This window comes from Achromobacter spanius, from assembly GCF_029637605.1.
Taxonomy (GTDB): domain Bacteria; phylum Pseudomonadota; class Gammaproteobacteria; order Burkholderiales; family Burkholderiaceae_B; genus Achromobacter; species Achromobacter spanius_E.
Genome location: NZ_CP121261.1, coordinates 3,476,098 through 3,533,768 on the forward strand (window position 1 = coordinate 3,476,098; position 57,671 = coordinate 3,533,768).

A 57,671-nucleotide genomic window follows, 5' to 3' on the forward strand; every position below is an offset into this window, starting at 1 on the left:
CCGGCCGCGGCCACCCAGCCTTGCAGTTCTTTGATGAATTGGTCGCGTTCGGCGTTGTCCGCGCGGCGCAGGCGCACCAGCACGGGAATCAAGACCACCGACAGCACGCCCACGATGGTGACCGGAAGCCACGTGGCCATGGTCATCGTGAACTGGTAGGCGTCCACGGCGTCGCTGACGCCGTAGCGATACGCCACCGCCATCTCTTTGATGGCGCCGGCCGCCTTGCCCAGCAGCAGGAACACCGCCACCCGGAACGCGCCCTTGAAGATGCGCTGGTGGTCCGGGTGGATGTTGCCGAGTTTGCGGACGAGTGCTTTCAAATCAACGCAGGAATTGCGTGTACCAGGGCATGGCCACTTCCAGGCCTTGCAGCACGGTGTGCGAAGGCGCGTAGCCCAGCAGTCGACCCGCCTTGCTGACGTCAGCCTGGGAATGGCGCACATCGCCAGCGCGGAAATCCGCGTAGACGGCTTGCTTGCCATAGTTCACGTTCTGGTTGCCCAAGGCCTTGACGAGGAAGCCGAACAGGTCATTCAAGGTGCTGCGGCCGCTGACGGCCACGTTGTAGACCTGGTTGCGGGCTTCGGGCGGCGCCATGGCGGCCAACAGGTTGGCCTGGACCGCGTTGTCCACAAAGCAGAAGTCGCGGCTGGTTTCGCCGTCGCCGTTGATGGTGACGTCTTCACCCTTGATCATGGCGGCGGTCCACTTCGGGATCACGGCGGCATAGGCGCCGTCCGGGTCCTGACGCTTGCCGAACACGTTGAAGTAGCGCAGGCCCACGGTTTCAAAGCCGTAGGAACGCGCGAATACGTCGGCGTACAGTTCGTTCACGTACTTGGTGACGGCGTAGGGCGACAGCGGCTTGCCGATGTTTTCTTCCACCTTGGGCAAGGCCGGGTGGTCGCCGTAGGTCGAGCTGGATGCAGCATAGACAAAGGACTTCACGCCGGCGTCGCGCGCGGCGACCAGCATGTTCAGAAAGCCGCCGATGTTCACCTCGTTGGTGGTGATCGGGTCTTTCAGCGAACGCGGCACGGAACCCAGGGCGGCCTGGTGCAGGACGAAGTCCACGCCCTCGGCCGCGCGTTGGCAGGCGGCCAGGTCGCGGATATCGCCTTCCACGAAGGTGAAGCGCGCCCATTGCTCGGCCGTGACCGAGGAGCGCACTTCATCCAGATTGCGCTGGTGGCCGGTGGCGAAGTTATCCAGGCCGGTCACGGTCTGGTCCAGCTTCAACAGCGTTTCCAGCAGGTTCGAGCCGATAAATCCGGCGCAGCCCGTTACCAGCCATTTACGCGGCGCGGCGGCCAGTTCCTGCTTGATGGTTTCATAGCGAGTGGTCATGGCGGAATCCTTACAGGCGCAGGTCGGATTCGGCGGGCGACAGCACGTACTTCAGGTCATACAGCACGTGTTGCGGCTTGCCCAGCTTGCGGATGCCTTCGGCGCCCAGGGCCTTGAATTGGTTGTGCGCCACCGCCAGGATCACGGCGTCGTACTTGCCCTCTTCCGGCTTGGCCACCGGGGTCAGGCCGTATTCGTGCACGGCTTCTTCCGGATCGACCCACGGGTCGTAGACGTCCACATCGACGTTGTAGTCGCGCAGCTCGCTGACGATGTCAACGATGCGGGTGTTGCGCAGGTCGGGGCAGTTTTCCTTGAAGGCCAGGCCCATGACCAACACGCGCGCGCCTTGCACATGAATACGCTGCTTGGTCATGCACTTGACCAGTTGCGACACCACGTAGCCGCCCATCGAATCGTTCAGGCGACGGCCGGCAAGGATGATCTCGGGGTGGTAGCCGATGGACTGCGCCTTGTGCGTCAGGTAGTACGGGTCCACGCCGATGCAGTGGCCGCCGACCAGACCCGGGCGGAACGGCAGGAAGTTCCACTTGGTGCCCGCGGCTTGCAGCACGGCTTCGGTATCGATGCCCATCTTGTTGAAGATCAGGGCCAGTTCGTTGATCAGCGCAATGTTCACGTCGCGCTGCGTGTTCTCGATCACCTTGGCGGCTTCGGCCACGCGGATGCTGGACGCCTTGTGCGTGCCGGCGGTGATGATTTCCTTGTACAACTGGTCGACCAGTTCGGCGACGTCGGGCGTGGAGCCAGAGGTGACCTTCTTGATCGTGCTGACGCGGTGTTCCTTGTCGCCCGGGTTGATACGCTCGGGGCTGTAGCCCGCGTAGAAATCCACGTTGAACTTCAGGCCGGACACACGTTCCAGCACCGGCACGCAATCTTCTTCGGTAGCGCCGGGATATACGGTGGATTCATAGATGACGATGTCGCCGCGCTTGAGCACCGCGCCGATCGTTTCGCTGGCCTTGACCAAGGGGGTCAGGTCGGGCTGCTTGTAGTCATCGATGGGAGTGGGAACGGTCACGATGAACACGTTGGCCTGGCCGAGTTCGGCGCGGTCGGCTGTGTAGCTCAGTTGAGCGGCTTCGGCCAGCTCTTCGTCGCTGACTTCCAGCGTGTGGTCGTGGCCTGCCTTCAAGGCGTCGATACGGCGCGTATTGATATCGAAACCGATAACCGAACGCTTCTTGCCGAACTCCACCGCCAAGGGCAGACCGACGTAGCCCAGGCCCACGACAGCGAGTTTCACATCTTGAATTCGCAACATAACTCTCCCTTCACCGTAAGACGTTTACGGCATTCTAAATATGGTCGGGTGATTGATGATTCACGAGCCCCGGCGGCAGTCGCCGGGGCACTCAACACTTAATCCGAGGTCTTCAACACGGACGGCAACAGCAGCCACCCCGGGCGACGCCAGGACACCAGGCGGGCGTACAGCCAGACGTAGACGCTGGCGAACACCACCAGGCTGGCGCCCAGGGCCCACGCGTTGTCCCACCAGATGGTGGCCGGCACCAGGCCGATCAGCGCCAGCACCCACATGTAGGGCGACGCCATCGCGTTGCACAGCGCGGGAACCGCATGGCGGCGGCCACGGCTGAAGGTCACGCGGACCAGCCGACGGAACACCAGTTGGTGCAGGTGCAGCGCGTCCGGCTGGTCAACCGGCACGCCACGCTTGAAGCGGCGGCGCCAGATCGAAAAACCGGTTTCGAAAACGGGGTAGAACAGCACGGCCAGCGCGTAGAAAGGCGACACCGAAGGATTGCGCACCACCAGCAACACGGCCAGCTCGGCCAGCATGAAGCCCAGGAAGTACGCCCCGCCATCGCCCAGGAAGACGCGGCCGAACGGGAAGTTCCAGACCAGAAAGCCCAGGGTGGCGGACGCCAGGGCGGCCGCGATCATGAAGATGGGCACGTCGCCCACTTGCAGCGCCACCAGGCTGATCGACACCGCCATCAGCGTGGCGACCATGCCGGCCAGGCCGTTCATGCCGTCCACGATATTCAACGCATGGGTACAGCCGCCCACCGCGAACATGGTGAACAGCAGCGATACGGGCCAGTAAGACAGCACGTAATCCACCGGGGCCATGCCGACACGGCTGACGCCGCCCAGCAACCACCAGGCAATCGCCGCCGACAGGAAAGCCGCCAGCAAGCGCTTGCTGGCGCCGATGTCTTTCGTGATGTCTTCAAGCAGGCCGGCCACGAAGACCGGCAGGGCGGCAACGAACAACGCCGGCCAGAGCCAGGTCAGCGTCATGTTGGCGGGGCCCAGCACCAGCAGGCCCAGCAGGGTGCCGGCCAGCACGGCCAGGCCGCCAACGCGGGGCGTGGCTCGGGAATGGTTCGCTTGCGGTTTGTTGAGGTCGCTGTCGCCGGTGAAGCGGCCATGCCAGCGCTCCGACCACACGATGAGTCCCCCCACCATGAACGCGACCACGCAGATATACAGCCAGGTCACTCGATCACCTTTCTTGGTCTATGGAGACAGGCCCGCCATTATCGGGGGCAGGTGTAACGCCCATATATGGGAGGGATAAGGAAGTGCAATTCACGGGCACGAAACGTAACTCCCGGGTCAGGGGCGTTCTTTCGCGCGGAAGTCCAGGATTCATGCAGGCGATTGTAGATCTTTCCGCTTGGGCGCATACGAAATATCCCAGGGAAAACGCGGAGGCCTCCATAGGGTGGAGGCGCCGTCATTCCAAGACGGCCGGCGGACCAGCCACTAAAATAGGGACGGATTGCACGCACGCAAAAAAAAGCCCGAGATCGTGAGATCTCGGGCTAAATCCACCAAAGGAGGAGGGTGGAGGAGACAACCGTGGCATGTTGGGAGCTGGCCTTCTGCTCGCTTTGCTGCCGGGGTTTTGCACCGCGCCGACTGCGTTTCAACATCCGATGTGTGAATATTAACGAGGTTTTTTGTGCGATGCAAGAATTTTTTTGATCTCTGTAAAAGGTCAAATTCTGCGTTGCGTTTTCGCTGCAAATCTAGCGCCTACCCCTTGGAAACCCGCGCTAACAAATGACTTGACCGAAAAAAGGGTTTTTGCCGAACGGGTAAACCCCTTGGGGATTTACCCTCGTCGGTGCCGGGTAATCCCGCCTGGATTCATGCACCATATTAGTGCTCTTCGCACCACGATGCGCCCACATTGGTGCAACGCAACATCGCTGTAAACCGCGACAAAACCGTCCCGCTTCAGATCCAATACGCCGTCGTGGTCATCACTTTGGACATCGCCCGCATGGCCGTCTTTACAGGGCCTGGCAGCGGTACGCCCCCCGCCCGCTCGGCGCTGGCCCGGTGTTCCGCTTCGTCGTCTTTCATCTTCCGGACAACCTCGCGCGAGCGTTCGTCCTGCACCGGCAAGGTGCGTAAATGCTCTTCCAGATGGGCCTCGACCTGCTTTTCGGTTTCGGCCATGAAACCCAGGTTGCGCGGCACGCCGGCGGCGCTGGCCAGCACGCCCAGGGCGAACGAGCCGGCGTACCAGACCGGGTTCAGCAGACTGGGCCGGCTGTTCAACTCCGTCAGGCGTTCGTTGCACCAGACCAGATGATCAACTTCCTCGGCGGCGGCATTCAGCAGCAGCGCGCGCGGGGCGGGTTCACGGCACACCGCGGCTTGACCGCGATACAGCGCCTGAGCGCAGATTTCGCCTACGTGGTTCACGCGCATCAATCCGGCGGCATGGCGCTTTTCCTCTGTCGTCAGCGTGTCGGGCGCTTCCGGCGCCTTGGCCGGATACGGTCGCCCGGCTGTGGCGCTGTTGGACAGGACACGCAAGGCGCGGTCGGCTTCGGCCAGCAGGGCATCCAGGGGGCCGACACGACGGCGAAAGGAAACAGGTCCGGATTGGGGCAAAGCGATGGACATGGGCGACTCCTCTGCAAAATGGGCCACACACCCCTGATGCGGGGCGGGACTCTCATGCCTGGAATTGTACGCAACGGGTATCATCGGCCATTGACTGCGCGCAATGTGGAAGGACACTAAAAATGGAATGCACGATAGCCTGGGGCGGCCCCAACGGCATGCTCTTTACCGCCAGCACTGGCAGCGGCCACGTGGCCGTCATGGATGGCGCAGTGGACGGCGGCGGACACAACCTGGCGCCCCGTCCCATGGAAATGCTGCTGGCCGGCACCGGCGGCTGCACGGCCTATGACGTGGTGCTGATCCTGAAGCGCGGACGCCACGCCGTTACCGGCTGCAGCGTCAAGCTGCAAGCGGATCGCGCCGACACCGACCCGAAAGTCTTCACCCGCATCCACTTCGCCTTCACCGTCACGGGCCGCAACCTGCCCCAGGCGGCGGTTGAACGCGCCGTGCAGTTGTCGCACGAAAAGTACTGCTCGGCCTCGGCCATGCTTGAGAAAACCGCGGCGATGACCTTTTCGGTCGAGATCGTCGACACCCAGGACGCGCCGGCCGCCGCCTGAGAACCGCCATGAAACAATATCTAGACCTCGTCCAATCCATCCTGGACACCGGCTCGTGGCAGGAAAACCGGACGGGCATCCGCACGATCAGCATGCCGGGCGCCTCGTTGCGCTTCGACCTGCAAAAAGGCTTTCCCGCCGTCACCACCAAGAAACTGGCCTTCAAATCCGCCATCGGCGAAATGGTCGGTTTTCTTCGCGCCTCGCGCAGCGCGGCTGAATTCCGCGAACTGGGCTGCAAGGTCTGGGACCAGAACGCCAATGAAAACAGCCAGTGGCTGGCCAACCCATACCGGGAAGGCCCGGACGACCTGGGCCCCGTGTACGGCGTGCAATGGCGCCAATGGCCTGCGTACAAGCTGCTGGACGCCAGCCGCCCGGCGCAAGTGGAAGATGCCTTGGCGCGCGGTTACGCCAAGGTCGCTGACCTGGAAGAAGGCGGCGTACCCAAGGTGTTGCTATATAAAGCAGTGGACCAGTTGCGCCAGTGCCTGGACACCATTCACGAACGCCCGGGCGACCGCCGTATCCTGTTCCATGGCTGGAACTGGGCCCAGATCGAAGAAATGGCGCTGCCGCCCTGCCACCTGCTGTATCAGTTCCTGCCCAACGCCACCACCCGCGAGATTTCGCTTTGCCTGTATATCCGCTCCAATGACGTGGGCCTGGGCACGCCGTTCAATCTGACGGAGGGCGCCGCGCTGCTGCATCTGGTGGGCCGGCTGACCGGGTACACGCCGCGCTGGTTCACCTACTTCATCGGCGACGCGCACATCTACGAGAATCACCTGCCGATGCTGCGCGAACAGCTCACGCGCGAGCCCTACGAATCGCCCAAGCTGGTGCTGTCCGACCGTATCCCGGACTTCGCCGTCACCGGGCGCTATGAGCCGGAGTGGCTGGAAAAGGTGGAACCGACCGACTTTTCCCTGTCCGGCTACACCCATCACGCGCCACTTACCGCCCCCATGGCCGTATAGGATCCCCCTCGGCTCGCCGGTCTTCGGCGGGCAGAGTAGCCGGCCTTGCAAGCCCCTTAAGTGAAGATTGGTGAGCATCTGGACGCGCGATTTCGGTATAACCCATCCCTTAGCTCAGGACGCGCGTCCAGAACCACGCGCGCGCCCAGGCTTCCGACCGGCTCATGCCGCGCCGCGCCCGCCACTTGCCGCAATAGCGCGCGGCGCCCCGGCGGCGCAGACCGCAGGCATTGCTTGCCACCTCCCCCTTCCCGACAAGAGAGTACGTAGATCGCCAGCGTCGACAGCAGCAATCGTCTTGCGAGCCAATTGCAACTGTTGACTACCAATTGAATTGATTTGAGGCCGGCGCGACGGCAGTAAGCGCTTAGGACAGGACCGCACAAATGCTCGTTGGAACTTATAACCCTTCGCTCGTCCTCGTATCTCTAGGGGTCGCCATCCTGGCGTCATATACGGCGTTGGGCATGGCCAACCGCGTGCGGGCCTCGAACGGGCTGCCGGCCGCGCGGTACTGGCTGGCGGGTGGTGCGTTCGCCATGGGCGTCGGGATCTGGTCGATGCACTTTGTGGGCATGCTGGCCTTCAACCTGCCCATCCCGATGGGCTACGACCTGCCGCTGACCATACTGTCGTTGGCCATCGCCATCGGCTGCTCGGCCTTTGCGCTGTGGATCGTGTGCAAGGACGAACTGCCTTGGCGCCGCTTGCTCAGCGGCGCGCTGCTGATGGGGGCCGGGATTGCAGCGATGCACTATCTGGGCATGGCCGCCATGCGCATGGCCCCGGGCATCGTCTACGACGCAAAGTGGTTTGCGTTGTCCATCGCGATTGCGGTGGTGGCCTCGGGAGCCGCGCTGTGGATCACCTACCGGCTGCGCCACGACGGGCCGCGCGTGGCCTTGTCGCGGCCGCTGGCGTCGGTGGTCATGGGCATCGCCATTGTCGGCATGCATTACTCGGGCATGGAAGCCGCGGCCTTCCCCGCCGGCAGCATCTGCATGGCGGCCGACGGCGGGATCTCGGCGGGCTGGCTGGCCATCGCCGTGACGGCCGTTACCTTGAGCGTGCTGGCCATTGCGCTGGTGGTGGCGGTGCTGGACAACCGGCTGGAGGCGCGCACATCGGCGCTGGCCTCGTCATTGGCCGAAGCCAATGAAGAACTGGTGCAGTTGGCCCTGCACGACACGCTGACCAAGCTGCCCAACCGCATCCTGCTGGAAGACCGCATGGAGCAGGCCATCGAGAGCGCGAGCCGGCGCAAGGGCTATTTCGCCGTGCTGTTCTTTGACCTGGACGGTTTCAAGGCGGTCAACGACGCCTACGGCCACCACACGGGTGATGCCTTGCTGATCGACCTGGCCCAGCGCATCCGCCAGGCCCTGCGCACGCAGGACACGGTGGCGCGCCTGGGGGGTGACGAATTCATCGTGCTGAGCGAAGTCATCGAGCCCACCGACGCCGCCAACGTAGCCGACCGGCTGATCGAAGCCATCGCGCGCCCGGTCATGGTCTATGGCCACGAAGTGCTGGTGACCTCTAGCGTGGGCATCGCCATCTACCCGAACGACGGCGAAGACACCCATACGCTGCTGACCAACGCCGACGCCGCCATGTACCACGCCAAGCGCCTGGGCGGCACCGGCTACAGCTTCTTCGAGCCGTCCATGAACGCGGACGCGCACGAGCAGATCGAGCTGCTGCACGACCTGCGCCTGGCGCAGGAGCGCGGCCAGTTCGTGCTGCACTATCAGCCCAAATATGAAGCCCCGGCAGGGCCGATCATCGGCGCCGAGGCGCTGCTGCGCTGGAACCATCCCACGCGTGGCCTGGTCGGCCCGGATCAGTTCATTCCCACCGCTGAAAAGACCGGCCTGATCCTGTCGATCGGCGAATGGGTGATCAACGAGGCGTGCCGGCAGATGCGGGAATGGATCAACGCCGGCCAGACGCACTGGACCATCGCCGTCAATATTTCGGCCTTGCAGTTTGCCCACGCCAGCCTGGTGGAAACGGTACGCGTGGCGTTGGCGCGGCACGACGTTCCCCCTTCCTGCCTGACGCTGGAAGTCACCGAGTCCACCGCCATGCGCGACGCCGAAGCCAGTCTGGCCGTGCTCAAGCGCCTGTCGGGCCTGGGCGTCACGATCTCGATCGACGATTTCGGCACGGGCTATTCCAGCCTGCTGTATCTGAAGCGCCTGCCCGCGACGGAATTGAAGATTGATCGTGGCTTTGTGAATCAACTCGAGAACGACAACGAGGACGCGGCCATCGTGGCGGCCATCGTCGCCTTGGCGCAGCAGTTGAATTTGCGCATCGTCGCCGAGGGCGTGGAAACCGCCGCGCAGCAGAAGTTCCTGACGGGGCTGGGCTGTGAAACCTTGCAAGGCTTTCTGCTGGGCCGGCCGATGCCCGCGACTGAATTCCTGGAACACGCGGCAACCTGAGGGTGACGTCGGCGGGGCCGGTGCCTGATGGTGAGTGCGGCGCCGGCAGGGCCGATGCCTAGTGGTGAGGGTGGTGCCGGCCGGGCCGGTGCCAAGTGGACGCCTCCTTGCAGACGCCCCGACGGACCATCGAATTTGCTACGCTTACGCCGTCGCGCGGGCCGACTTCCGGCCCCGCCCCAACCGTAGCCCACCCGCATGCCCGCCAGCCTTACCCTGATCGTCGCCTACTCCACCAATCGCGCCATCGGGCGCGACAACGCCCTGCCCTGGAAACTGCCGGGCGACCTGGCGCATTTCAAGCGCAGCACGCTGGGCCATCCCATCATCATGGGCCGCAAGACCTGGGATTCCCTGGGGCGCCCGCTGCCGGGCCGCAGCAATATCGTCATCAGCCGCAATCCGGATTTCAACGCAGCCGGCGCCACCGTGGTGCCGACGCTGGAGGCGGCCATCGCGGCTTGTGGCGATATGCAGGAAGCATTCGTGATTGGCGGCGCGCAGATCTACGCGCAAGCGCTGCCGATGGCACAACGGGTGCTGGCGACGGAAGTGCACGCCGATGTCGAAGGCGACGCGTTCTTTCCGTTGTTGCCGTCGTTTCAGTGGAAGGAAACGGGACGTGAAGCGCAGCCGGCGGAGAACGGCTATGCATATGATTTTGTGGTTTATGAGCGGTGAGGTCGATGGGTTGCGCGCGGTCGGCGATGGGATTTTTCTGACGTCTGTGCCGCGCTTCACCCATCCTACGCACATCCGCCGCGTTCAATCCGTAGGATGGGTGTAGCGCGGCACGCATTCAAGAAGGAGCCCCTCGCCAATCGCGCGAAACCCATCACGTCGCCCCGCACATCACCCGTCACGCCGCCTTGCGCATCGCCCGTCACGTCGCGTTCCGCATCGCCCATCAAGCCGCCCCCGCATTCCGCATGAACCGCCACAACGCTGGCGCCTCGGAATACGCCACGTTGAATCGCACCCAGGGCGTATCGGCCTCGTCCACATCGAAATACGACCCCGGCGCCAGCCAGATCCCGTCCTTCAAGGCCAGCTCCGCCAAACCATTGGCGCCACGCTCGCGCCACGTTCCCGCCACCTTCGCCCACAGGAACAAGCCGCCTTGCGGCCGGCCATGGATCTCGAAACCATGTTGCCGCATCTGCTCGGCCACCACCCCATGCGCCTCGGCCAGCCGTTCGCGGGTGCGGGCGATGTGCGCGCGGTAGCGGCCTTCGCGAATCACCTGGTGCACGATACGTTCCATGATCTCCGGCGACGTCAGTCCCACCGCCATCTTCGTGCGCGCAATATCGCGAACCAGATCGCGGTGCGCCACCACGTACCCCACGCGCACCGACGGGCTGATCACCTTGGAATACCCGCCCAGGTAGACCACCCGCCGCGCGCCGTCCAGCGCGGCCAGCATCGGTGTCACGCCCGGCGCCAGTTCGCGCGAGATATCGTCTTCGATCACCCACAAGCCATGCCGCTCGGCCGCTTGCAGGATGCGGAACGCATTGGCCATGCCGATGCTGGCGCCCGACGGGTTCTGCAACACAGTATTGATGAACAGCGCGCGCGGCCGGTGCAGGGCCGCCACGCGCTCCAGCGCCTCGCAGTCCAGCCCGTCCACCGTGCGCGGCACCGACACCACGCGCAGTCCCGCCAGCCGAAGCAGCTGCAACAGGTTGGCATAGGCCGGCTGCTCGACCACGACCGTGTCGCCCGGCCGCAGCAAGGTGCGGATCACCATGTCCAGGCCGTGCGTCACCCCTTGGGTCAGCAGCACCTGCGACGCTTCCACCTCCATCCCTTGTGCGCTCAGGCTGGCCGCGATGGTTTCGCGCAGCGGCGCATAGCCGTAGGGATGCCCGTAATTGGCGATGCGCATCGCCGGCACCCGGCCCATGTGGCGCAGGGCAACATGCAGGCCCTCTTCATTCAGCCATTCGCCGGGCAACCAGCCGCAGCCTGACTTGATGGGGATGGAGTGGTCGGCAAAGATGTCCGACAGCAGCCAGCCGGCGTTCAGGCGCGGCGGTTCCCATGACAGCGGCTCGCCCCGGCGGGCCGGTGCATCCGGCGAGGCCACCCGATAACCCGCGCCCGGCCGCGCGGCCAGCCAACCCAGCGACACCAGCCGGCTATAGGCGCTGGCCACCGTGAAGGTGCTGACGCCGTACTGGCGCGCGAACTCGCGCACCGAGGGTAGGGACATACCCGGACGCAGCGCCTGTTCCTCAATGGCGCGCAAGATGGCCGCGACCAATTGTTCCACCAAGGTCGGGGCCAGTCCGCGCGCGCGGTTGGGCTGAAAATCAATCACGTCGAAGATAACTGTACAGTTGCGGCACCTATGACTATACAGTTAGCGGTCTTTGCGCAGATCGTATATTTTCATTCCCCTGGGACGGACCAGAATCAACTGAATTCCGGCGTCAGCGCCTTTCCCCTTGCTGCACCGCCGTTTCGTTCTCCCTGGAGCCGCCATGAACGCCCCCGCCAATTTGCCCGACTTGTCCCATCTCTGGATGCCCTTCACTGCCAACAAGCAGTTCAAGGCTCACCCGCGCATGCTGGCAACGGCCAAAGGCATGTACTACACGTCGGCCGATGGCCGGCAAATCCTGGACGGCACCGCCGGCCTGTGGTGCGTCAACGCCGGCCACGGCCGCGAGGAAATCGTCGAGGCCATCTCCCGCCAGGCCGGCATCATGGACTACGCGCCGGGCTTCCAACTGGGCCACCCGCTGGCCTTCGAAGCCGCCACGGCAGTCGCCAGCCTGATGCCCCAAGGCCTGGACCGCGTTTTCTTCACGAACTCGGGTTCCGAATCCGTCGACACCTCCCTGAAAATTGCACTGGCTTACCACCGCGCACGCGGCGACGGCCAGCGCACCCGCCTGATCGGCCGTGAACGCGGCTATCACGGCGTGGGCTTCGGCGGCATTTCGGTCGGCGGCATCTCGACCAACCGCAAGACCTTCTCGGGCGCGCTGCTGCCCTCGGTTGACCACCTGCCGCACACGCACAACCTGGAACAGAACGCCTACTCCAAGGGCCAACCCGCCTGGGGCGCCAACCTGGCCGAAGAACTGGAACGCATCGTGGCGCTGCACGACGCCTCCACCATCGCCGCCGTGATCGTCGAACCCATGGCGGGCTCGACCGGCGTGCTGATTCCGCCCAAGGGCTATCTGGAAAAGCTGCGCGAAATTACCTCCAAGCACGGCATTCTGCTGATTTTTGACGAAGTCATCACCGCTTACGGCCGCCTGGGCGCCGCCACCGCATCCGAATTCTTCGGCGTCACGCCGGACATCATCGCCATGGCCAAGGGCGTCAGCAACGCCGCCGTGCCGGCCGGCGCGGTCGCCGTCAAGCGCGAAGTCCACGACGCTATCGTCAACGGCCCCGCCGGCGGCATCGAGTTCTTCCACGGCTACACCTATTCGGCACACCCGCTGGCCGCTGCCGCCATCCTGGCCACGCTGGACATCTACCGCCGCGAAGACCTGTTCGGCCGCGCCCGCAAGTTGTCGGGCGCGTTCCAGGAAGCCGCGCACAGCCTGAAGGGCGCGCCGAACGTCATCGACGTGCGCAACCTGGGCCTGGTTGCCGGCATTGAACTGTCGCCGCGCGCGGGCGCACCAGGCGCACGCGCCGGCGAGGTCTTCCAGAAGTGCTTCGACAGCGGCCTGATGGTGCGCTATACCGGCGATATCATCGCCGTGTCGCCCCCGCTGATCATCGACGAAGCCCAGATCGGCCAGATCTTCGAACAGATCGGGAAGATCCTGAAAGAAGTCGCGTAACGCCGATGATGACGCTGCCCTTGCGGCCGCGCCGCATCCCTTGACACCTCTTGCGGGCGGCCCTGTGCCGCCCGCAAGAGGTTTTTGAAGAATCACCGCCCAGAGCCTTTCGCACCATGAAGAAGATCTCCCATTTCATCAACGGCCAGCATTTCGATGGCCGCAGCAGCCGCTACGCCGACGGCTTCAATCCGGCCACGGGCGAAATCTGCTCGTCCATTCCGCTGGCCTCGACCGAAGACGTGGCGCTGGCCGTGGCGGCCGCCAAGGCAGCATTCCCGGCCTGGTCGGAAACCCCCGCGCTCAAGCGCGCCCGCATCCTGTTCAACTTCAAGGCGCTGCTGGACCAGCACCAGGACGAACTGGCCGAGCTCATCACCCGCGAACATGGCAAGGTGTTCTCGGATGCCAAGGGCGAAGTCATGCGCGGCATTGAGATCGTCGAATTCGCCTGCGGCATTCCGCAACTGCTCAAGGGCCAGTACTCGGACCAGATCGGCGGCGGCATCGACAACTGGAGCATGCGCCAGGCCCTGGGCGTGGTGGCCGGCGTCACGCCGTTCAACTTCCCGATGATGGTGCCGTGCTGGATGTTCCCGGTGGCCATTGCCTGCGGCAACACCTTCGTGCTCAAGCCTTCTGAACGCGACCCGTCGGCGTCCCTGCGCCTGGCCGAACTGCTGACCGAAGCCGGCCTGCCCGCGGGCGTCTTCAACGTGGTGCATGGCGACAAACTCGCCGTGGACGCGCTCATCGCGCACCCCGACGTCGAAGCCCTGTCGTTCGTGGGTTCAACGCCCATCGCCGAATACATTTATTCCGAAGGCACCAAGCGCGGCAAGCGCGTGCAGGCGCTGGGCGGCGCCAAGAACCACTTGGTTGTCATGCCCGATGCCGACCTGGACCAGGTCACCGACGCCTTGATGGGCGCGGCCTACGGCTCGGCCGGTGAACGCTGCATGGCGATCTCGGTAGCCGTGGCGGTGGGCGACGTGGCCGACAAGGTTGTCGAACGCCTGGCCCCGCGCGTGAAGGCGCTGATCGTCAAGGACGGCATGAACGCCGACGCCGAGATGGGTCCGCTGGTGACCGCGCAGCATCGCAACAAGGTCATGGGCTACATCGAAGACGGCATCGCGGCGGGCGCGGACCTGGTCGTGGACGGCCGGGGCCTGACCGTGCCCGGCAACGAAAAAGGCTACTTCCTGGGCGGCACGCTGTTCGACAACGTCAAGCCCGCGATGAACATCTATCGCGAAGAAATCTTCGGCCCGGTGCTGTGCATCGTGCGCGTGCCCGACTTCGCCAGCGCGGTTGAACTGATCAACGCACACGAGTTCGGCAACGGCGTGGCCTGCTTCACGTCGGATGGCGGCGTGGCCCGTGCGTTCGCGCGCCAGATCAAGGTCGGCATGGTGGGCATCAACGTGCCCATTCCCGTGCCCATGGCATGGCATTCGTTCGGCGGCTGGAAGCGTTCGCTGTTTGGCGACCACCACGCCTACGGCGAAGAAGGCATCCGCTTCTACTCGCGCTACAAGAGCGTAATGCAGCGCTGGCCCGACAGCATCGCCAAGGGCGCGGAATTCACCATGCCCGTGGCGAAGTAAACCGCCCGCGCGCCTTTACGTTTTTCAACGAACCGTATTCAAGAAGGATGCTTTACCCGGCTTTTGCATAGGGCGCGGCTTCGGCCGCGCCCGGCCAGTACCACGACACAGCAACATCAAACAACACAAGGGGATGCCTGATGCGCATCGGTATAGGCGGCTTTCAGCACGAAACCAATACGTTCGCGCCTTCGCGTGCAACGTGGGAAGATTTTGCCGAGAAAGGTGGCGGCTGGCCAAAACTGGTCAGCGGCCCCGCGATGTTCCAAGCCGTGGCAGGCGCCAACATTCCCGTGGCGGGCTTCATCGAAGCCATGAACCAGCACACGCTGGTACCCACCACCTGGGCCGCGGCCAGCCCGTCGGGCCCGGTCACCAAAGACGCTTTTGAACGCATCAGCGCATTGATCCTGCAAGGCTTGTCCGACGCGCTGCCGCTGGAGGGCGTGTACCTGGACCTGCATGGCGCCATGGTCACCGAACACCTGGACGACGGCGAAGGCGAACTGCTCAAGCGCGTGCGCGACCTGGTCGGCCCCGACGTGCCCGTGGTGGCCAGCCTGGACCTGCACGCCAACGTCACGCGCGCCATGGTGCGCCACGCCGACGCGCTCGTCTGCTATCGCACGTATCCCCACATCGACATGGCCGAAACCGGACAGCGCGCCGCGTCGCTGCTGTCCCTGCGGCTGGGCGGCATGCCGCGCCCGTACGCATCGCTGCGTGCCCTGCCCTACCTGATCTCGCTGTGCTGGCAGTCCACCGACATCGAACCCTCGCGCAGCCTGTACGCGCAAGTGGGCGAGATTGAATCGCGCGGCGCCACCAGCTTGTCGTTCGCCACTGGCTTTCCCGCCGCTGACTTCCCCGAATGCGCGCCCACCGTGTGGGCCTACGGCACGACACAAGCCGAAGCCGATGCCGCCGCCGCTGAAATGGCGCGCGCCGTGCTGAACGCCGAACGCGAATTCGGCGGCAAGCTCTACACGCCGGATGAAGCCGTGGAAGAAGCCATGCGCATCGCGCGCGACGCCAACAAGCCCGTCGTCATTGCCGACGCGCAAGACAACCCTGGCGCGGGCGGCAGTTCCGACACCACGGGCATGCTGCGCGCCTTGATCCGCCACGATGCACGCGACGCCGCCATCGGCCTGATCGTGGACCCCGCCGCCGCGCTCGCCGCGCACCGCGCGGGCGTTGGAAACAAGGTACGGATTGCACTAGGTGGACACTCGGGTATTCCCGACGACGAACCGCTGGACAGCGAATTCATCGTCGAGAAAACGTCAGATGGACGCTTCGATACGCACGGCGCTTTCTATCGCGGGTTTCACATGGACCTGGGCCCCAGCGCCTGCCTGCGCATTGGTGGCGTACGCATCATCGTCGCGTCGAACAAGGTGCAGATGGCGGACCAGGAAATGTTCCGGTTCGCCGGCGTGGAACCCACGCGCGCCGCGATTCTGGTGGTGAAGAGTTCTGCGCATTTCCGCGCGGATTTCACGGCCATCGCGCAAACGATCCTGGTCTGCGCCGCCCCCGGCTCCATGCTGATGGATGCGGCAAAACAACCATGGACACGCTTGCGTCCCGGTATCAGAATGGCGCCTTGCGGACCGGTGTTTTCCGGCCGAGCCGCAACTGCCTGACCCTCGCACGCCGCCATCGAGCGGCGCGTTAACGACGTAGCGGCCGACCGTGCCGCTCACACCGCTTCAAGGGGAATCTCCATGCTCAAGTTTGTCCGAGCGGCCGCGCTGGCCGGTGCAACGTTGATGATGGCTCACGGCGCTTACGCCGAAACCGTCATCAAGTCCGTCATGCACTCGCCGTTGCGCCTGACCGACCCGCACGCCACCACCGCGTACATCACGACGTGGCACGGCTACATGATCTACGACACCTTGCTGGCCACCGACGCCAACAACAAGATCCAGCCGCAGATGCTTGAGAAGTGGGAAGTCTCGCCCGACGGCAAGACTTACACGATGACCTTGCGCGACGGCCAGAAGTGGCACGACGGCAAGCCGGTCACGTCCGAGGATTGCGTGGCCTCGATCAAGCGCTGGGCCGGTGGCGACGGCATGGGCCGCACGCTGCTCAAGTTCACCGACAAGATCGAAGTCATTGACGACAAGAGCTTTCGCATCGTCATGAAAGAACCCACGGACCTGGCGCTGCGCGCCCTGTCCAAGCCCACCGGCACCGCGCCGTTCATGATGCCCAAGCGCATCGCCGAACAACCCGTCGGCAAGCCCATCACCGACATGACCGGTTCGGGCCCGTTCAAGGTGATTGAATTCAAGCCGGGCGTGAAGACCGTGTACGCCAAGAACACCGACTACGTGCCGCGCAAGGAACCAGCCAGCGGCCTGGCCGGCGGCAAGGTTGTAAACGTGGACAAGGTGGAATGGGACGTCATGCCCGACGCGCTGACGACCGCCAACGCGCTGCTGGGCGGCGAGATCGACTTCGTCGAACAGTTCCCGTATGACCTGTTGCCCATGATTGAAGGCAACCCCGACCTGAAGGAAGAATCGCTCAGCCCGGTCGGCTACTTCACGATGTACCGCTTCAACTTCAAGTACCCGCCCTTCGACAACAAGAAGATCCGCCAGGCCGCCATGTACGCCATCGGCCAGGAAGACGTGATGAAGGCATTGGTGGGCAACCCCAAGTACTGGAAGACCTGCGCATCACTGTGGGGCTGCGGCACGCCGCTGGAATCCGATATCGGCAAGGAAATCGTCGTGCCCTCGAACATCGAGAAGGCCAAGGAACTGCTGAAGGAAGCCGGTTACGACAACACGCCCATCCTGATGATGCACGCGACCGACGTGGGCACGCTGTCGGCTCAACCGGTGGTGATGGCCCAGGCGCTGCGCAAGGCTGGCTTCAACGTCAACCTGGCCGCGATGGACTGGCAAAGCGTGGCCACGCGCCGCGCCTCGAAGGCCGCGCCGGCTGAAGGCGGCTGGAACATCCACAACACCAACTGGTACGCCACCGACGTGATGGACCCGGTGCGCTCCGCGCCCGCCGCCGCCAACGGCGACAACGCCTGGTTCGGCTGGCCCGACATGCCGAAGGTGGAAGAGCTGCGTACCAAGTTCGCCCTGACGTCCGACCCTGCCGAGCAGAAGAAGATTGCCGACGAACTGCAACGCATCGGCATCGACGAAGGCCTGTACGTGCCGCTGGGCCAGATGTCCGTGCCCACCGTCTACTCGACCAAGCTCTCCGGCCTGGTGCATGCACCGGTCTTTGCGTTCTGGAACGTCAAGAAAGCTCCTTAAAGGGGCAAGCAGTTCAGGGGGAAATACATGCTGGCATTCGTCTCACGCCGGCTCCTCGCGACCATCCCCGTTCTGGTGATGGTCGCGGTGGTGGTCTTCGCGATATTGCGTTTCAGCCCGGGTGATCCGGCCATCATCATGGCGGGCGACGGCGCCACGCCCGAACGTATCGTCCAGATACGGCAGACGATGGGCCTGGACCAACCGGTCATCAAACAGTTTGTCATCTGGGGCGGCAGGCTCCTGCAAGGCGACCTGGGCACCTCGCTCATGTCGGGCGTGCCGGTCACCAAACTAATCGCGCAGCGTCTGGAACCGTCCATGAGCCTGGCGGTGCTGACACTGGTCTTCACCTTGCTGGTGGCCATTCCGCTGGGCATCCTGGCGGCATGGCGGCAAGGCAAGCTGCTGGACCGCGCCGTGATGGGCTTTTCGGTGCTGGGCTTTTCCGTGCCGGTGTTCGTCACGGGCTACCTGCTGATCTGGCTGTTCGCCATCAAGCTGGGGTGGTTCAACGTGCAGGGCTATACGCCGCTGGCAAAGGGCTTCTGGCCATATCTGCACCGGCTCATCCTGCCGTCACTGGCCTTGTCCACGGTGTATGTCGCATTGATCGCGCGCATCACGCGCACCAGCGTGATCGAGGTCATGGGTGAAGACTTCATCCGCACCGCGCGTTCCAAGGGCCTGGGCGAAACCGGTGTGCTGCTTGGCCATGCGCTGCGCAACGCGGCGGTGCCCATCGCCACGGTGGTGGGCCTGGGCATTGCGCTCTTGATCAGCGGCGTGGTCGTGACCGAATCGGTGTTCAACATTCCCGGCCTGGGCCGCCTGGTGGTCGAAGCCGTGCTGGCGCGTGACTACCCCGTCATCCAGGGCCTGACGTTGTTCTTCGCGTTCGTCTACGTGTTCATCAATCTGGTTGTCGATTGCGCCTACACGGTGTTCGACCCGCGAATCAGGTACTAGGGCAGAGCCATGCAAACGCCAACCGATGCCGCCGCGCAAGCGGCCGCCGACCTTCCCGGAGGCGGCACTCCTCACGTCACTGCCTGGGGGCAAGTCCGCCAGGGCCTCAAAAGCTGGCCGGTCATGCTGGCGCTGGTGGTGCTGGTCGCCATCGTCGCCATCGCCGTGTTCGCGCCGCTGCTGGGCACGGTCGACCCCACCTTCATCGACCCGGGCTCGCGCCTGAAGCAACCCTTTACCGACTTCCTGTTCGGCACCGACGCCTTTGGCCGCGACGTCTGGTCGCGCGTGGCCTACGGCGCGCGCATCTCACTGATCGCGGGCCTGGGCGCCGCGGTCGTCAGCGTCGTCATCGGCCTGATCATCGGCGTCATCGCCGGCTGGTTCCGGTCGCTGGACGGGTTCATCATGCGCACCATGGACGCCATCATGGCGATTCCCGGCATCCTGCTGGCGATCGCCCTGGTGTCCGTCACCGGCGCCAGCATCACGACCGTGCTGGTCGCCATCACCATCCCTGAAATTCCCCGGGTGGTGCGGCTGGTGCGCGGGCAGATCCTGACGGTGCGCGGCGAACCCTATGTGGAAGCCGCGCTGGCGCTGGGCACGCCCTTGCCGCTGCTCTTGTGGCGCCACATGGTGCCCAGCACCATCGCGCCGCTGACGGTGCAAGGCACCTACGTGTTCGCCTCGGCCATGCTGACCGAGGCCATTCTCAGCTTTCTGGGCGCGGGCATCCCGCCCGAGATCGCGTCATGGGGCAACATCATGTCCGAAGGCCGCATGTACTTCCGCATGCTGCCCGGCCTGATTCTCTTTCCCGGCCTGTTCCTGTCGCTGACCGTGCTTAGCGTGAACATCCTGGGTGACGCCCTGCGCGACGCGCTGGACCCGAAAATGGTGCGCAGGATCTGATGCCGATGACCTACTCTCCTACTCCCCCCGCGGGCGACACCTCGTCCGCCATCCTTGCCATCCGCAACCTGTCGGTGGAAGTGGCCGGCGCGGGCAACCGCGTCGTGCGCAACCTGAGCCTGGACGTGCATGCTGGTGAAACGGTGTGCGTGGTTGGCGAATCCGGCTCCGGCAAATCGGTCACGTCGCTGGCCGTGATGGGCCTCTTGCCGCCCGGCATCCTGTCGATCAGCGCGGGTTCCATCCGCGTTGAGGGCGAAGACGTGGCCACCGCGTCGCAGCGGCGGCTGCGCGAACTGCGCGCGACCCGCATGGCCATGGTGTTCCAGGAACCCATGACCGCGCTGAACCCCGTGCACACCGTGGGCAAGCAGGTGGACGAAGTGCTGCGCCTGCACCGCAAGGGCATGAGCGCCGCCGAACGCCGCGCCAAGGTGCTGGACATGTTCCAGTCGGTGCATCTGCCGGACGTCGAACGCATATTCGAGGCTTACCCGCACCAGTTGTCGGGCGGCCAGCGCCAGCGCATCGTGATCGCGATGGCGCTGATCCTGGAACCCAAGCTGCTGATCGCCGACGAACCCACGACGGCGCTCGACGTGACCACGCAAAAGCAGATTCTTGCGCTGATCAAGGAACTGCAGGTCAAGCACAAGACCGCGGTGCTGTTCATCACGCACGACTTCGGCGTGGTGGCCGAGATTTCAGATCGCATCGTGGTGATGAACCGCGGCGACCTGATCGAAAGCGGCACGCGCAACGAAATCCTGGCCGAACCCAAGCAGTCGTATACGCGGCGCCTGGTGTCGTCCGTGCCCAGCCTGGTGCCCAACCGGCGCGACGCGCCCGACGGCCAGCCGGTATTGCACGTCAAGGGCCTGGGCCGCACCTATGCCGGAAAAAGTTCGCTGTTTTCCCGCAAGGCCGCGCAGAACGTCATTGCCGCGTCCGACGTCAATCTGACACTGCGCAAGGGTGAAATCCTGGGCATCGTGGGCGAGTCCGGTTCGGGCAAGTCCACGGTGGCGCGTTGCATCGTGCGCCTGATCGAACCCACGGCCGGCCACATGATGATGGGCGGCGAAGACCTCAGCACGTTGTCCGGCTCGGCCTTGCGCCCGGTGCGCCGCCGTATCCAGATTGTTTTTCAGGACCCCTACCGGTCGCTGAACCCGCGCCGCACGGTGGGTGAATCCATCATCGAAGGCCTGCTCAACTTCGGCATGCCGCGCGACCAGGCCGTGAAGCGCGCTGGCGAAACGCTGACCGTGGTGGGCATGAGCCCCGACGCCATGCGCCGCTATCCGCATCAGTTTTCTGGCGGCCAGCGCCAGCGCATCTGCATTGCCCGCGCGCTGGTGATGGACCCGGAAATCCTGGTGGCCGACGAGGCCGTGTCGGCGCTGGACGTATCCGTGCAGGCGCAGGTGCTGGAACTGCTGGAACAGGTGCGCCAACGCACGGGCGTGGGCGTGCTGTTCATCACGCACGACTTGCGCGTGGCCGCGCAGATTTGCGACACCATCATGGTCATGCAGCGCGGCAAGGTCGTTGAAACCGGCTCTGCCGAAACCGTGCTGACCGACCCTCGGCATGAATACACGCGCACCTTGATCGACGCGGCCCCGGGGCGCGACTGGGATTTCCGCAACTTCCAGCCGGTTGCCGCCACGCTGGCACGAGCCGCCGCGTCCTGATGCGCTGACGCGCTGATTGCCGAATTGCCTTCCTTTGCAACACTGGAACCGAGATGTCACAACCGCATGAATTGTCCGCCCAGGAACTGCTGCAGGCGTATCGCGACAAGACCCTGTCGCCGGTCGAAGCCACGCGCTCCGTGCTCGAACACATCGAGCGCTGGGAACCGCACCTGAAGGCCACCTATGCGCTGGACCCCGAAGGCGCGCTGGCGATGGCCCGCGCCTCCGAGGCCCGCTGGATGAAGGGCGAGCCGCAGTCAGCCGGCGGCTACTCGCTGGACGGCGTGCCCGCCACCATCAAGGAAAACATCGCCACGCGCGGCACGCCCGTGCCCTTGGGCACCGCCGCCACCGAACTCACCCCGGCAGCAAACGACGCGCCCCCTGCCGCCCGCATGCGCGAAGCAGGCGCGGTGTTGCTGGGCAAGACCACCATGCCCGACTTCGGCATGCTGTCCTCGGGCCTGTCCAGCTTTCATGAACTGACCCGCAACCCCTGGGACCTGACGAAGAACCCGGGCGGCTCCAGCGCCGGCGCGGGCGCGGCTGCCGCTGCCGGCTACGGCCCCTTGCACATCGGCACCGACATCGGCGGTTCGGTGCGCCTGCCGGCCGCCTGGTGCGGCATTGCCACGCTGAAACCCAGCCTGGGCCGCATCCCCATCGACCCGCCCTTCATGGGCCGCTGCGCCGGCCCCATGACGCGCACCATCACCGACAGCGCGCTGATGATGGGCGTGCTGTCGCAGCCCGATGCGCGCGACCACATGAGCCTGCCCTTCCAGGACTTTGACTGGCTGAACCTGGCGCAAGACGTCAAAGGCCTGCGCATCGGCCTGTTGATGGACGCCGGCTGCGGCCTGCCACTGGACCCGGAAGTGCGCGAGGCCGTGCAAGCCGCCGCCCAAGCCTTCGAAGCGGCGGGCGCCATCGTCACGCCCATGCTGCCGTGGATGACGCCCGACATGCTGGAAGGCGTGGACCGCTTCTGGCGCACGCGCTCGTCCATAGACCTGGCCGCGCTGCCTGAAGACCGCCGCGCGAAGATCCTCCCCTTCATCCGCGACTGGGCGGAAAGCGGTGGCGGGCAGACTGGCGAGGCCGTGTTCAAGAGCTACTACGAAACGCTGAACGTGCGCGCCAAGACCGTGGCCGCCTGCGCCCCCTTCGACTACGTGCTGTCGCCCGTGGCGCCGGTGGTGGCGTACAACGCCGAATGGCCGTCGCCCACCAATGAAGTGGCCACGACCATGCACCACATCGGCTTCACGCTGCCCTTCAACATGAGCGAACAGCCCGCCGCGTCCGTCAACTGCGGCTACACCCGGGCGGGCCTGCCTATCGGCCTGCAGATTGCCGGGGCACGTTTCGACGACCTGGGCGTGTTGCGCGTGGCACGCGCCTGGGAACAGATGCGCCCCGCGCAGCATCCGTGGCCGCAGCCCCCCAAGACGAACTGAGCTTCCCTACCCTTCCACAGGAATTCCCATGCGTTGGCTCTTGGCAATGATCAAGCACGAGACGAATACCTATTCGCCCGTGCCGACCCCGTTGGAACGCTTTTTCCGCGGCAGTCCTGAAATCCTGGCTGGCGAACGCGCCATCAAGGCCTACGAAAACACCGACAGCGGGTTGGGCGGGTATATCGAAGTGGCCCGTCGCGTGGGCGCGGAAATCGTGGTGCCGGTCGCGGCCGAGTCCTGGCCCAGCGGCCCCACCAGCGCCGACACCCACGAACGCCTGTGCAAGCTGGTGCTGGACCAGGTCAAGCTGGGCGGCTTTGACGCCATCTTGCTGGACCTGCACGGCGCCATGGTCGCCGAAGGCGTGGAAGACGCGGAAGGCGACCTGCTGCGCCGCCTGCGTGAAATTGACCCGACCACGCCCGTGGCCGTCACGCTGGACATGCACGCCAACATCTACGACGACATCGTCGACAACGCCACCGTCATCAGCGGCTTTCACACCTATCCGCACGTGGACATCCGTGACGCCGGCGTGCGCGCGGCCAACGTCATCGTCCGCACGCTCAAGGGTGAAATCAAGCCCGTCATGAGCTGGGCCAACAAGCCCATGCTGCCGCACATCATGTGCCAGGGCACGCACGCCGCGCCCAACAAGCCCTTGCAGGAGCGTTGCAAGGAACTGGAAGCGGGCGGCGTGCTGGCGGCCTCGGTCTTCGTGGGTTTTCCGCATGCGGACATCCGCGAAGCCGGCTTGAGCGCCGTCGTCTGTACGGACGGCAAGCTGGAAGAGGCAAACAAGTACCGCGACGAGTTGCTGGAACGCGCCTGGGCAGGCCGCGCCGACTGGGTCTTCCACCCTGAACCGCTGGAACCCACCATCGCGCGCGCCAAGCAGATCGAACAAGGCCCCGTCGTGTTGCTGGACCACTTCGACAACACCGGCTCGGGCGGCACCATGGACACCACCGCCGTGCTTGCCGAAGTGCTGCGCCAGGAACTCGACAATGTCGTGTTCTACGCCATTTGCGACCCGGACGCGGCACAGGAAGCCGCCACCGCGGGCGTCGGCAAGACCGTCACGATCAAGCTGGGTGGCAAGCTGGCCATGCCCGCCATCAAGGAACCCAGCGAACCGCTGGAAGTGACGGGACGCGTCAAGCTGGTGTTTGACGGCGTCTACCTGAACCGCGGCCCCATGTACCGGGGCGTGCGCAACGACACGGGCCTGACGGTCGTCATCGACACCGGCCGGGTCGAGATCGTGGTGGTGTCGCGCCACCAGGAACCCTTTGATATCAACTGCCTGCTGTCGGCCGGCATCGACCCGCTGCAAAAGCGCTATGTGGTGTTGAAAAGCCGGGTGCACTGGCGCGCGGGCTTTTCCGACATGGCAACCGAAGTCATCGAATGCACTGGGGTGGGCGTGACCACATCCGACTACAGCCAGCTTGAATTCAAGAACGTGCGCCGCCCGATCTACCCGTTGGACCCGCTGTAAGGCGCGCAGACGCCAACCAAACCCGCGATAAAAACGCGGAATTGTCGACAAAAAGGCCAGCGCTGATCGCTGGCCTTTCATTTTGAAACCTCCCGTAACTGCGCGCGCGGTCATGTGTCCCTTTGCGTCGGTATACTCCGGCGCTGGCCCTTACAGGCTCATGAATGCGTATATGTCGGCAGCCGCGCCTGAGCAACCACGGCGCGATGGCTTGGTGCCTGGCCTGCCGAATATGACTCGACAATCAACGAAGAAACAAAACGATGAAAAAGAGCGTAGCGATCACCCTCGGCGTGGTCATAGTGGGAGCGGGAAGCTGGATAGGCGCCACTTGGTACACCGGCAAACGCATAGAGGAAAGTTCGCAACGCCATCTGGCCGAAGCCAACGAAAAGCTGGCCAAGCTGACGCCGTTGTTCGGTCTGCGCATTGACCAGATCAAGTACGAACGCAGCCTGTTCTCGACCCAGGCGCGCTACGGCCTGTCGCTGGTAAAGAACGACAAGAGCCTGGACGACATGCCCGCCGGCATGATTGAGTTCGACGCGGTCATTGAACATGGCCCCTTCCCCAAGACCGCGCTGTCGCGCGGCGCCCTGGCGCCCAAGCTGGCTTTCGTCCACGCCGAAATCGCCAAGACGGACAACCTGAAGGAAGTGTTCGCCCTGACCAAGGACGTCTCGCCCCTGATCAGCGACGCCATGATCAGCTACAGCGGCACCACCAGCTCCACGTCCAAGATTGCGCCGGTGTCGACGGCCGTGGACGGCAATTCGATCGACTTCAGCGGCATGGTGATCACCGGCACGTTCGACCGTACTCTGGAAGCCGTCACCGCGCACGGCGTGATGGACAAGCTGGCCATCGACGGCACGAAGAGCAACGACCCCGTCGTCATGGCCATTACCGGCATGACCATGGACGTCAACAGCCGCATGGGCAAGTTCGGCGTGTCCATGGGCGACTCCGATCTGAAGGTCAAGCGCGTCGACGTGACCCGCCCGGGCGACGACATCAAGCTGTCGCTGGACAACTTCGGCTATGGCGTGAAGCTGGCCGAAGACGACAAGGCCATCAACGTGCAAGCCGCCTATCAAACGGGCGACATCACCGTGAACGACGTGGCGCTGGGTAACGGCCAGGCCGTGATCAAGCTGGCCAAGCTGGATGGCCAGGCCGTCAAGCAACTGTCCGACACCTACAACCAGATGCTGCGCCAACTTATGGGGCAGGCTGAAGACGAAGGCCTGAAGGACGAGCAGATTCAGACGATGATGGATGCCGGCGGCAAGCTGCTGGCGGGCAACCCGTCGTTCAGCATCGACCCCATCAGCTGGAAAACGCCCAAGGGCGAAAGCAAGCTGAACTTCACGCTGGACCTGGCCAACCCGCCCGACATCAAGAACCTGACGCCGCAAGAGATCGCCATCCAGGCCATCAAGCGCATCGATGCCACGCTGGTCATCTCCAAGCCGATGGTTCAAGACCTGGCTACGCAATACGCGATCAAGAAAGAAGGCCTGACGCCTGAGAAGGCCGCTGAAGAAGCCGACGAAAGCGTGCGCCAGATGGCCGGCATGGCCGAAATGCTGAACGTGGGCAAGAACGACGGCGACAACATCGTCGGCAAGTTCACCTACGCAGACGGCATGGGCAACTTGAACGGCAAGGAAATCCCCGCCGACGAGCTGTTCAGCGGCCTGCTGGGTGCCACCGGCATGGGCGGCATGGACGACTATGGCGACGAGCCGATGCCGGAAATGGGCATGGAAGAGCCGGCAGCGGATGCGACGCCCGCCGTCGGCATGATGCAGGATTTCGACCTGGACACCATCAGCAGCCTGCTGGACGACATGGGCATCACCGCCAACAAGCTGGATGGCGACGAAGGTCCGGTGCTGGTGCTGGATGCCGGCAACACCGGCGCCAACGAGCTGCGCCTGGAATTCCTGTGCAACGACTTCACCGAAAAGTGCCTGGACCTGGTCATGACGGCCACGTACAAGACCAAGAAGCCGATGCCGCTAAAGGCCATCAATAGCTGGAACCAGGAATACCGCTGGACGCGCGCTTACCTGGATGACAACAACCAGGCCGTGCTGCAGATGGACATGAACGCGGAAGGCGGAATCGGCAAGGACAACCTGCAGATCCTGCTGAACACCTTCATCAGCATCGCCGAAGACTTCAACACGGCGGCGCAGGCAGCGCCGGCCAAGTAAGCCTGATACCCAAGCGGGCAAACGCCCAGCAAAAAGCCTCCATCTTGCGATGGAGGCTTTTTTATCGCCATTGCGTTACGCGTAAGCTTCGATCGGCAGGCAGGCGCAGACCAGGTTGCGGTCGCCGTAGGCGTTGTCCACACGGGCCACCGGCGGCCAGTACTTGGCCTCGCGCAGCGACGCCACCGGGTAGGCGGCCTGCTGGCGCGGGTAGTCGTGCAGCCATTCTTCGGCCAACAGCATCTGCGCGGTGTGCGGCGCGTTCTTAAGCACGTTGTCGTCGCGGTCACGTTCACCACGTTCGACCTGGGCGATTTCCTCGCGGATGGAGATCATGGCCTCGATGAAGCGGTCCAGCTCGGCCACGCCTTCGGATTCCGTGGGCTCGACCATCAGCGTGCCCGCCACCGGGAAGCTCATGGTGGGCGCGTGGAAGCCGTAGTCCATCAGGCGCTTGGCGATGTCTTCGGCGCTGATGCCGCTGGTTTCCTTCAACGGGCGCACGTCCAGAATGCACTCGTGCGCCACGCGGCCATTACGGCCCGCGTACAGCACCGGGTAGTGATCGCGCAGGCGGGTGGCGATGTAGTTGGCGTTCAGGATGGCCACTTCGGTGGCGCGACGCAGGCCGTCTGCGCCCATCAGCGCGATGTACACGAACGGAATCGGCAGGATGCCGGCCGAGCCGAACGGCGCGGCCGAGACCGGGCCGACCTTCGCGTCGCCGGGCAGCTTGCCCTGCTCGTTCACCACGCCCGGCAGGTACGGCGCCAGATGCGCGCGCACCGCCACGGGACCCACGCCGGGGCCGCCGCCGCCGTGCGGAATGCAGAACGTCTTGTGCAGGTTCAGGTGCGACACGTCGGAGCCGAACTTGCCCGGCTGGGCCACGCCCACCATGGCGTTCATGTTGGCGCCGTCCAGGTACACCTGGCCGCCGGCCTGGTGGACCAGTTCGCAGATTTCGGTGACGGCTTCCTCGAACACGCCGTGCGTGGACGGGTAGGTGATCATCAGCGCCGCGAGCTTGTCGCCCACCTGTTCGATCTTGGCGCGCAGGTCGGAAAGATCGACGTTGCCGTTGGAGTCAGACGCCACCACCACCACGTCCATGCCGGCCAATTGGGCCGACGCGGGGTTGGTGCCGTGGGCCGAAGCCGGGATCAGGCAGACGTTGCGCTGATGCTGGCCGTTGGCCTGGTGATAGCCGCGAATCGCCAGCAGGCCGGCGTATTCGCCTTGCGCGCCCGAGTTGGGTTGCAGGCTGATGTTGTCGTAGCCGGTGATTTCGCACAGCGCGGCGGACAGGCGGTCGATCAGTTCGTTGTAGCCCTGGCTTTGCGAGGCCGGCGCAAACGGGTGGATCAGCGCGAACTCGGGCCAGGTGATGGGGATCATCTCGGCCGTGGCGTTCAGCTTCATGGTGCACGAGCCCAGCGGGATCATCGTGCGGTCCAGCGCCAGGTCCTTGTCGGCCAGCTTGCGCAGGTAGCGCAGCATGTCGGTTTCGGACTGCACGCTGGAGAAAACCGGGTGCTTCAGGATGGCGCTTTCGCGCGCGACGGATGCGGGAATGCCGCTGGCGGCGGCCGCGTCCAGCGCGTCGATGTCGAGTTCGACGTCGTCGCGTTCCAGGCCGGCGGCGAACACGTTGACCAGCGCTTGCAGGTCGGCGACGGTGACGGTTTCGTCCAGCGACACCGCCAGGCGGGCGCCATCGACGCGGCGCAGGTTGATGTGCTCGCACTCGGCGGCGGTCAGAATGGCCGGGGTGGCGGCGCCGGTTTCCAGCAGCAACGTGTCAAAGAAGGTGTCATTCACCACCTTCACGCCCAGCTTGATGAGTTCGCCACGCAGGATGGCGGTGCTGCGCTGCACGCGCTGGGCGATGCGGCGAATGCCTTCCGGACCATGCCACACGGCGTACATGCCGGCCATCACGGCCAGCAGCACTTGCGCCGTGCAGATGTTGGACGTGGCCTTCTCGCGGCGGATGTGCTGTTCGCGCGTTTGCAACGCCAGGCGCATGGCCGGGTTGCCTTGCGCGTCTTTCGACACGCCGACCAAACGGCCGGCCATGTTGCGCTTGAAGGAATCCTTGCAGGCCATGAAGCCGGCGTGCGGGCCGCCAAAGCCGAACGGCACGCCGAAGCGTTGCGCCGAACCGATGGCGATGTCCGCGCCCCACTCGCCCGGAGCGGCCAACAGGGCCAGCGCCAGCAGGTCGGTGGCGCACGCCACCACGGCGCCTTGCGCGTGGGCGGCTTCCGCCAGCTTGCGGTAGTCGGACACGGAACCGGTGCTGTGCGGGTATTGCAGCAGCACGCCAAAGCACTCGGGCAGGCCCTCGGCCTCGTCGCCCACGGCGATTTCCAGCCCCAGGCCTTCGGCGCGCGTACGCACGACTTCGATGGTCTGCGGATGCACGTGGCGCGAAATGAAGAACACCGGGCTCTGCGACTTGGCGCCACGGCGAGCCAGCGTCATGGCTTCAGCGGCGGCGGTGCTTTCGTCCAGCAGCGAGGCGTTGGAGATGTCCAGCCCGGTCAGGTCGGCGACCATGGTCTGGTAGTTCAGCAGGGCTTCAAGACGGCCCTGCGAGATCTCCGGCTGATACGGCGTGTAGGCCGTGTACCAGGCGGGGTTCTCAAGAATGTTGCGCAGCACGACGTTGGGCGTCTGCGTGCCGTAGTACCCCTGGCCGATGTAGTTGCGAAAGACCTTGTTGCGGCCGGCAATCTGCTTCAGTTCGGCCAGCACATCGGTTTCGCTGCGCGAGGGCGGCAGCGCCAGCGGGGCCTGGCTGCGGATCTTGGCGGGCACGACTTCGTCGATCAGGGCGTCCAGGCTGGCGCTGCCAATCACTTGGAGCATGGCGGCCTGGTCGGCGTCGGACGGGCCGATGTGGCGGGGGATGAAGTCGGTATGGGTGTCTAGGGCGCGCGACATGGGGAGATCTCGGGGTGGTGGTGCATTTCGCGAGCCGGGCACGCCACGAGGACGGCGCGCCCGGCTCGAACCGGCTTAACCGTTGGCGACGGCTTCGTAGCCGGCGGCGTCCAGCAGCTTGTCGGCGTCGGCGGCGTTCACCGGCTTGATCTTGAAGATCCAGGTGGTGAAAGCCGATTCGTTGATCAGGCTGGGGTTGTTTTCCAGTTCGTCGTTGAAGGCGACGATTTCACCGTCGACCGGTGCGTAGATGTCGGAAGCGGCCTTGACCGACTCGACCACGCCGGCGGTTTCGCCCGCTTTCAGCTTGGCGCCGACATTCACGTCGCCAACGAAAACCAGGTCGCCCAATTGGTCCTGGGCGGTATCGGTGATGCCGACGACGAACACGTCGCCTTCAGCTTTGACCCATTCGTGGGACTGGGTGTACTTGCGATCGGTGGGCAGGCTCATGGGAAATCCTCTAGGGAATACGGGGTAGATGAATGGTGTTGCGCGCCTCGCGCGAACGCCGCGTGCATCCAGGCAGGCGGCCGGTCGCGCGAAGCTTCGAGTTTACGAGTGTTCGACGGCTTTGCCGTTACGGACAAAAGGCAGTTTGCAGACCAGGGCGGGCACCCATTTGCCACGGATATCGACCTCGACCGTGTCGCCCGGACGCACGCCTTGCGGCAGGCGGGCAAAGCCGATCGACACGCCCAGCGTGGGCGACATGGTGCCGCTGGTGAGTTCGCCCGTGCCGGCCGGCGTGCGCACGGCCATGTGGGCGCGCATCACGCCACGCTCTTGCAGCTTCAGGCCGACAAAGGCGGCGGGGGTGGCGAATTGTTCCAGCGCATCGCGGCCGATGAAGCGGCGCTCGGCGTTCTTCAAGGACACGGTCCAGGTCAGGCCGGCCTGGTCGGGCTGGGTCAGCTCGTCCATGTCTTGGCCGTACAGGTTCATGCCGGCTTCCAGGCGCAGCGTGTCACGCGCACCCAGGCCCGCCGGGCGCACGCCCTGGGCGACAAGGTCGCGCCACAGTTGCACGACGTCAGCAGCGGGCAGGACGATTTCAAAGCCGTCTTCGCCGGTATAGCCGGTGCGGGCAACCAGCGTGTCGCCATCCAGGTGGGCGGCAACGAAGGGCGTCAGGGATTCAGTGGCGGCCTGCCAGGCCGGGCGCGCGGCCCAGACCTTGGCGCGAGCGTTGGGGCCCTGCACGGCCACCATGGCCAGGTCGCGGCGCGGGGTGATGGCGACGTCGAAATTGCCGGCCTGCTTGACGCGCTGCATCCAGGCCACGTCTTTGTCGGCGGTGCCGGCGTTGACCACCACGCGCCATTCGTCGGCGGCGAAAAAATAGATGATCAGGTCGTCGATGACGCCGCCCTGCGGGTTCAGCATGCAGGAATACAGCGCCTTGCCGGGCACGGTCAGCTTGGCCACGTCGTTGGCCACCAGGCGTTGCAAGAAGGCGTAGGCGTCGGGGCCGACAATATCGACGTTCAGCATGTGCGACACATCGAACATGCCCGCATCCTGGCGCACCGCGTGGTGTTCCTCAAGCTGCGAGCCGTAGGCCAAGGGCATGTCCCAGCCGCCGAAATCGACCATTCGGGCGCCGGAGGCGATGTGTTCGTCGGCCAGCGGGGTGCGTTTGAGGGTTGCGGACATGCGCGGAAACTCCGGGACGGCAATGCTTTGCCAGGGTTACGGAATGCCGGTCGTGACAAGCGGACTGCGCCCGCACGGCATCGGCTGAATCTTCCGCCCCTCTGTCCTTTTGCCTGAGAGTTGCCCCGCGCTTGGCGGGTTTGCACCTTCGGCGCCTGGGCTGCTCGCTGTGTCCCGAATTCGGGGCGGCGCCAGGTCTCTCCAGAGTACTGTTTTGCCGCATCCACACGGTGAAAAACCGGGACGGGGCAAGCATGTGCGGTATCGGTTACCTGAGCGATTCTGGGCGAATTGCGCCTTCGGCGGCGGCCCACTGAAACGGCCGCTCTCTCCCGCAGACATGCGTGACAGCGGCGCCAAGCATACAACGAAAACAAGCCCTGGAAAAGCGCGATTTCCGGGCTTGGGCCAGCGGCAAACCGCAGCTGGCAGGCGGCGCCGGAGCTGGGCTGGACCGGCCCAGCGTCGCCCCGCTTGTTGCTGGCGCTGGCGCTATCCCAGCGCGGTGTCCAGCAGCATCATCAGCACAAAGCCCAGCATCAGCCCGCAGGTGGCATAGACCTCGTGCCCCTTGCGGTGCGATTCGGGAATGATTTCATGGCTGATGACAAACAGCATGGCGCCCGCCGCGAAGCCCAGGCCCCAGGGCAGCAGCAACGCCGACCAGCCGACGATGGCGGCCCCCAGCACGGCGCCCAGCGGCTCGACCAGCCCCGACAACATCCCCAGCGCCACGGCGAAGGTTCGCGTGTAGCCGGCTGCCAGCAACGCCACCGCCACGACCAGCCCTTCGGGAACGTCCTGGATGGCGATGCCGGTAGCCAGCGCGGTGCCGGCCACCGGATCGCCGCCCGCAAAGCCGACCCCAATGGCCAGGCCTTCGGGCAGGTTATGCAAGGTGATGGCGATGACGAACAGCCAGGCCCGGCGAATGCGGCGCGACTCGATGCCTTCGCGGCCCTTGATGAAGTGTTCGTGCGGCAGCGTGCGGTCCATGATGAGCAGCACGGCGGCGCCCAACAGAATGGCCGCCCCCACCGTCAGCCCCGCCCCCCACGGCCCCATGCCCTGGCTTTCAGCCGCCGCGATGCCCGGGGCCACCAGCGAAAACGCGCAGGCCGCCAGCATGACGCCGGCGCCGAAGCCGAACATGCTGTCCTGGACCTTTTGCGGAATGGTGCGGGCGAACAGAATGGGCAAGGTGCCCAGCGCGGTAGCGGCGGCCGCCACCAGTCCGCCCAGCAAGGCGTCGGCCACGTGCGGCGCGCGCACATCCAGATAGGCCCACAACTGGTGCAAAGCCAGGCATGACACCAAGACCGCCAGCGTCCAGACACTGATGCTGGTGGCCGCGGGACGCACGCGATGACGACTGAAGGTGTTCATGGGGCGACTGCCTCCGTCACAGAGCGGGCTTAGCCCTTCGCAGCCGCATAGCGGCGAGCCACTTCGGACCAATTCACGACATTGTAAAAGGCGCCAATGTATTCAGGGCGACGGTTTTGGTACTTGAGGTAATAGGCGTGTTCCCAGACGTCCAGGCCCAGGATCGGGGTGTTGCCCTGCATTAGCGGGCTGTCCTGGTTGGCGCTGCTTTCCACCACCAGCTTGCCGGCGGGCGTGACCGAGAGCCAGGCCCAGCCGCTGCCGAAGCGGGTCAGGGCGGCTTTGGTGAAGGCGTCGCGAAAAGCGGCCAGGCCGCCCAGTTCGGCGTCGATGGCGGCGGCCAGCGCGCCATCGGGTTCGCCGCCGCCCTCGGGCGACATCACGGACCAGAACAAGCTGTGGTTGGCGTGGCCGCCGCCATGATTGCGGACCGCGCCGCGTATGGCTTCGGGCAATTGGTCCAGACGGGCGACCAGGGCTTCAACGGGCTCTTCCGTGCTGATCCCTGCGCCATCCAGCGCCGCGTTCAGGCTGGTGACATAGGTTTGATGATGCTTGCTGTAGTGGATCTCCATCGTCATCGCGTCGATGTGAGGCTCCAGGGCCTCATAGGCGTAGGGCAGCGTCGGAAGGGTATAGGCCATGCATGTCTCCGTGGGACTGGCCCCCTTTTTTAGCGAAAGGCGCCAGTTAAAATCGAAAACATAAATGATATGTATTTTTATTTGATAAAACAATGGCGGCGTGGAAGTTGAGCCATCACCGCGCTATTACGGGGCCATCACCCGCGCCATCACTGCCTCATCACAGCGCTGAAGACAATGCCTATTACAGCGCCTTGCCGCAGGCTACTCCCGAGGCCCAGGCCCATTGGAAGTTGTAGCCACCCAGCCAGCCGGTGACATCGACGGCTTCGCCAATGAAATACAGGCCGGGCATGGTTTTGGCCTGCATGGATTTTTGATCCAGGCCGCGCGTATCGACACCACCGCGCATCACTTCGGCCTTTTTGTAGCCGGCGGTGCCGCTGGGCACCAGTGTCCATTGGTGGATGTCTTGCGCCAAGGCGCGCAGCGTTTTGTCCGGCGCGTCGGCCAGGCGCATCGCGGCAAGACCGGGCTTGCCGCCCTGCTCCGCCAGATGCAGCCACCGATCGGCCAGCCGCTTGGGCCATAACCCGGCCAGTACGGTATGCAATTGCTGCCGGTTGCCCGACTTGGACGCGAGCAGCTCTTCAGCCAGGTCGCGGCCCGGCGCCAGGTCGATGACGATGGGTTCGCCCGGCTTCCAGTAGCTGGAAATCTGCAAGATGCCTGGCCCGGACAGGCCACGATGGGTGAACAGCAGGTCTTCCAGGAATTCACCGCGCGTCTTGCCCTGCCCCGTGTGCAGGCCCACTTCCAGCGCCACGCCCGACAGTTCGGACAGCGCCTGCCATTGTGCGGGGTCAAAGGTCAGCGGCACCAGCGCGGGCCGGGGCTCGACCACCTTCAAGCCGAATTGGCGCGCAATCTTCAAGCCGAAATCGGTGGCACCCAATTGCGGGATCGCCATGCCGCCCGTGGCCACCACCAGCTTGGCCGCGCGGATCACGCCCTGGCTGGTGCGCAACTCGAAACCCTGCTCACCATGGCTGATCTCGGCCACGGAACACCCCATGCGCCACTGCACATTGCCCGCGTCGCACTCGGCGCGCAGCATGTCGATGATGGATTCGCTGGAATCGTTGCAGAACAGCTGGCCACGATGCTTCTCGTGCCAGGCGATGTGGTGGCGCTTCATCAGCGCCAGAAAATCCTGCGGCGTGTAGGCCGACAGTGCCGAGCGGCAGAAATGCGGGTTGTCGGACAGAAAGTTGGCGGGTCCGGTCCCGATGTTGGTGAAGTTGCAGCGGCCGCCGCCCGAAATGCGGATTTTCTCGGCCAGGCGCTCGGCGTGGTCGACCAGCACCACGCGCAAGCCGCGTTGCCCGGCCACCGCTGCACACATCATGCCAGCGGCGCCGGCGCCGAGTACGGCTACATCAAACATCAGGACTCCAGACCCGCCGGGTCTTATTCTTCGATCAGGCAATCAACGTAGTAGCGCTTTTCGCCATCCGGACCCAGTTCGTCGGCCAGGCCGTGAATATAGGTTTCGAAGCCGGGGAAGCGCTCGTTGAATTCACGCGCGAATTGCAGGTATTGCACGATGGTGCGGTTGAAGCGTTCGCCCGGAATCAACAGCGGAATGCCCGGGGGATACGGCGTCAACAGCACGCCCGTGACGCGGCCTTCCAGCTTGTCGATGTCGACACGCTCGACCTCGCGGTGCGCCATGCGCGCAAAGGCGTCCGACGGCTTCAATGCCGGCACCATGTCGCTCAGGTACATCTCGGTGGTCAGGCGGGCGACGTCGCGCGCGCGGTAGGCTTCGTGGATTTCCTGGCACAGATCGCGCAGGCCCATGCGTTCGTAGCGGCGATGCACGCGGCAGAAGTCCGGCAGGATGCGCCACAGCGGCTGGTTGCGGTCGTAGTCGTCCTTGAACTGCTGCAAGGCGGTCAACAGCGTGTTCCAGCGGCCCTTGGTGATGCCGATGGTGAACAGGATGAAGAACGAATACAGGCCGGTCTTTTCAACCACCACGCCGTGCTCGGTCAGGTACTTGGACACCAGCGCGGCCGGGATGCCGGTTTCGCCAAAGCTGCCCGACATGTCCAGCCCCGGCGTGATGACCGTGGCCTTGATCGGGTCCAGCATGTTGAAGCCTTCGGCCATTTCGCCGAAGCCGTGCCAGTGGTCATTGGCTTCCAGGATCCATTCGTCTCGGTTGCCGATGCCTTCGGACACCAGGCGGTTCGGGCCCCAGACCTTGAACCACCAGTCGTTCTTGCCGAATTCCGATTCCACCTTGCGCATGGCGCGGCGGAAGTCCAGCGCTTCGCGGATGCTTTCCTCGACCAGCGCGGTGCCTCCGGGCGGTTCCATCATGGCGGCGGCCACGTCGCACGACGCAATGATTGCGTACTGCGGCGAGGTCGACGTGTGCATCAGGTACGCCTCGTTGAAGACGTTGCGGTCCAGTTTGCGGGTCTCGGATTCCTGCACGATGATCTGCGAGGCCTGCGAAATACCGGCCAGCAGCTTGTGCGTGGAGTGCGTGGCGAAGACCATCGCGTCCTGGCTGCGGGGGCGGTCCTGGCCGATGGCGTGCATGTCCTGGTAGAACTCGTGGAAGGACGCGTGCGGCAGCCAGGCTTCGTCAAAGTGCAGCGTATCGACATAGCTGCCGAGCTGTTCCTTGATCATTTCCACGTTGTAGATGACGCCGTCGTACGTGCTTTGCGTCAGCGTCAGGATGCGCGGATTCTTGTTCACCGCTTCGCGCGCGAAGGGGTTGGCTTCGATCTTCTTGCGGATGTTGTCCGGGTGGAATTCTTCCAGCGGGATCGGGCCGATGATGCCCAGGTGGTTGCGCGTGGGGCGCAGGAACACCGGGATCGCGCCCGTCATCGTGATGGCGTGCAGGATCGACTTGTGGCAGTTGCGGTCCACCACCACCACGTCGCCCGCGGCCACGTTGGCGTGCCACACGACCTTGTTGGACGTGGACGTGCCGTTGGTCACGAAGAAGCAGTGGTCGGCATGGAAGATGCGCGCGGCGTTCAGCTCGGACTCGGCCACGGGGCCGGTGTGGTCCAGCAATTGGCCCAGTTCGTCCACGGCGTTGCAGACGTCGGCGCGCAGCATGTTTTCACCGAAAAACTGGTGGAACATGCGGCCCACGGGGCTCTTCAGGAAGGCGACGCCGCCCGAATGGCCCGGGCAGTGCCAGGAATACGAACCGTCTTGCGCGTACTTGACCAGCTCGCGGAAGAACGGCGGGGGCAGCGAATCCACGTAGCTGCGCGCTTCGCGGATGATGTGGCGCGCCACGAATTCGGGGGTGTCCTCGAACATGTGGATGAAGCCGTGCAGCTCGCGCAGGATGTCGTTCGGAATGTGTTCCGACGTGCGCGTCTCGCCATACAGGTAGATGGGGATGTCGGCGTTGCGGAAACGCAGTTCGCCGATGAACATGCGCAGGTTCTTGATCGCGCTGGCCACGTCCTCGGGCGAGTCCACGTCGAACTCTTCATCGTCGATAGACAGGATGAAGGCGCTGGCGCGGCTTTGCTGTTGCGCAAACGAACTCAGGTCGCCATAACTGGTTACCCCGATCACCTCGACGCCCTCGGCCTCGATCGCTTCAGATAAGGCACGAATACCCAAACCGGACGCGTTCTCGGAACGGTAGTCCTCGTCGATGATGAAAATGGGGAAGCGAAATTTCATGCAGGCGCTCCTGGGGGCATGGCGGGTTCGGACGCGTAACGCGGCGCGAGTGTACTGCTAGTAAAAATCCGGCTGATGACAGACGGCGCGAGCCCCCGCCGACAGGCGGGAATGGCCGAATTGTAGGGCTGTTTTTCTTTCAGTCCTACGGGAAATCCCCAGATGGGCCGAACGGCCGTTGTCATCGCGCCAAAAGCGCTGGCTTTCGGCACGGCGGCAACGGCTGCCAGAGGGAAAAGCCTACCGGATGGTGCGGGCTTCACCGGCCCGCAGGGCCGAGGTGAACTGCTCGAAGTAGGCGGGAATGGACTCGACGGCCCCATCCCGGATGCGGCGTTCGACCTTGGCAATGGCGCCAAAGCAGACTTCGGCCCCGGGTTCGCCGCACACCAGTACGACCGGGTCGTCATCGTCGCAGACTTCATACAAGCCGCCGTGCGCGCGGCGACCCACCTCGTAAAGGTAGGCGGCGGCGCCGACGGTCTGCATGGGGGTCAGGGGCAGGCTGCCCAAGTGGGCGGCCTCTAGTGCGTCATCCAGCGCATGGACGCTGGACAGGGAATAGTCCAGCACGGCGCCGGTGGATTCGGCGACTTGGACAAAGTGTTGCGCGGCGTCCGCCACCCGCTCGACAAATGCACCCTGCACTTCGTCGAGATTGGCGTCCTGGTTTATCTTGAGGAAACCGAACATCGTTGGCTCCTTTGTGAAAACCGCAAGCGGCAATGGCTCGATTATAGGCGGCGGCTTTGCCTATACTGCCCCGCAAAGCCCGCCAACGTTACCTATTCCCAACACTTGACGCCCATGCCCCCACCGCTAGTCAGACGCCTGACCACCCCGGATGCCCCGTCTTTACGACGCCTGCGCCTGGATGCGCTGGTTGAAACCCCCGAATCGTTCGGATCGAGTTACGAAGAGGAACACACGCTGACACTGGAAGATATCCAGGCGTGGATCGCGCCACAGAACGATGGCGCGATGTTCGGCGTCTTTGACGACGAGTCGCTGGTGGGCATCGTCGGCGTGGGCCGTCAGCGCAAGCTGAAGATGCGCCACAAGGCGCACATCTGGAGCATGTACGTGGCGCCTGCGCAGCGCGGCCATGGCTTGGGCCGCTTGCTGATGCAAGCCGCCATTGCGCACGCGCGCACCATGCGCGGCATTCGCCAGGTGCAGTTGAGCGTCACCGCCAACAACGCGGCGGCGGCCACGCTGTACGCCAGCCTGGGGTTCGAGGAATACGGCACGGAGCGCGAATCGCTGTGCGTGAACGGCCAGCTTTATGACGAGACCCTGATGGCGCTGCCGCTCGACGGCAAGTAGTTCGCGCGGGCGAAGGTCGTTCAAGGTCTTGTCCGACCTTGCAGCCCCCGCCAGCCCGGGTCACGCCGATTCAAGCCGCCGAACCGCGCCGCCGCGCGCCATGGGCGCACACCTGATTGCGCCCGCCGTCCTTGGCTTTGTACAGCGCCTGGTCGGCCGCCTTGATCACGGCTTCGGGCGCGCGCAAGGCGTCGCCCCGCTCGGCCACGCCGATGCTGACGGTGACACGCATCGGTCGCGCATTGCGCCCGGCGCGCGCGCCGCGCCGGCGTTGGCCGATCTGGTCCGCCTTGGGCCGCGCCGGCTTATCGCGCAAGCGCATCTGATACGCCTCGATGGCCCTTCTGACGGCTTCCAGATGCGGCATGCTTTCGGCCGCCGTCTTGCCGGGAAACACCAGCGTGAATTCTTCGCCGCCGTAGCGATACGCCTGGCCGCCGCCCGGCACCCGCCGCAATTGGGAGGCCACCATGCGCAGCACCTGGTCGCCGACGTCATGCCCGTGGGTATCGTTGAACGCCTTGAAATGGTCCACGTCGGCCATCGCCAGCGTGTACACGCGGCCCATGCGTTGCAAGCGTTCGTTCAACGCGCGCCGCCCGGGCAAGCCGGTCAGCTCGTCGCGAAACGCCATGTGGAAGCCCTCGTGCGCCAGCGAGATGCACAGCGCGGTAAGCGCCGCGGCCGACATCAGGGCCAGTTCAATCGGGTGGTGCGCGCCGCGCGGCAAGGCCCACGCCATGCACACAAAACCCAGCCATTGCCCCGCCTGCTGCGGACGGCCATAGCGCAGCAGCAGCAAGGTCAGTGTCAGCCCGGTGCCCAACAGGGCAACCAGGGCTTCAATGGGCACGCCCAGGCGCGCCAGCTTGCCTTGCACGGCCAGGGTGCCGAACACGTCCACCATGCCGTCCTTGCCGATCAGCGCAATGCCCGCCACGCCGATGGCAATCAGGCCAAGACGCAAGGCCAGGTCCAGCAGCATGTTGGAACGTTCCGCCCACAGCGCGTTGATGGTGTAAGTCACCGCCCACCAGGCTAGCGCGGGCCCCAGCGCCCAGGGCGCCTCGCGCGCCAGCGTTGGCCACAGCACGGTGGCGGCCAACACACACAGCATCAGCGCCAGCGTTTGCGAACGCTGGTACATCAGGCAGATCGCCGTGCCAATCAACGCCATCACCCAGGGCACGAACGGCACGATCAATGTGAGCGCCGGCGGCCATTCCCGCCACAACATGAGGGCGACCGCGGCGGCGACTGGCAGCGCGGGATAAAACAACAGGGGCAGCCAGGGAATATGGGGGTAACGCACAGGGGTCGGGGCCTTGCTCAGCTTGCAGAGATGACGTCGCCAAATCGGCAAACACACATATTCTTTTTACGGTCGCGGGCGAAGGTTCTTTAGCGCTTTTGCCGCAACACCCGCGACGCGCGCCGACGCACCTTGCGCGTGATATGGTTTTCTTCCTTTTCACACAGGAACGCCTTCATGCAGCTCCTCGTCAATATTGATGTGCCCGATCTGGATCACGCCGTTGACTTCTATCAGCGCGCATTCGGGCTGACGCTGCATCGACGACTGGGGCCGAAGGCGGCGGAAATGCACGGCGCCAACGCCCCCATCTACCTGCTTGAGAAAGCCGCTGGCACGCGCGCGACCAGCGCCTCGCCGCAATGGCGCGACTACGCGCGCCACTGGACGCCGGTGCATCTGGACGTGGTGGTGGCCGACGTGGACCGCGCGGTCGATCAGGCCGTGGCGGCCGGCGCGCACCTGGAAGACGCCGCCACCACCCACGCCTGGGGCCGCATCGCGCACCTGAGCGATCCCTACGGCCATGGCATCTGCATTCTGCAATTCCTGGGCCAGGGCTATGACGAGCTGGTGGATGACAGCAGCCTGCGAATCGCGCCCGTTGCGGCCGCTGATTTCGACGCACTGGCGGACATTCGCGTCGCGGCCATGCGCGACAGCCTGGAACGGGTGGGCCGCTTTGACGCAGACCTGGCGCGCGCGCGACTACGCGACAATTTCCGCCCGGATTGCACTTGGTGGATTGAGCGGGGCGGACAACGGGTGGGGTTCTATGCGCTGCGGCCAGATGGCCAGGGCCTGCGGCTGGACCACCTGTATGTGGTGCCCGCCGCGCAGGGCCAGGGCCTGGGCGGCCGCGTCCTGCAAGGCATTCTGGAAGACGCCGACCGCCAAGGGCTGCCAGTCAGCGTGGGCGCGCTACGCGACAGCGACGCCAACCGGTTTTATCGCCGGCACGGCTTCGTGCAGACCGGCGAGACCGAATGGGATATTGCGTACCTGCGCGAGTATCGGCGTCAGTAACTGCGTGAGCGGTACATCAGCAACCGCGCAAGGGCCAGCGCGCGGCGTGCGCGCGCTGAACCATCAGGTGCGCGGCAACGTCACGCCGCGCTGGCCCTGGTACTTGCCGCCACGATCCTTGTACGAGGTCTCGCAGACTTCGTCGCTTTCCAGGAACAGCATCTGCGCGCAGCCTTCGCCGGCGTAGATCTTGGCGGGCAGCGGCGTGGTGTTCGAGAATTCCAGCGTGACGTGGCCTTCCCATTCGGGTTCCAGCGGCGTCACGTTGACGATGATGCCGCAGCGCGCGTAGGTGCTCTTGCCCAGGCAGATGGTCAGCACGCTGCGTGGAATGCGGAAGTATTCCACCGTGCGGGCCAGGGCGAAGGAGTTCGGCGGGATGATGCAGACATCACCCTTGAAGTCCACGAACGAGCCTTCGTCGAAGTTCTTGGGGTCGACGATGGTGGAATTGATGTTCGTGAAGATCTTGAATTCGTCGGCGCAACGCACGTCGTAGCCGTAGCTGCTGGTGCCGTAGCTGACGATGCGCCCGCCATTGGCCGTGCGGACCTGGCCCGGTTCAAAGGGTTCGATCATGCCGGCGTCGGCCTGGCGGCGGATCCAGCGGTCGCTTTTGATGCTCATGGTGGCAATGGTGCTAAAGGGGATGAAGTGGGGGCCATTTTACTCAGTTCCCCCAGAACGTCCGGTAGACCAGGGCAATACCGTTCACTGATCCGCCCTTCAGGTCCACCGACAGCCCGCGCGCCAGCCGGTAACTGGCCCGGCCCACGGTATCGCTACCCGCCAGCCCCTGCTCGACGCTCAGCGTAATGCCGTTGGCGAACGATTTGCTGGCCACCAGGAACTGGGTGGCCAACTGGCTGTTGCTGTCCCGGTTTACGTTGCCCGCCACGGTGCGGTCGGGCAGGATGCTGCCCGAACTGCCGATATTGCCGGTGCGCACGCTGACGTCGTCCAGCCCGAACTGCTTGTAGAACGGCTGCCCGCCCCCCAGCAGCGCGGTCCCCACCGATACCAGCAGCGCCGCGTCACTGCCGCTTTCGTCGGGCCCCCGGCCCAGCAGCAGCCACGACAGCTTTTCCACGTCGCTGACATCGGGGTAGGACACCAGGTCGATGCGCGGACGCTGGGCGGTGCCCACCACCTTGACACCGGCTTCCACCTGTTCGCCCGTGCGCAACGCCTCGATATCCAGTATCGGGTTGTCCAGCCGACCTTGGAACGTCAGCGTGCCACGGGTCAGCCGCAGCTTCTGGCCATAGGCCTCGATGCCGCCACCCCGCGTGCGCAAGGCGCCCACGCCCGTCAAGCGGCCGTCGTTCAGCAGGATCCGGATAGAGCCCAGCAGGCCGGCGTCCAACCCCATGCCGGTGATGTAGAAGCGCGGCCCCATGTCGAACTTCAGGTTCATGCTGGTTTGCAGCGGCGTGGATACCGTGGCGCTGTCCTCGCCGGCGCGGATGACTCTCACGTCGTCGTCCAGCGACGGCACGCCCTGCAGAATTTCCAGGCTGAACCAGCCGGCGTCGGCTTTCAGGTCGCCCACGATATCGATGCGCGGCATGGCCGCCGTCAGGTTGATGGTGCCGGAGACCATGGCGTAGCGGTCCGAGCGTTGCAGCGCCGGGAAGCGGTACAGCGTCAGCTTGATGTTGCCGCCGCCATCCATGATGTTCCACTGCCCGCTCGCCTCGGCGTATCCGCCCTTGGCCCCGGGGTTGGTCGTGATCCATTCCTTGGTGCGCCATTCGGCCGGCATCACGCGCAGCGCCGCCGGAAAGCGCAGGCTGTCCAGCACCAGCCGCTGGCCATCCAGCCGGGCCGACAGCGTGCCGTCCACCAGGCGCACGCCGTCGTCGATGCGCACCACGCGCAGCTTGTCGCCCCGGATGGTGCCGGTGGCCGCCCATTTCCCGGCCAACGTGCCTTGGACGTCGACATTGGCCTTGACCGCGCCGCCCACTTCCATCGTGTCGCCCACAAAGAGGCTGACCCAGGCCAGGTCGGCAATGTCGGCGTCGAGCTTGGCGCGCAGGGGTTGGCGCTCGTCCAGGGCCATGCCGCCGTTGGCGTCCATGCGCAGCACCGCCGTGCCCGTGCCGCTGACGGTGCCCATCTTGTTGGTGGCCAGGTCGATCTTGGCGTCCAGGCGGCTGGCGTTGGGGGACGTGGGCGTGGCAGTCAGGTCCAGCACCAATGCCTTCAACCCGAGCGGAATGGGCGGGTCCCCGGGAATCAGCAGATCACCTTCGCGGCGGGCGATGCGTGCCTTGCCGGCCAGCCGGCCGTCGAATTTAAGGTCCCAGAGCAAGTCCAGCGCAATGCGGCGCTGGCCCTCGGGCACCATGGCGTTCACGCGCGCCGGACCCTTGCCCAGCTTGCTGGCGGCGTCGGGATCGATGGCGCCGATCACCTGGCGGGCCATGGCGGCGGTAATGACCAGATTGTCGGCCTGGCCGGCGGTTTCCCAGCGCTTGCCGCCCCCGCGCGAGCCCTGGTGCGCCAAGGTCAGGCGTTCCTTGCCCGGCAGGGTCACGCTTAGCACGGTCTGCCCGACCTGCCATTGCCATTGCGGGTAGACGGCCGAGGGCAGATAGGCCAGGGACACCGGCCGGTCCGCCGCCACGGTGAAACCGGCGGTATCGGCCGTCAGCCTGGAAAACGTGCCGCGCCAGCCCAGCAGCGCCGAGTCGGGCTGGCCTGCCGGGCCCTTGCCCCAGCCGCCGGTGAAGACAATATTGGCCTTGGCGGGGGCTTGGCCCAGCACGCCCGCACGCGCGTTGGCGGGGGTATAGCCAGCGCTCAGTTCGCCACGATGGGCGGACACGGTGCCGGCGACATTGCCCTTGAGTTCCGCGCCGCCGGGGATACCGGGCCAGAAAGCGTCCAACTGGGGCGCTTGCGCATCCAGGGTCAGGGCGCCGTCATTGGCATCCATCTCGCCCGATGCCTGAATGCGGTTGCGGCCCAGTTTCAGATCCACATCCAGGCCGTGAATGCGCAGTCCGGCCAGCGGGTTGGTGCTGGGAGCCGAGGGAGTGTTGGCGGGTGAGGCTGCTGCCGGGGACGGCGCGGTTGCTGCTGCACCGGCCGTTGCGGGATCGCCCGCCGCGGGATCGCCCGCCGCAGCACCGGCTGCCGCAGCACCGGCTGCCGCAGCACCGGCTGCCGCAGCGTCGGCTGCCGCAGCGTCGGCTACCGCGGCACCGGCCGCCGCAACTATATCCACTTGCGCCTTGACGCTGCCCGTCAGGGGCTGCTTGTTCCAGCGGGTGCCTTCTTCAAAGCGCAGGTCAACGGCGGCGTGGCGCAACTGGCTCAGGTTTTCGATGTCGGCCTGCACGTCGCCGCGCACCGTCAGCACAGCCGGTGGAATGGACTCGCCCAGCCAGGGCGCCAGATCCAGGCGCTGCGCGCTGATGGTGCCCGCGATGCGTTCGCGGCCCGCCCCCTGCGCCGGGTTGGATTGCAGGTCCAACTGCGCGGCCAGCGCCGATTTGTCGGGTAGCTGGACGTTGACCCGCGCGCTGCGCAATACCAACGCCGTGCGCGGCGCCAGGTCAGCCACCACATTCAGCAGCAGGCCGGAACCGTCACCGTCCAGCTTGGCCTGGATACCATCCATAGACCCCGCGGCATCCGCGCGCAACACCACCTGGCAGGCGGGCGGCGGCGGGCCTGCCAACTGGTTGGATGCGGCGCCTGCCGCTTGGGTGGAACCGGCGGACGCCGCGGCAGCCTTGGCGTCGCCCTTGGGTTGCGGCTGGACCGAGTGCCTGGTTTCGGACTCGGGCTTGGATTGCGAATTGGGTGCCGACTTGGGTGCCGACTTGGGTGACGAAGCGGGCGACGGCTTGGATGGCAAATTAGCTGGCGACTTGGCATCGGCCTGCTTGCCGACCGCCGTCTGGCTTGCGGCCATCACGCCGCTTAATCTGTCCGCTTGGCACAAAGGAGAGTCGGGGCCGGATCCGCGCGCGGTCACGTCCAGGCGCGCGGCGAAGGGCCAGGGGTCCGCCATGCCTTGGAGTTCGGCCTCGCCGGACACCTGCGCCTGGCCCATCTCGTGGCCAACGCGCAATGACGCAATGCGCAACTGCGCGCCCTGCTTGCCGGCCGCGAACGTGGCGCTCAGGTCGCCCAACGTGACCGGCAAGGGCTGGCCATCCTGCTCCAGGTGGAAGTCGCCCAAGGCCACGCGGTCCACCGCGATATCCACGGGCAGCGACGGCAGCGTAAACGGTTCGCCGTCATCCTCGGGGGCAGGCGCGTCGGCCTGGGTCGTCAGCGCCACGCGCACCGACCCGGCCGATACGTCGCGCACATGCAGCCGCCGGTCGCCCAGCGCGCGCCAATTCACCTGCAGATGCAGCGCGCTGACGTCGATGCGCGTACCGCCGCCAACATCCAGGTCCAGCTTGCCCACGGTCACGCCGCGCAGCAGCGAACCCTGTACGTCCAGCGCCTGGCCGTCCAGTTGTTGCGCGGCCGTCGTCAACAGCAGCCGCGTTCCGTTCTGCGACCCCACCAGCCAGAACAGAAAGCCGGCTGCCAACAACAGCAGCATCGCCAAGCCGGGCAACCACCACACCAGCACCTGGCGCAGGAACTTGCGCAACATCCTCAAAACGCGATCCCCAACGAAAAGTGCAGACGCAGGTCGCGCTCGCGCTGGCCGTAAGCCACGTCCAGGGACAGCGGGCCGGCGGGCGTGCGCACCCGCGCGCCCACGCCGTAGCCCAGGGCCAGCGACATATCGCCGAACGATTCCGCGGCATCACCGGCATCCAAAAACACACCCATGCCCCAGCGCTCGTCGAAATAGTGGTCGTATTCGATGCTGCCGACAACCAGCGTGGGCGCGCCCACCACCGCGTTGTCGCGCTGCACGCCGATGCTCTGGTACTTGTAGCCGCGTATGGACCGCGCGCCACCCGTGCGAAAGCCAAAGTCGTCAGGCACCTGCACCTTGCTGCTGGACCACACCCGCCCGACCTCGCCGCGCACGGTCAGCACGTCCAGCTTGCCGATGGGCCACCACTTCTGCGCGCGCAGCCTGGCGCGGGTATAGGGTTCGCCGGTATCCAGCGTAACGCCCACGCCGCCGCCCACGGCGATTAGATTGCCTTCGCGCGGGTTGTACTTGTTGTCCACGTCGCGGCGCAGCCATTCGGCCGTGGCGGTCAGCGTGGGCAAGGTGTATTCGTCGCCGCCATCGATTTTTACGTGATCTTGCGCCAGCAATAAACCCCAACGGGTTTCGTATTCCACGCGGCTGTCACCCGCGCCCTTGCGCTCTTGCAGGCGCGTGGCGCCCAGGGCGTAGCGCGTCACTTCCAGGCCCTGGATGTCGGAATGGTCGGCCAGGACGCCGATTGAATCCTTGTAGCCGCGCTCGGTCGGCGGCAGCAGGAAGTCGGCGTAGGCGCGTTGGCGCAGCCGATCCACGCCGAAACCGGTTTCCAGGGTGACGGGTTGGCCGAACACCACGTTCTGCCGGTACAGCGATTCCACACGCACGCCCGCTTCGTCATCCAAGCCGATCGAGCCCGTGAAGCGCTTGGGCGGCGCTTCGACCACGCGCACCTGCACCGGCAGGGTCACTTCGCCGTCGGAATCAAAGGTGGGCGGCGGAGGCGGGACGGCGCCGGATACGGACGGGTCGCCCGCCGGCGTTTCCGCGGCCAGCTCGGTGGAGCCCGGTGCGCGGGCACGATCGACTTTCACGTCGGTCGCCTGCGACTGGGTGCTGCCCGGGGTCTCCAGCGACACGAACGCGCCGCGAAAGAAGGCGGTGGATTGCAGGTCCTGCTGCCAGGTGTCCAGCCGGTTCTGGTCGTAGGCCGCGCCCACGGAATAGCGCACGTAGCGCTCGACCAGCTTGTTGGGCACGCGCTTCAAACCTTCGGTATTCAGCTCGCCCATGCGGACCTGGGGTCCGCTGTCGATGGTGACGTGCAAGTCGGCCGTGGCCGTGTCGGCCATGATGTCGGCTTGCGAAGCCGTCATGCGCGCCAGCATGAAATCACGCGTCGACACGTCGTCCAGCAAGGTCGACTTGGCGCGGTTCCAATCGCTGTTGATGAATGGCTGACCGGCCTTGAGCTGCCAGTCGTCGCGCAATTTCTGCACGCGCTGGGCATATTCAGGCCGCGTGATGCGGCCCGTGAATGTCAGGTCCACGGACGAGACGGTCGTGCGCTTGCCCGCCACGATGCCGATGTCCCAGGTTTCCCCACCGATGTCGGTACCGGCCTCCAGCGTCACCTTGGGTGAAAAGTACCCCTGCGTGGCCAGCGCGGCCAGCGTGGCGTCGCGCGCGCGCCGGCGCAGCCGGTTGATTTCTCCGCCGTCCTGGTCTTCGGCCAGGCGGGCAATCGCGTCAACCGCCTCGGTAATCGCCGTCAGCGCGGCCGGGGGCACGCCCCCTGGGTCCACGATGATTTCCGGGCGCTTGGCCAAGGCCTCGCCCGTTACCACGCAAAGTCCTGCCAGAAAGGCGCGTGCTGCCCACCGCATGCGTCACGTCGGCTGCTGGACGACGATGGACGGGAATTTTCCGGCCATATCGCGCGGGAGCGCCGCGACGCCGGCCGCGAGCTTGCGCGCAATGCCGCGATAGAGCGCGGCGGCTTCGCTGCCCGCGTCCGACACCACGGTGGGTTTGCCGGCGTCCGTCTGTTCGCGGATGGCCAGCGTCAAGGGCAGGCTGCCCAGCCAGGGCGTCTGGTATTGCTCGGCCATGCGCTGGCCGCCGCCCTCGCCAAAGATATGTTCGGCGTGGCCGCACTGCGAGCAGATGTGAATGGCCATATTTTCGACCACGCCCAGAATCGGCACTTCCACCTTCTGGAACATGCGCAGGCCCTTGCGGGCGTCCAGCAGCGCCACGTCCTGCGGCGTGGTGACGATCACCGCGCCCACCACCGGCACCTTCTGCGCCAGCGTCAGCGCGACGTCGCCCGTGCCCGGCGGCATGTCGACGATCAGGTAATCCAGGTCGCGCCAGTTGGTCTGGCGCAGCAATTGTTCCAGCGCCTGCGTCACCATGGGGCCGCGCCAGATGGCGGGCGAATCGGCGTCGATCAGGAAACCGATGGAATTGGCCTGCAAGCCATGGCCCGTCAGCGGTTCCATGCTTTTGTTGTCCAGGCTTTCAGGGCGGCCGGAAATGCCCAGCATGGTCGGCACGCTGGGGCCGTAGATGTCGGCGTCCAGCACGCCTACCTTGGCGCCCTCGGCCGCCAGCGCCAGGGCCAGATTGACGGCTGTGGTGCTTTTGCCCACGCCGCCCTTGCCGGAGGCCACGGCAATGATGTTGCGCACATTGGGCAGCGGCTTCAGGCCCTTCTGCACCGCGTGCGCGGCAACCTTCCACGTAATGGTGATTTGCGCGTCGGGCACGCCAGCGGCCGCCAGGGCGGCGGCGGCAAGGGCGGCGACGTCGTCGCGCACGCCATCGGCGGGGTAGCCCAGTTCAAGCGTCACGGCGGGGCGGGCGCCCGTCAGTTGGATGTCACGATCTTTTACAGAAACGCCGAGGTCCAAACCGGTGTTGGGGTCACGCGCGGCGCGCAGGGCGGCGCGGATGTTTTCTATCGTTATACTCATGTCACTATGGTTCCGTAGGCAGCGCGGCTTCTGCGGGCCGCCATCCCCTAAAGGATAGCGGATACGCGGGAACCTTTCGCTGCGTTTTGCATCCGACCTTCATGACCAACACACTTATCCGCTTCTTCCGTGCCGTCCTATTCGCCGCCCTGGCCTTGATCGGTATGGCGATGGCGCTGGTCTTCATGCTCTCCACGGCGCTTGCCGTGGCGATCCTGTACGTGGTCGCCAAGGTGCGTGGCAAACCTTTCGGCGTCCGCGCCTATTGGAGCCAACGCCAAGGCGCCCGACCGGGTCCATTCCAGTCCGCCACCGCCCCTTTCGCCACGCAACCGCGTGGCGATGTGATCGACGTCGAAGCACGCGAAATCCGCTAACGGCGGCGCTGCATCACGGCTTGCGCCACACGCGGCGCAAGCTTGCCGTTGCACGGTACGCTCTCGGGGCCTGTTAGCCGCGCGCTACAAGCTTCGGCGCCACGCCTTGGCCGCTTCCCCTTCAACCCGCCCGAATCGCAGGCTTGCGATCGGCGGGTTGTGTCGTTATCGGCCGGCGTGGCGGGCAAGACTTCGCCATTGCCCTAAAATGGCCCGCCAAACCCCTTTTTCCTTCAACCTCTGTCGACAACCATGTCTCGCACCCTTTTTGTCACCACAGCGCTGCCCTACGCCAACGGCTCCTTCCACATCGGCCACATCATGGAATACATCCAGGCCGATATCTGGGTCCGTTCGATGCGAATGGCGGGCCACACGGTGCATTTCGTGGGTGCGGACGACGCGCACGGCGCGCCGATCATGCTGAAGGCCGAAAAAGAGGGCATTTCGCCTCAGGCGCTGGTGGCCCGCTACGCCGCCGAACGCCCGCAGTACCTGAACGGTTTCCATATCCGTTTCGACCACTGGCATTCCACGGATTCCGCCGAGAACGTCGCGCTGTCGCACGACATCTACCGCGCGCTGCGTGCCCAGGACCTGATCGAAACCCGCTCCATCGAGCAGTTCTACGATCCGGTCAAGGGCATGTTCCTGGCCGACCGCTACATCAAGGGCGAATGCCCCAAGTGCCACGCCAAAGACCAATACGGCGATTCCTGCGAGGTTTGCGGCGCCGTGTATGCGCCCACCGAGCTCATCAACCCGTATTCGGCCCTGACCGGCGCCACACCCGTGCTGAAGTCGTCCGACCACTTTTTCTTCAAGTTGTCAGACCCGCGCTGTGTGGAATTCCTGCAGCAATGGACCACCGGTTCCAACGCCAACGGCGGCAAACACCTGCAACCAGAAATGCTGGCCAAGACCCGCGAATGGCTGGGCGCCGAAGACGGCGAGGCCAAGCTGGGCGACTGGGACATCTCGCGCGATGCGCCCTACTTCGGCATCGACATCCCGGACGCGCCGGGCAAGTACTTCTACGTGTGGCTGGACGCGCCCGTGGGCTACCTGGCGTCGTTGAAATCGTATTGCGCGGTCAAGGGGCTGGATTTCGACGCCCTGCTCGACCCCAATGGCACCACCGAACAAGTCCACTTCATCGGCAAGGACATCGTCTACTTCCACGCGCTGTTCTGGCCCGCGATGCTGAAATTCGCCGGCCGCAAGACGCCGGACCAGGTGAACGTGCACGGCTTCATCACCGTCAGCGGTGAAAAAATGTCCAAGAGCCGCGGCACCGGTATTTCGCCGCTGCGCTATCTGGAACTGGGCATGAACGCCGAGTGGATGCGCTATTACATCGCCGCCAAGTTGAATGCCCGCGTCGAAGACGTGGACTTCAACCCGGAAGATTTCATCGCCCGCGTCAACAGCGACCTGGTCGGCAAATACGTCAACATCGCCAGCCGCGCCGCCAGCTTCATCACCAAGCACTTTGACGGCGTGCTGGGCTATTCCGGCGACACCGCCGCGCTGTCGGCGGAATACGCCGAACAGGCCGAATCCATCCGCGCCGCGTTTGAAGCCCGCGAATACAACCGCGCCATCCGCGAAATCATGGCCTACGCCGACCGCATCAATCAAGCGTTCGACACGGCCCAGCCGTGGGTGCTGGCCAAGGGCCTGGCCACCGCTGACGACGCGCAAAAGATCGCGCTGCAAGACATCTGCTCGCGTTCGCTGGCGGGCTTCAAGGCCTTGTCCGTGATGCTGGCCCCGGTACTGCCGTCGCTGGCCGAGCGCGTGGCGCTTGAACTTTTTGGCGCACAAGCCCCGTTCACCTGGGCCGACGCCGCCGTGCTGCCGCAGCGCGTGGCGCCGTTCAAGCATCTGATGCAGCGCGTTGAGCCGCAAATGCTGGAAGACCTGTTCGAACCGCCCGCCGCCCCCGTGGTGGTGCCCGGCGGCGAACCGGTTGCCGAGACCATTTCCATCGACGATTTCGCTCGCGTCGACCTGCGCATTGCGCAGATCGTCAACTGCGAACACGTCGAAGGCTCGACCAAGCTGCTGCGCCTGACGCTGGACGTGGGCGAAGGCCGCCATCGCAACGTGTTTTCGGGCATCAAGTCGGCCTATAAGCCCGAAGACCTGATCGGCAAGCTGACCGTCATGGTGGCCAACCTGGCCCCGCGCAAGATGAAGTTCGGCGTATCCGAAGGCATGGTGCTTGCCGCCAGCCACGCCGACGAAGCGGTGGATACCGGCATCTACGTGCTGGAACCCTTCCCCGGCGCCAAACCCGGCATGCGCGTGCGCTGATCGGGATGCGCTAGCCCAGCAACAACCCGCCAATCGGCGGGTTTTTTATCGTCTGATGGTATTCAGCGTTGACTAGGCGCCAACCCCGGATCCAGCGAATGACGCTCGTCGAAGACAAAGCATTTGCCGTCATAGCCCGGACCGCCCGTTTCCTCGAAGTACTTGAGGATGCCGCCGTCTAATTGGTACACGTTCTGGATGCCTGCCTCGTTCATGTAGATGGCGGCTTTTTCGCAGCGGATGCCGCCCGTGCAGAAGCTGACGACGGTCTTGCCTTCGAGTTCGGCGCGGTGCGCCTGGACGGCGGCGGGAAATTGCGTGAAGCGTTCGATGCGCCAGTCGATGGCGTTGTGGAACGTGCCTTCGTCCACTTCGAAGGCATTGCGCGTGTCGAGCATCACCACGGGCCGGCCGGCGTCGTCGGCGCCCTGGGCAAGCCAGCGTGCCAGCGTCTGGGCGTCCACGCCCTGAGCACGGCCCGCTTCGGGGCGGATGGTGGGGTGGTCCATACGGATGATTTCGCGCTTGATCTTCACCAGCAGCTTGCGAAACGGCACGGCGTCGCTGTGGCTGAACTTGACTTCCAGATCGGCAAAACGGGGGTCGCCGCGCAGCGCTTGCAGGAAGGCATTGATGCCCTCGGCCGAGCCGGCCAAAAACAGGTTGATGCCCTCTTCGGCCAGCAGGATGGTGCCCTTGAGCGCGCAGTCGCCAGCCACCGTGAGCAGGTGGGCGCGCAGGTCGGGCAAGGAATCCAGCGAAACGAATTTATAAGCGGCAATATTGACGACGGAAGTCATGGCAAAGCGATGGAAAGCGGACGGCGAAGCCCGTAATCATAATCGCTGGGCGGGTCAAGCCGCCCGCGGCCCGGCAGGTTCCAGACGGTGGCGGCTTGATCCGGCTCAACGGCGGCCGAAGTCCAGCGTGTCGCCGGAGCTCAATACCCAGGTCATGCGTTGCGGGTTATTGGTGTTGTCCAGCGACATGGAGGTGATGCGCGTCATCCCCGCCAGAAAGTCCTGTTCCAGCTTCATCGTCTGCGGGGCGCAGGCCATCATGGTGGCCACCGGGTTCGCCCGCACAATGAGCTGGCCGTTGGCCACCGTATAGGGCGCGTTGTACTGGTTGCAGCCCGCAAAGCCCGACATGCTCGGGGTGCCCTGCACATGGACGAAGCTGGCCGTCAGCGGCCGGGAACTCGATGAGGGATGCGGGATGGTCCGCAAGCCGCCACCCGGCAGGGTCCAGCGGGCCAGATCCCAATTGGTCTGCACCAGCACATCCGAGGCCGAAGCCGGTTGAAAGCGCGGGTCCTGCCCGTCTGCCGCGCGATACGGCGGCGCGGCGCAGGCGGCCAGGCCAACGGACAATACGCACGGCGCCAGCCAGCGCAGGGAAGCGGTAAAGGACATGAACGGTCTCCCGGAATCAGCAAGGGCAAGGTAAGCCGCGCCCCGGCAAGACGCCGGGCGCGGACAACGCCACATTATCGCCGGGGCCGCCGCCTTGGGGCGCCGAGCTTACGGCGTGGGAGGATCCTGGCGGCGCTCGAATTCCAGCACGTCGCCGCCGCGCAGGTTGAACGTCATGTGACGTGGGGCGCCGCCGCTGTCCAGCGTGAAGGTATCGATGGTTGTCAGGCCGCGCAGATAGTCGGCTTCAAGCTTGGCGCGTTCGGGCGGCACGCAGGCCATGCGGGTGGTGGCCGGGGCGTCGATGAACAGCTTGCCGCCTTCCAGCTTGTAGGAACCCATATAGCGGTTGCAGCCGGCAAACCCGTTGACACGGTACTGCTTGCCTTGGGCCAGGAACGTGAGCCGCACCGGTTCGCCGTTGTCGCCATGGGGAATGTCGCGCAAGCCGCCGCCGGCCTGCGCCCAGCGGACCAGTTCCCAACTGGTTTGGGCCAGCGAGTCCGCGCTGGTGGCGGCATTGGCCGCGGCGGCGCCTTGCGGGCGCGCGCCTCCGGTGGACACCGCGCAACCCGCCAATGCCACGGCCAGCAGGCTCAGGCAGAGCAGCCGGCAACGCGAAGACAGATGGGAAAGCATGGGTAGGTCTCCTGAAGGTTTCGATCACCCGACTGTAACCGGGCCAGGCCCGTGCCGTCCTTGTATCTCACCCCTACAGCGGTATCCAAAAGCACCAAGCCGCGTCGGCCGCCTCACACCGATGACGCAGGCAACTGCATCGAATGCCGCATGGCGGCGGCTGCAGCCGGCGCGCAGAATCATTCCAGACCAGGCGTCCGGCAACCCTGGCACACAGGAAAGGAAGCCGCTTACAGACGCACCAAGCAACGACAGACGCACCAAGAAACGCAGGTGTCCAGCCCGAGGGGGCTGCACAAACAACAAGACTACCGGGGAGATGCGGCGATGGGCTTCTTAAGAACCTTACTGGCGCTATCAGTGGTGCTGGATCATCTGGGCGGCAGTTATACCGACAACCTCGTCGGCGGCCGTTTGGCGGTGCAACTGTTTTACGTGATCTCGGGTTTCCTGATTTCGTATGTGATGACCGCCACCGACAATTACCAGGGTGCGACGGGCAAGTTCTATGCGAATCGCTTCCTGCGACTGTTCCCCATCTACCTGGCCGTGGCGGCACTGACGCTCGCGGCCCACGTGCTGAGCGGCGGCGCCTTCTTCCGCATCTATGACGCCCTGCCATTCTCCGCCGACCTGTTCCTGATGCTGTCCAACCTGTTCATCTTCGGGCAGGACTGGCTCATGTTCTTCGGCATCAAGGATTCGGCTTTGGCCTTCACGGGCAGCTTCGCCAATAGCGAGGTGCCGCTGTATCAGGGGCTGCTGGTGCCGCAAGCCTGGACGCTGGGCGTCGAGATGAGCTTCTACCTGGTGGCGCCTTTCGTGCTGGGTTCGCCGCGCCGGCTGCTGGCCTTGCTGGCTGCGTCGCTGGCCCTGCGCGGGGTGCTGATCGCCACCGGTATCGGGCTGGGCGACCCCTGGACCTACCGCTTCTTTCCGACCGAGCTGGCGCTGTTCCTGATCGGCTCGCTATCGCACCAGGTGCTGCTGCCGCTGTTCAAGGCATGGACCCGCCGCGTGAGCCGCCTGCCGGAAATCGGAACCGGCGTGCTGTTCGCCTACACGCTGCTGCACTTCTCGATCAGCATCAACCCCACGGTGCGCGACGGGCTGGCCGTGCTGCTGTTCGCCGCGCTGATGCCGCTGGCGTTCCTGTTCCAATCGCGGCATCGGCTGGACAAGGCGATCGGCGAACTCAGCTACCCGATCTATATCTGTCATTCGCTGGTGATCCTGGTGTTCGGTTGGCTGCTTAACGACATCCAAACGCATCAGCCCATGCTGTTCGCGGCACTGGTGATAGCGGGCAGCATCGGATTTTCAGCGCTTTTGAACGGCCTGGTCGCTGACCCCGTGGAGCGCTTGCGCAGCCGCCTGCGCAGCAAGCCGCAAGCGGGCGCGCCGATACCCGTTCCAGTTCTGGATCCCCGTCGGCGGCCGCAAAGCGCGGCGCAGCCCATCGGGACTATTCACCGCGTGCCTTGATATAAGCAGCCAGCACCAGTTCTATCTGCCGCTTTTCTTGCGAGCTCAACCGTGAATAGGTGGCGTACGACACGGATTCGAACGGCCAGGCGGGCGGCGGGGAGACGCCCCCTTCGGCCGTTGCGGCCGGGTCCGTGTAGCCGGAGTTCAGCATCGGACCTTCTCCGGTGCTGAGCCACATCGGACTGACCCGCAACGCGCGGGTCAATTTGATGAGGGCATCGCTGGAGGGTTGCTGGCGCTGTCCGCTTTCGTAGTTGCCGATAGCGCTCTGAGAGAGGTTGCTTGCGACCGCCAAGTCCTTTTGAGTCCATCCCTGAAGCATTCTTGCGCTGCGCAGACGATGGCTAAACGTGTCCAATCGATCAACCTGAGACATTAATATGAAATTATTTATTTAATTAAAACATCTCAATACAACCGCCAAATAAACGGATTGCACCCCAATTTGCGGGTTAATCCGTAAATCGCACTTTTCGCGCGCTTGCCTGCTGGCCCGACGTGCGCCGCCCGCCCTCTCCGGCGCTGCCCCTATTTTAAAAACTTCATATCTGGCATTGACTTAACTGTCTTGCCCTTCAGGTACAACCGGTTGGCAACGCCAGTGCCACTGGACCGCTTGCCTGAAAAAATCCGGGTTGAGTTTATGAGCGATTCGGTATGGAAAATAGAAAATAATGTATCGGTAATACTTAATAATCCCTGACCGCAACCGCGCAAGAACACAAAAACAATCACCGTTTCAAGTGCTTCCCCAGGGGGACGGACCCGCCAGCGGTTACCATCAGAAACTACAGAAACGTATCTTCACAAAAAAACACGCCCGTGTTTAAATGAAACACGGGCGTGACTTCAAGACGGCATTTGGTCCACCGGCCCCTGGCGGCCAGCATGGGACAAGCAACCGGCCGGATTCCCTGCCCACATTCAAAAAAACACCGCCGCACGCTCTCGTCATGGCGCGCCGTCTTACGCCGCGCCCCTCATTGGAAGCATCAATGAATAACACGCTGGATGTCATTTTCCTTGGCAATGACGATGCCAAGCACACCAGGCTTGTGGACGCCTTATCTCATTTGGGTTTCTGCGTACGCCGCTGTCATGACTTGATCGACGTCTACGACCGCTACTCCCGACGCCCCAGTCCGCTGGTGGTATTGGACGCGCCACTTTCCGATATTCACAACGCCGCCGTGCGCTTGCGCGCGGTGGATCGGGGCTTGGGCATCGTGGCGATTGCCGCGTTCACCGACTCTGAAAGCCGCATCCGGACGTTGCTCTGCGGCGCGGATGCCTGCCTGCCCCCTGACGTAACCGGCCTGGAATTGGCGGCGGCGCTGCAAGCCTTGGTGCGCCGCGCAGTGGGGCTGGACGGCATGGAAGCCGCCGCCGACGCGCACGCCGAAGAGCCGCCGCAGGAAGCCTGGCGGCTGGCGAACAAGGGTTGGACGTTGATCAGCCCAACCGGCCGCACGCTGGGTTTGACGACGGGAGAACGAGATTTCCTGTCGCGGCTGGTGACGGCGCCGGACCGCAAGGTCAGCCGCGACGCCTTCTATGCCGATGGGGCCGACGATGCCGATAGCGGCATCACGCGTCGACGCTTTGTGGACGTGATGATCAGCCGCCTGCGTCGCAAGGCCGCCACCAATCAAATGACCTTGCCGATCCGCGCGGTGCATGGCTGGGGCTATATGTTCGCCGCGGACATCACGCTGGATCTGGACTATCGGACTTCGGGGGAAGACAGCCGGCAAGAGGGGCTGGAGGAATGGCGCCGCGAAACCGAGGATGCGGACGCGGCAAACTGAGGCGGCCCGTAAGGCCTTGCGTGGTCCAGCGCACTGTAGTTGGCTAAACCCGTTGGCTGAACCCGTGGGCTGAACACAGGCGAAAAAAACGCGGCGCTGCCCCCGAGAGGTAAGACGCCGCGCTAAAACAACACGTGAACCCGGAGTCATCAGCCGGCACTGATGCCTTCTACCTGGATCACGCGATTCCAACATTCGTGCCTCATACTGCTCACGCACGGTCCGACCGTGAACTTGCGCCGGGTCTCTAGTCCCCGCGCAAACTGCAACGTGATCAACGCCTGGATCTCGGGCCTGCCCTGACTGCTGGCCGACCTTCCATCCATATCAGCGGTTTTCCACTTCGATAGCCGCGTGATGAACGAAGTTTATGACTTGGGCCGGGAATCCAGTAATTCTTTGTTGATAGTCTTCCATACCTATTTGATATAGCAGGGCGCTTCGTCGCATCGTCCTAAAATGCGAACTAAAGGACAAACCCAATGCCCCTGAACTCGCTTTCGCTGTCACGCCGGCTCAAGAAAATCCGCGCACTGTTCTCGCCCACCTGGTGTTTGGCCATCCTGGTCGCCCTGGATGGCTATGCCTTCATGCACCCCGTGCTGCGGGAAGTGAGCGCGCGGGAATATTCGTTCTGGCTGGCGCTGGACAATTGGCAAGACGTGATGCGGGTGGTCGGGCTGCTGGAGATCCCTCGGCTGGTGCTGGGCGTAGGCCTGCAAGTGATTGCCATCGGCCTTATCCTCAAGGCGCGGATCGCGTGGGCGTTCTCGCTGGTGCTGCTGATCGGTATCGGCACCTTTGCGATTCTTGGCGAGGCCGGGCGCGCGGGGCTGGGCGTGTACACGCTGGTGTTGCTGATTGCACTGATTGTCTATTGGCGGCGCTTTGACCGCGCAAGCGTTACGGCGGGTTCACTGTTCGCGTTGGTCAGCGTGGTGTCCCTGCTGATCTACGCGGTCTTCGGCACGCTGTACCTGGGCGATGAATTCAATCCCGCGGTCAAGGATGCAGGCACCGCGTTCTACTTCGCCATCGTCTCCATGTCGACGGTGGGCTATGGCGACATCACACCGCACAGCCTCACGGCAAGGCTGTTCACCGCGTCGATTATCATTCTTGGCATTACCGTGTTCGCCACGTCCATCAGCGCGATCGCCGGCCCGGTGATCGGCGGCAATTTGAAACGGCTCGTCAAAGGCAGGTTTTCCACGGCCATGAGAAAAAACCACATCATCATCGCAGGCGCCACGCCGCTGGCGCTTAGCGTCTACGCCGGGCTGCG

The 57,671-nt window shown here is 64.7% G+C and carries 43 protein-coding genes, 1 pseudogene and 2 riboswitches (2 of these 46 only partly in view); of the genes and pseudogenes, 21 read left to right on the top strand and 23 right to left on the bottom strand.

The annotated features are described in order from the left end of the window. The 5 genes from murJ to coq7 all read right to left on the bottom strand — a co-directional run. On the bottom strand, positions 1 to 323 hold the start of the coding sequence (gene murJ / locus P8T11_RS15495) for a murein biosynthesis integral membrane protein MurJ (RefSeq protein ID WP_268081124.1). The gene continues 1,027 nt to the left of window position 1, outside the view; the window shows 323 of its 1,350 coding nt (coding positions 1–323); its start codon is at positions 321 to 323; its stop codon lies beyond the left edge, outside the window. 1 nt (position 324) lies between these two features. Continuing rightward, a complete protein-coding gene (locus P8T11_RS15500; protein ID WP_268081123.1) occupies positions 325 to 1,350 on the bottom strand; it encodes an SDR family oxidoreductase in 1,026 nt (341 codons plus the stop codon). Positions 1,351 to 1,360: 10 nt separating this feature from the next. Continuing rightward, the gene (gene tviB, locus P8T11_RS15505) at positions 1,361 to 2,638 is read right to left on the bottom strand and encodes a Vi polysaccharide biosynthesis UDP-N-acetylglucosamine C-6 dehydrogenase TviB (protein WP_268081122.1); all 1,278 of its coding nucleotides are present in this window, start codon (positions 2,636 to 2,638) and stop codon (positions 1,361 to 1,363) included. 98 nt (positions 2,639 to 2,736) lie between these two features. Continuing rightward, positions 2,737 to 3,843 carry an MraY family glycosyltransferase gene (locus P8T11_RS15510; protein ID WP_050448076.1) on the bottom strand — a complete coding sequence of 369 codons (1,107 nt, stop codon included), beginning with the start codon at positions 3,841 to 3,843 and terminating at the stop codon, positions 2,737 to 2,739. Between the two features lie 744 nt (positions 3,844 to 4,587). After that, entirely contained in the window at positions 4,588 to 5,265 is a 678-nt protein-coding gene (gene coq7 / locus P8T11_RS15515; protein ID WP_268081121.1) for a 2-polyprenyl-3-methyl-6-methoxy-1,4-benzoquinone monooxygenase, read from the bottom strand. Positions 5,266 to 5,387: 122 nt separating this feature from the next. On the opposite strand from coq7, the gene P8T11_RS15520 reads away from it, so the two are divergent. The 4 genes from P8T11_RS15520 to P8T11_RS15535 all read left to right on the top strand — a co-directional run bounded on the left by P8T11_RS15520 (position 5,388) and on the right by P8T11_RS15535 (position 9,942). Next, positions 5,388 to 5,831, top strand: a complete 444-nt coding sequence (locus P8T11_RS15520; protein ID WP_268081120.1) for an OsmC family protein — start codon at positions 5,388 to 5,390, stop codon at positions 5,829 to 5,831. Positions 5,832 to 5,839: 8 nt separating this feature from the next. Beyond that, on the top strand, positions 5,840 to 6,811 hold the full coding sequence (locus tag P8T11_RS15525) for a thymidylate synthase (RefSeq protein ID WP_259250316.1): 972 nt from the start codon (positions 5,840 to 5,842) through the stop codon (positions 6,809 to 6,811). Between the two features lie 386 nt (positions 6,812 to 7,197). Beyond that, complete coding sequence (locus tag P8T11_RS15530) at positions 7,198 to 9,261, top strand: putative bifunctional diguanylate cyclase/phosphodiesterase (protein WP_268081119.1); 2,064 nt, start codon at positions 7,198 to 7,200, stop codon at positions 9,259 to 9,261. A gap of 198 nt (positions 9,262 to 9,459) precedes the next feature. Then, positions 9,460 to 9,942, top strand: coding sequence for a dihydrofolate reductase (locus P8T11_RS15535; RefSeq protein ID WP_268081118.1), 483 nt, complete (start codon positions 9,460 to 9,462; stop codon positions 9,940 to 9,942). Between the two features lie 226 nt (positions 9,943 to 10,168). Here the strand turns inward: P8T11_RS15535 and P8T11_RS15540 are convergent, their stop codons facing one another. Beyond that, the gene (locus tag P8T11_RS15540; RefSeq protein ID WP_268081117.1) at positions 10,169 to 11,587 is read right to left on the bottom strand and encodes a PLP-dependent aminotransferase family protein; all 1,419 of its coding nucleotides are present in this window, start codon (positions 11,585 to 11,587) and stop codon (positions 10,169 to 10,171) included. Between the two features lie 163 nt (positions 11,588 to 11,750). On the opposite strand from P8T11_RS15540, the gene P8T11_RS15545 reads away from it, so the two are divergent. The 10 genes and pseudogenes from P8T11_RS15545 to P8T11_RS15590 all read left to right on the top strand — a co-directional run bounded on the left by P8T11_RS15545 (position 11,751) and on the right by P8T11_RS15590 (position 26,752). Continuing rightward, positions 11,751 to 13,076, top strand: a complete 1,326-nt coding sequence (locus tag P8T11_RS15545; RefSeq protein WP_268081116.1) for an aspartate aminotransferase family protein — start codon at positions 11,751 to 11,753, stop codon at positions 13,074 to 13,076. Between the two features lie 116 nt (positions 13,077 to 13,192). Then, positions 13,193 to 14,575: pseudogene (locus tag P8T11_RS15550) on the top strand (CoA-acylating methylmalonate-semialdehyde dehydrogenase); the annotation flags it as partial. Positions 14,576 to 14,826: 251 nt separating this feature from the next. Continuing rightward, positions 14,827 to 16,335, top strand: a complete 1,509-nt coding sequence (locus P8T11_RS15555; RefSeq protein WP_268081114.1) for a M81 family metallopeptidase — start codon at positions 14,827 to 14,829, stop codon at positions 16,333 to 16,335. Between the two features lie 81 nt (positions 16,336 to 16,416). Further along, positions 16,417 to 17,982: an ABC transporter substrate-binding protein gene (locus P8T11_RS15560; RefSeq protein WP_268081113.1), complete on the top strand. Its 1,566-nt coding sequence runs from the start codon at positions 16,417 to 16,419 to the stop codon at positions 17,980 to 17,982. Between the two features lie 27 nt (positions 17,983 to 18,009). After that, on the top strand, positions 18,010 to 18,951 hold the full coding sequence (locus tag P8T11_RS15565) for an ABC transporter permease (RefSeq protein WP_268081112.1): 942 nt from the start codon (positions 18,010 to 18,012) through the stop codon (positions 18,949 to 18,951). A 9-nt stretch (positions 18,952 to 18,960) separates the two neighbouring features. Continuing rightward, positions 18,961 to 19,866 carry an ABC transporter permease gene (locus tag P8T11_RS15570; RefSeq protein WP_268081111.1) on the top strand — a complete coding sequence of 302 codons (906 nt, stop codon included), beginning with the start codon at positions 18,961 to 18,963 and terminating at the stop codon, positions 19,864 to 19,866. Positions 19,867 to 19,871: 5 nt separating this feature from the next. Then, the gene (locus tag P8T11_RS15575; protein WP_268081110.1) at positions 19,872 to 21,563 is read left to right on the top strand and encodes an ABC transporter ATP-binding protein; all 1,692 of its coding nucleotides are present in this window, start codon (positions 19,872 to 19,874) and stop codon (positions 21,561 to 21,563) included. A 53-nt stretch (positions 21,564 to 21,616) separates the two neighbouring features. Further along, entirely contained in the window at positions 21,617 to 23,026 is a 1,410-nt protein-coding gene (locus tag P8T11_RS15580) for an amidase (RefSeq protein ID WP_268081109.1), read from the top strand. Between the two features lie 28 nt (positions 23,027 to 23,054). Next, on the top strand, positions 23,055 to 24,530 hold the full coding sequence (locus tag P8T11_RS15585; RefSeq protein WP_268081108.1) for a M81 family metallopeptidase: 1,476 nt from the start codon (positions 23,055 to 23,057) through the stop codon (positions 24,528 to 24,530). Between the two features lie 263 nt (positions 24,531 to 24,793). Then, positions 24,794 to 26,752, top strand: coding sequence for a DUF945 family protein (locus P8T11_RS15590; protein WP_268081107.1), 1,959 nt, complete (start codon positions 24,794 to 24,796; stop codon positions 26,750 to 26,752). 75 nt (positions 26,753 to 26,827) lie between these two features. On the opposite strand, the gene gcvP is transcribed toward P8T11_RS15590, so the two are convergent. The 8 genes from gcvP to P8T11_RS15630 form a co-directional block, all read right to left on the bottom strand. Beyond that, entirely contained in the window at positions 26,828 to 29,701 is a 2,874-nt protein-coding gene (gene gcvP / locus P8T11_RS15595) for an aminomethyl-transferring glycine dehydrogenase (protein ID WP_268081105.1), read from the bottom strand. A gap of 75 nt (positions 29,702 to 29,776) precedes the next feature. Next, on the bottom strand, positions 29,777 to 30,154 hold the full coding sequence (gcvH, locus tag P8T11_RS15600; protein ID WP_268081104.1) for a glycine cleavage system protein GcvH: 378 nt from the start codon (positions 30,152 to 30,154) through the stop codon (positions 29,777 to 29,779). 102 nt (positions 30,155 to 30,256) lie between these two features. Next, complete coding sequence (gcvT, locus tag P8T11_RS15605; protein ID WP_268081102.1) at positions 30,257 to 31,357, bottom strand: glycine cleavage system aminomethyltransferase GcvT; 1,101 nt, start codon at positions 31,355 to 31,357, stop codon at positions 30,257 to 30,259. A gap of 91 nt (positions 31,358 to 31,448) precedes the next feature. Next, a riboswitch (glycine riboswitch) is annotated at positions 31,449 to 31,572 on the bottom strand. Between the two features lie 34 nt (positions 31,573 to 31,606). Then, a riboswitch (glycine riboswitch) is annotated at positions 31,607 to 31,702 on the bottom strand. 147 nt (positions 31,703 to 31,849) lie between these two features. Then, positions 31,850 to 32,743 (bottom strand): ZIP family metal transporter, encoded by an 894-nt coding sequence (locus P8T11_RS15610; RefSeq protein ID WP_259250340.1) that lies wholly within the window; start codon positions 32,741 to 32,743, stop codon positions 31,850 to 31,852. Positions 32,744 to 32,772: 29 nt separating this feature from the next. After that, complete coding sequence (locus P8T11_RS15615; RefSeq protein ID WP_268081100.1) at positions 32,773 to 33,387, bottom strand: superoxide dismutase; 615 nt, start codon at positions 33,385 to 33,387, stop codon at positions 32,773 to 32,775. Positions 33,388 to 33,571: 184 nt separating this feature from the next. Further along, on the bottom strand, positions 33,572 to 34,774 hold the full coding sequence (locus P8T11_RS15620; RefSeq protein ID WP_268081099.1) for an NAD(P)/FAD-dependent oxidoreductase: 1,203 nt from the start codon (positions 34,772 to 34,774) through the stop codon (positions 33,572 to 33,574). Between the two features lie 23 nt (positions 34,775 to 34,797). Beyond that, the gene (locus tag P8T11_RS15625) at positions 34,798 to 37,059 is read right to left on the bottom strand and encodes an arginine/lysine/ornithine decarboxylase (protein WP_046805107.1); all 2,262 of its coding nucleotides are present in this window, start codon (positions 37,057 to 37,059) and stop codon (positions 34,798 to 34,800) included. 240 nt (positions 37,060 to 37,299) lie between these two features. Then, on the bottom strand, positions 37,300 to 37,752 hold the full coding sequence (locus P8T11_RS15630; protein ID WP_268081098.1) for a hypothetical protein: 453 nt from the start codon (positions 37,750 to 37,752) through the stop codon (positions 37,300 to 37,302). 114 nt (positions 37,753 to 37,866) lie between these two features. Between P8T11_RS15630 and P8T11_RS15635 the strand changes: the two genes are divergently transcribed. Further along, positions 37,867 to 38,385 carry a GNAT family N-acetyltransferase gene (locus P8T11_RS15635; RefSeq protein WP_268081097.1) on the top strand — a complete coding sequence of 173 codons (519 nt, stop codon included), beginning with the start codon at positions 37,867 to 37,869 and terminating at the stop codon, positions 38,383 to 38,385. A gap of 70 nt (positions 38,386 to 38,455) precedes the next feature. On the opposite strand, the gene P8T11_RS15640 is transcribed toward P8T11_RS15635, so the two are convergent. Beyond that, entirely contained in the window at positions 38,456 to 39,697 is a 1,242-nt protein-coding gene (locus tag P8T11_RS15640; protein WP_268081096.1) for a GGDEF domain-containing protein, read from the bottom strand. Positions 39,698 to 39,874: 177 nt separating this feature from the next. On the opposite strand from P8T11_RS15640, the gene P8T11_RS15645 reads away from it, so the two are divergent. Beyond that, positions 39,875 to 40,723, top strand: coding sequence for a GNAT family N-acetyltransferase (locus P8T11_RS15645; protein WP_268081095.1), 849 nt, complete (start codon positions 39,875 to 39,877; stop codon positions 40,721 to 40,723). Positions 40,724 to 40,786: 63 nt separating this feature from the next. On the opposite strand, the gene dcd is transcribed toward P8T11_RS15645, so the two are convergent. Genes dcd through apbC form a run of 4 tightly spaced genes read right to left on the bottom strand, consistent with a single transcriptional unit; the run spans position 40,787 to position 48,340 of the window. Further along, positions 40,787 to 41,350: a dCTP deaminase gene (gene dcd, locus P8T11_RS15650; RefSeq protein WP_050448101.1), complete on the bottom strand. Its 564-nt coding sequence runs from the start codon at positions 41,348 to 41,350 to the stop codon at positions 40,787 to 40,789. A gap of 43 nt (positions 41,351 to 41,393) precedes the next feature. Continuing rightward, positions 41,394 to 45,350, bottom strand: coding sequence for a translocation/assembly module TamB domain-containing protein (locus tag P8T11_RS15655; protein ID WP_268081094.1), 3,957 nt, complete (start codon positions 45,348 to 45,350; stop codon positions 41,394 to 41,396). Positions 45,351 to 45,352: 2 nt separating this feature from the next. Next, the gene (locus P8T11_RS15660; protein WP_268081093.1) at positions 45,353 to 47,248 is read right to left on the bottom strand and encodes an autotransporter assembly complex protein TamA; all 1,896 of its coding nucleotides are present in this window, start codon (positions 47,246 to 47,248) and stop codon (positions 45,353 to 45,355) included. 3 nt (positions 47,249 to 47,251) lie between these two features. After that, positions 47,252 to 48,340, bottom strand: coding sequence for an iron-sulfur cluster carrier protein ApbC (gene apbC / locus P8T11_RS15665; RefSeq protein WP_268081092.1), 1,089 nt, complete (start codon positions 48,338 to 48,340; stop codon positions 47,252 to 47,254). A 101-nt stretch (positions 48,341 to 48,441) separates the two neighbouring features. Here apbC and P8T11_RS15670 point away from each other — a divergent pair, with 101 nt between their 5' ends. Together P8T11_RS15670 and metG are read left to right on the top strand one after the other, a co-directional pair. Further along, the gene (locus tag P8T11_RS15670; protein WP_050448114.1) at positions 48,442 to 48,717 is read left to right on the top strand and encodes a hypothetical protein; all 276 of its coding nucleotides are present in this window, start codon (positions 48,442 to 48,444) and stop codon (positions 48,715 to 48,717) included. Positions 48,718 to 48,969: 252 nt separating this feature from the next. Next, positions 48,970 to 51,036 (top strand): methionine--tRNA ligase, encoded by a 2,067-nt coding sequence (gene metG, locus P8T11_RS15675; protein WP_268081091.1) that lies wholly within the window; start codon positions 48,970 to 48,972, stop codon positions 51,034 to 51,036. A 62-nt stretch (positions 51,037 to 51,098) separates the two neighbouring features. On the opposite strand, the gene P8T11_RS15680 is transcribed toward metG, so the two are convergent. From P8T11_RS15680 to P8T11_RS15690, 3 genes are all read right to left on the bottom strand, one after another. Further along, positions 51,099 to 51,836, bottom strand: a complete 738-nt coding sequence (locus P8T11_RS15680; RefSeq protein ID WP_268081090.1) for a sulfurtransferase — start codon at positions 51,834 to 51,836, stop codon at positions 51,099 to 51,101. Positions 51,837 to 51,941: 105 nt separating this feature from the next. Continuing rightward, complete coding sequence (locus P8T11_RS15685) at positions 51,942 to 52,451, bottom strand: META domain-containing protein (RefSeq protein ID WP_268081089.1); 510 nt, start codon at positions 52,449 to 52,451, stop codon at positions 51,942 to 51,944. A 108-nt stretch (positions 52,452 to 52,559) separates the two neighbouring features. Continuing rightward, positions 52,560 to 53,090: an META domain-containing protein gene (locus P8T11_RS15690; RefSeq protein WP_268081088.1), complete on the bottom strand. Its 531-nt coding sequence runs from the start codon at positions 53,088 to 53,090 to the stop codon at positions 52,560 to 52,562. Positions 53,091 to 53,417: 327 nt separating this feature from the next. Here P8T11_RS15690 and P8T11_RS15695 point away from each other — a divergent pair, with 327 nt between their 5' ends. Next, complete coding sequence (locus P8T11_RS15695) at positions 53,418 to 54,575, top strand: acyltransferase family protein (RefSeq protein ID WP_268081087.1); 1,158 nt, start codon at positions 53,418 to 53,420, stop codon at positions 54,573 to 54,575. Here the strand turns inward: P8T11_RS15695 and P8T11_RS15700 are convergent. Then, positions 54,556 to 54,915, bottom strand: a complete 360-nt coding sequence (locus P8T11_RS15700) for a helix-turn-helix domain-containing protein (RefSeq protein ID WP_268082344.1) — start codon at positions 54,913 to 54,915, stop codon at positions 54,556 to 54,558. The genes P8T11_RS15695 and P8T11_RS15700 overlap by 20 nt on opposite strands. 658 nt (positions 54,916 to 55,573) lie before the next feature. On the opposite strand from P8T11_RS15700, the gene P8T11_RS15705 reads away from it, so the two are divergent. Continuing rightward, complete coding sequence (locus tag P8T11_RS15705; protein WP_268081086.1) at positions 55,574 to 56,386, top strand: winged helix-turn-helix domain-containing protein; 813 nt, start codon at positions 55,574 to 55,576, stop codon at positions 56,384 to 56,386. Positions 56,387 to 56,868: 482 nt separating this feature from the next. Further along, positions 56,869 to 57,671, top strand: the 5' portion of a protein-coding gene (gene kch, locus P8T11_RS15710) for a voltage-gated potassium channel protein (protein WP_268081085.1). Its footprint extends 409 nt past the window's final position; 803 of the gene's 1,212 nt are visible here — the first part of the coding sequence; the start codon lies at positions 56,869 to 56,871; its stop codon lies off the right edge, out of view.

What these genes read in the sequence shown, in the direction of transcription:
- P8T11_RS15500 (WP_268081123.1), bottom strand. Translation starts at nt 1,350, where the DNA reads ATGACCACTCGCTATGAAACCATCAAGCAGGAACTGGCCGCCGCGCCG.
- tviB (WP_268081122.1), bottom strand. Translation starts at nt 2,638, where the DNA reads ATGTTGCGAATTCAAGATGTGAAACTCGCTGTCGTGGGCCTGGGCTAC.
- coq7 (WP_268081121.1), bottom strand. Translation starts at nt 5,265, where the DNA reads ATGTCCATCGCTTTGCCCCAATCCGGACCTGTTTCCTTTCGCCGTCGT.
- P8T11_RS15520 (WP_268081120.1), top strand. Translation starts at nt 5,388, where the DNA reads ATGGAATGCACGATAGCCTGGGGCGGCCCCAACGGCATGCTCTTTACC.
- P8T11_RS15525 (WP_259250316.1), top strand. Translation starts at nt 5,840, where the DNA reads ATGAAACAATATCTAGACCTCGTCCAATCCATCCTGGACACCGGCTCG.
- P8T11_RS15530 (WP_268081119.1), top strand. Translation starts at nt 7,198, where the DNA reads ATGCTCGTTGGAACTTATAACCCTTCGCTCGTCCTCGTATCTCTAGGG.
- P8T11_RS15535 (WP_268081118.1), top strand. Translation starts at nt 9,460, where the DNA reads ATGCCCGCCAGCCTTACCCTGATCGTCGCCTACTCCACCAATCGCGCC.
- P8T11_RS15545 (WP_268081116.1), top strand. Translation starts at nt 11,751, where the DNA reads ATGAACGCCCCCGCCAATTTGCCCGACTTGTCCCATCTCTGGATGCCC.
- P8T11_RS15555 (WP_268081114.1), top strand. Translation starts at nt 14,827, where the DNA reads ATGCGCATCGGTATAGGCGGCTTTCAGCACGAAACCAATACGTTCGCG.
- P8T11_RS15560 (WP_268081113.1), top strand. Translation starts at nt 16,417, where the DNA reads ATGCTCAAGTTTGTCCGAGCGGCCGCGCTGGCCGGTGCAACGTTGATG.
- P8T11_RS15565 (WP_268081112.1), top strand. Translation starts at nt 18,010, where the DNA reads ATGCTGGCATTCGTCTCACGCCGGCTCCTCGCGACCATCCCCGTTCTG.
- P8T11_RS15570 (WP_268081111.1), top strand. Translation starts at nt 18,961, where the DNA reads ATGCAAACGCCAACCGATGCCGCCGCGCAAGCGGCCGCCGACCTTCCC.
- P8T11_RS15575 (WP_268081110.1), top strand. Translation starts at nt 19,872, where the DNA reads ATGACCTACTCTCCTACTCCCCCCGCGGGCGACACCTCGTCCGCCATC.
- P8T11_RS15580 (WP_268081109.1), top strand. Translation starts at nt 21,617, where the DNA reads ATGTCACAACCGCATGAATTGTCCGCCCAGGAACTGCTGCAGGCGTAT.
- P8T11_RS15585 (WP_268081108.1), top strand. Translation starts at nt 23,055, where the DNA reads ATGCGTTGGCTCTTGGCAATGATCAAGCACGAGACGAATACCTATTCG.
- P8T11_RS15590 (WP_268081107.1), top strand. Translation starts at nt 24,794, where the DNA reads ATGAAAAAGAGCGTAGCGATCACCCTCGGCGTGGTCATAGTGGGAGCG.
- gcvP (WP_268081105.1), bottom strand. Translation starts at nt 29,701, where the DNA reads ATGTCGCGCGCCCTAGACACCCATACCGACTTCATCCCCCGCCACATC.
- gcvH (WP_268081104.1), bottom strand. Translation starts at nt 30,154, where the DNA reads ATGAGCCTGCCCACCGATCGCAAGTACACCCAGTCCCACGAATGGGTC.
- gcvT (WP_268081102.1), bottom strand. Translation starts at nt 31,357, where the DNA reads ATGTCCGCAACCCTCAAACGCACCCCGCTGGCCGACGAACACATCGCC.
- P8T11_RS15610 (WP_259250340.1), bottom strand. Translation starts at nt 32,743, where the DNA reads ATGAACACCTTCAGTCGTCATCGCGTGCGTCCCGCGGCCACCAGCATC.
- P8T11_RS15615 (WP_268081100.1), bottom strand. Translation starts at nt 33,387, where the DNA reads ATGGCCTATACCCTTCCGACGCTGCCCTACGCCTATGAGGCCCTGGAG.
- P8T11_RS15620 (WP_268081099.1), bottom strand. Translation starts at nt 34,774, where the DNA reads ATGTTTGATGTAGCCGTACTCGGCGCCGGCGCCGCTGGCATGATGTGT.
- P8T11_RS15625 (WP_046805107.1), bottom strand. Translation starts at nt 37,059, where the DNA reads ATGAAATTTCGCTTCCCCATTTTCATCATCGACGAGGACTACCGTTCC.
- P8T11_RS15630 (WP_268081098.1), bottom strand. Translation starts at nt 37,752, where the DNA reads ATGTTCGGTTTCCTCAAGATAAACCAGGACGCCAATCTCGACGAAGTG.
- P8T11_RS15635 (WP_268081097.1), top strand. Translation starts at nt 37,867, where the DNA reads ATGCCCCCACCGCTAGTCAGACGCCTGACCACCCCGGATGCCCCGTCT.
- P8T11_RS15645 (WP_268081095.1), top strand. Translation starts at nt 39,875, where the DNA reads ATGCAGCTCCTCGTCAATATTGATGTGCCCGATCTGGATCACGCCGTT.
- dcd (WP_050448101.1), bottom strand. Translation starts at nt 41,350, where the DNA reads ATGAGCATCAAAAGCGACCGCTGGATCCGCCGCCAGGCCGACGCCGGC.
- P8T11_RS15655 (WP_268081094.1), bottom strand. Translation starts at nt 45,350, where the DNA reads ATGTTGCGCAAGTTCCTGCGCCAGGTGCTGGTGTGGTGGTTGCCCGGC.
- P8T11_RS15660 (WP_268081093.1), bottom strand. Translation starts at nt 47,248, where the DNA reads ATGCGGTGGGCAGCACGCGCCTTTCTGGCAGGACTTTGCGTGGTAACG.
- apbC (WP_268081092.1), bottom strand. Translation starts at nt 48,340, where the DNA reads ATGAGTATAACGATAGAAAACATCCGCGCCGCCCTGCGCGCCGCGCGT.
- P8T11_RS15670 (WP_050448114.1), top strand. Translation starts at nt 48,442, where the DNA reads ATGACCAACACACTTATCCGCTTCTTCCGTGCCGTCCTATTCGCCGCC.
- metG (WP_268081091.1), top strand. Translation starts at nt 48,970, where the DNA reads ATGTCTCGCACCCTTTTTGTCACCACAGCGCTGCCCTACGCCAACGGC.
- P8T11_RS15680 (WP_268081090.1), bottom strand. Translation starts at nt 51,836, where the DNA reads ATGACTTCCGTCGTCAATATTGCCGCTTATAAATTCGTTTCGCTGGAT.
- P8T11_RS15685 (WP_268081089.1), bottom strand. Translation starts at nt 52,451, where the DNA reads ATGTCCTTTACCGCTTCCCTGCGCTGGCTGGCGCCGTGCGTATTGTCC.
- P8T11_RS15690 (WP_268081088.1), bottom strand. Translation starts at nt 53,090, where the DNA reads ATGCTTTCCCATCTGTCTTCGCGTTGCCGGCTGCTCTGCCTGAGCCTG.
- P8T11_RS15695 (WP_268081087.1), top strand. Translation starts at nt 53,418, where the DNA reads ATGGGCTTCTTAAGAACCTTACTGGCGCTATCAGTGGTGCTGGATCAT.
- P8T11_RS15705 (WP_268081086.1), top strand. Translation starts at nt 55,574, where the DNA reads ATGAATAACACGCTGGATGTCATTTTCCTTGGCAATGACGATGCCAAG.